60 protein-coding genes and 1 pseudogene (1 of these 61 running past the window's edge) are annotated in these 52,370 nt (G+C 70.0%); 34 read left to right on the top strand and 27 right to left on the bottom strand.

What is annotated here, in order from left to right; all coding sequences use genetic code 11:
• Positions 1–870: pseudogene (locus M8542_RS38235) on the bottom strand (glycohydrolase toxin TNT-related protein); the annotation flags it as partial.
• Between the two features lie 223 nt (positions 871–1,093).
• Between M8542_RS38235 and M8542_RS38230 the strand changes: the two are divergent.
• Both M8542_RS38230 and M8542_RS38225 read left to right on the top strand, forming a co-directional pair.
• Positions 1,094–1,948, top strand: coding sequence for a bifunctional methylenetetrahydrofolate dehydrogenase/methenyltetrahydrofolate cyclohydrolase (locus M8542_RS38230; protein WP_257925224.1), 855 nt, complete (start codon positions 1,094–1,096; stop codon positions 1,946–1,948).
• Positions 1,948–2,271 carry a DUF3017 domain-containing protein gene (locus M8542_RS38225; protein WP_257925223.1) on the top strand — a complete coding sequence of 108 codons (324 nt, stop codon included), beginning with the start codon at positions 1,948–1,950 and terminating at the stop codon, positions 2,269–2,271. Before M8542_RS38230 ends, M8542_RS38225 begins: the two co-directional genes overlap by 1 nt.
• Here the strand turns inward: M8542_RS38225 and M8542_RS38220 are convergent.
• Both M8542_RS38220 and M8542_RS38215 read right to left on the bottom strand, forming a co-directional pair.
• A complete protein-coding gene (locus tag M8542_RS38220; protein WP_257925222.1) occupies positions 2,268–3,449 on the bottom strand; it encodes an MFS transporter in 1,182 nt (393 codons plus the stop codon). The two genes, M8542_RS38225 and M8542_RS38220, sit on opposite strands and share 4 nt — an antisense overlap.
• A 197-nt stretch (positions 3,450–3,646) precedes the next feature.
• Complete coding sequence (locus M8542_RS38215) at positions 3,647–3,970, bottom strand: ArsR/SmtB family transcription factor (RefSeq protein ID WP_257925221.1); 324 nt, start codon at positions 3,968–3,970, stop codon at positions 3,647–3,649.
• 121 nt (positions 3,971–4,091) lie between these two features.
• Between M8542_RS38215 and M8542_RS38210 the strand changes: the two genes are divergently transcribed.
• Entirely contained in the window at positions 4,092–5,258 is a 1,167-nt protein-coding gene (locus M8542_RS38210; RefSeq protein ID WP_257925220.1) for an MFS transporter, read from the top strand.
• Here the strand turns inward: M8542_RS38210 and M8542_RS38205 are convergent.
• Positions 5,255–5,443 (bottom strand): DUF1918 domain-containing protein, encoded by a 189-nt coding sequence (locus M8542_RS38205; protein ID WP_257925219.1) that lies wholly within the window; start codon positions 5,441–5,443, stop codon positions 5,255–5,257. The two genes, M8542_RS38210 and M8542_RS38205, sit on opposite strands and share 4 nt — an antisense overlap.
• 196 nt (positions 5,444–5,639) lie before the next feature.
• On the opposite strand from M8542_RS38205, the gene M8542_RS38200 reads away from it, so the two are divergent.
• Together M8542_RS38200 and M8542_RS38195 are read left to right on the top strand one after the other, a co-directional pair.
• The gene (locus M8542_RS38200) at positions 5,640–6,074 is read left to right on the top strand and encodes a TrmH family RNA methyltransferase (protein ID WP_257925218.1); all 435 of its coding nucleotides are present in this window, start codon (positions 5,640–5,642) and stop codon (positions 6,072–6,074) included.
• A 23-nt stretch (positions 6,075–6,097) separates the two neighbouring features.
• On the top strand, positions 6,098–6,679 hold the full coding sequence (locus M8542_RS38195) for a hypothetical protein (protein ID WP_257925217.1): 582 nt from the start codon (positions 6,098–6,100) through the stop codon (positions 6,677–6,679).
• On the opposite strand, the gene M8542_RS38190 is transcribed toward M8542_RS38195, so the two are convergent.
• Both M8542_RS38190 and M8542_RS38185 read right to left on the bottom strand, forming a co-directional pair.
• A complete protein-coding gene (locus M8542_RS38190) occupies positions 6,676–7,257 on the bottom strand; it encodes an HhH-GPD-type base excision DNA repair protein (RefSeq protein ID WP_257925216.1) in 582 nt (193 codons plus the stop codon). The two genes, M8542_RS38195 and M8542_RS38190, sit on opposite strands and share 4 nt — an antisense overlap.
• Before the next feature lie 25 nt (positions 7,258–7,282).
• Positions 7,283–8,059 carry an AraC family transcriptional regulator gene (locus M8542_RS38185; protein WP_257925215.1) on the bottom strand — a complete coding sequence of 259 codons (777 nt, stop codon included), beginning with the start codon at positions 8,057–8,059 and terminating at the stop codon, positions 7,283–7,285.
• 50 nt (positions 8,060–8,109) lie between these two features.
• Here M8542_RS38185 and M8542_RS38180 point away from each other — a divergent pair, with 50 nt between their 5' ends.
• Entirely contained in the window at positions 8,110–8,523 is a 414-nt protein-coding gene (locus M8542_RS38180) for a DUF2000 domain-containing protein (protein ID WP_257925214.1), read from the top strand.
• 84 nt (positions 8,524–8,607) lie between these two features.
• On the top strand, positions 8,608–9,096 hold the full coding sequence (locus tag M8542_RS38175) for a hypothetical protein (RefSeq protein ID WP_257925213.1): 489 nt from the start codon (positions 8,608–8,610) through the stop codon (positions 9,094–9,096).
• Here M8542_RS38175 and M8542_RS38170 read toward each other — a convergent pair.
• Genes M8542_RS38170 through M8542_RS38155 form a run of 4 tightly spaced genes read right to left on the bottom strand, consistent with a single transcriptional unit; the run spans position 9,086 to position 11,296 of the window.
• Complete coding sequence (locus tag M8542_RS38170) at positions 9,086–9,763, bottom strand: hypothetical protein (RefSeq protein WP_257925212.1); 678 nt, start codon at positions 9,761–9,763, stop codon at positions 9,086–9,088. The genes M8542_RS38175 and M8542_RS38170 overlap by 11 nt on opposite strands.
• Positions 9,760–10,371 (bottom strand): class I SAM-dependent methyltransferase, encoded by a 612-nt coding sequence (locus M8542_RS38165; protein WP_257925211.1) that lies wholly within the window; start codon positions 10,369–10,371, stop codon positions 9,760–9,762. The genes M8542_RS38170 and M8542_RS38165 overlap by 4 nt, the downstream gene beginning before the upstream one ends.
• 9 nt (positions 10,372–10,380) lie before the next feature.
• A complete protein-coding gene (locus tag M8542_RS38160) occupies positions 10,381–10,761 on the bottom strand; it encodes a DUF2203 domain-containing protein (protein WP_257925210.1) in 381 nt (126 codons plus the stop codon).
• A 25-nt stretch (positions 10,762–10,786) separates the two neighbouring features.
• Positions 10,787–11,296 carry a hypothetical protein gene (locus M8542_RS38155; RefSeq protein ID WP_257925209.1) on the bottom strand — a complete coding sequence of 170 codons (510 nt, stop codon included), beginning with the start codon at positions 11,294–11,296 and terminating at the stop codon, positions 10,787–10,789.
• A 256-nt stretch (positions 11,297–11,552) separates the two neighbouring features.
• Between M8542_RS38155 and M8542_RS38150 the strand changes: the two genes are divergently transcribed.
• Together M8542_RS38150 and M8542_RS38145 are read left to right on the top strand one after the other, a co-directional pair.
• Positions 11,553–12,776 (top strand): NADP-dependent isocitrate dehydrogenase, encoded by a 1,224-nt coding sequence (locus tag M8542_RS38150; protein WP_257925208.1) that lies wholly within the window; start codon positions 11,553–11,555, stop codon positions 12,774–12,776.
• Positions 12,777–12,958: 182 nt separating this feature from the next.
• A complete protein-coding gene (locus tag M8542_RS38145) occupies positions 12,959–13,255 on the top strand; it encodes an SH3 domain-containing protein (protein ID WP_257925207.1) in 297 nt (98 codons plus the stop codon).
• 4 nt (positions 13,256–13,259) lie between these two features.
• On the opposite strand, the gene M8542_RS38140 is transcribed toward M8542_RS38145, so the two are convergent.
• The 3 genes from M8542_RS38140 to M8542_RS38130 all read right to left on the bottom strand — a co-directional run bounded on the left by M8542_RS38140 (position 13,260) and on the right by M8542_RS38130 (position 15,419).
• Positions 13,260–13,808 (bottom strand): permease, encoded by a 549-nt coding sequence (locus M8542_RS38140; RefSeq protein ID WP_257925206.1) that lies wholly within the window; start codon positions 13,806–13,808, stop codon positions 13,260–13,262.
• A gap of 79 nt (positions 13,809–13,887) precedes the next feature.
• Positions 13,888–14,463: a TetR/AcrR family transcriptional regulator gene (locus M8542_RS38135; protein WP_257925205.1), complete on the bottom strand. Its 576-nt coding sequence runs from the start codon at positions 14,461–14,463 to the stop codon at positions 13,888–13,890.
• Between the two features lie 242 nt (positions 14,464–14,705).
• The gene (locus M8542_RS38130; RefSeq protein WP_257925204.1) at positions 14,706–15,419 is read right to left on the bottom strand and encodes an MBL fold metallo-hydrolase; all 714 of its coding nucleotides are present in this window, start codon (positions 15,417–15,419) and stop codon (positions 14,706–14,708) included.
• 30 nt (positions 15,420–15,449) lie between these two features.
• Between M8542_RS38130 and M8542_RS38125 the strand changes: the two genes are divergently transcribed.
• Entirely contained in the window at positions 15,450–16,256 is an 807-nt protein-coding gene (locus tag M8542_RS38125; RefSeq protein ID WP_257925203.1) for an exodeoxyribonuclease III, read from the top strand.
• Here M8542_RS38125 and M8542_RS38120 read toward each other — a convergent pair.
• Positions 16,253–16,726, bottom strand: a complete 474-nt coding sequence (locus tag M8542_RS38120) for a cupin domain-containing protein (RefSeq protein WP_257925201.1) — start codon at positions 16,724–16,726, stop codon at positions 16,253–16,255. The genes M8542_RS38125 and M8542_RS38120 overlap by 4 nt on opposite strands.
• Positions 16,727–16,808: 82 nt before the next feature.
• Between M8542_RS38120 and M8542_RS38115 the strand changes: the two genes are divergently transcribed.
• Positions 16,809–17,309, top strand: coding sequence for a MarR family winged helix-turn-helix transcriptional regulator (locus tag M8542_RS38115; RefSeq protein WP_257925200.1), 501 nt, complete (start codon positions 16,809–16,811; stop codon positions 17,307–17,309).
• A 57-nt stretch (positions 17,310–17,366) separates the two neighbouring features.
• Here M8542_RS38115 and M8542_RS38110 read toward each other — a convergent pair whose 3' ends face one another.
• The gene (locus M8542_RS38110; RefSeq protein WP_257925199.1) at positions 17,367–18,095 is read right to left on the bottom strand and encodes a chitinase; all 729 of its coding nucleotides are present in this window, start codon (positions 18,093–18,095) and stop codon (positions 17,367–17,369) included.
• 467 nt (positions 18,096–18,562) lie between these two features.
• Here M8542_RS38110 and M8542_RS38105 point away from each other — a divergent pair, with 467 nt between their 5' ends.
• From M8542_RS38105 to M8542_RS38075, 7 genes are all read left to right on the top strand, one after another.
• Positions 18,563–18,913 (top strand): hypothetical protein, encoded by a 351-nt coding sequence (locus M8542_RS38105; RefSeq protein ID WP_257925198.1) that lies wholly within the window; start codon positions 18,563–18,565, stop codon positions 18,911–18,913.
• 45 nt (positions 18,914–18,958) lie between these two features.
• Positions 18,959–19,990: a tryptophan--tRNA ligase gene (trpS, locus tag M8542_RS38100; protein WP_257925197.1), complete on the top strand. Its 1,032-nt coding sequence runs from the start codon at positions 18,959–18,961 to the stop codon at positions 19,988–19,990.
• Between the two features lie 171 nt (positions 19,991–20,161).
• On the top strand, positions 20,162–20,467 hold the full coding sequence (locus tag M8542_RS38095; RefSeq protein ID WP_257925196.1) for a hypothetical protein: 306 nt from the start codon (positions 20,162–20,164) through the stop codon (positions 20,465–20,467).
• A 45-nt stretch (positions 20,468–20,512) separates the two neighbouring features.
• Positions 20,513–21,529, top strand: coding sequence for an inner membrane protein YhjD (gene yhjD, locus M8542_RS38090; protein WP_257925195.1), 1,017 nt, complete (start codon positions 20,513–20,515; stop codon positions 21,527–21,529).
• A gap of 56 nt (positions 21,530–21,585) precedes the next feature.
• On the top strand, positions 21,586–22,692 hold the full coding sequence (locus tag M8542_RS38085; protein WP_257925194.1) for an acyl-CoA dehydrogenase family protein: 1,107 nt from the start codon (positions 21,586–21,588) through the stop codon (positions 22,690–22,692).
• An 8-nt stretch (positions 22,693–22,700) separates the two neighbouring features.
• Entirely contained in the window at positions 22,701–23,702 is a 1,002-nt protein-coding gene (locus M8542_RS38080) for an NADP-dependent oxidoreductase (RefSeq protein ID WP_257925193.1), read from the top strand.
• On the top strand, positions 23,699–24,136 hold the full coding sequence (locus tag M8542_RS38075; protein WP_257925192.1) for a winged helix-turn-helix transcriptional regulator: 438 nt from the start codon (positions 23,699–23,701) through the stop codon (positions 24,134–24,136). Before M8542_RS38080 ends, M8542_RS38075 begins: the two co-directional genes overlap by 4 nt.
• Here M8542_RS38075 and M8542_RS38070 read toward each other — a convergent pair.
• A complete protein-coding gene (locus M8542_RS38070) occupies positions 24,133–25,377 on the bottom strand; it encodes a D-alanyl-D-alanine carboxypeptidase family protein (RefSeq protein ID WP_257925191.1) in 1,245 nt (414 codons plus the stop codon). The genes M8542_RS38075 and M8542_RS38070 overlap by 4 nt on opposite strands.
• Before the next feature lie 42 nt (positions 25,378–25,419).
• Between M8542_RS38070 and M8542_RS38065 the strand changes: the two genes are divergently transcribed.
• Together M8542_RS38065 and M8542_RS38060 are read left to right on the top strand one after the other, a co-directional pair.
• Positions 25,420–25,659, top strand: a complete 240-nt coding sequence (locus tag M8542_RS38065) for an SCO4848 family membrane protein (RefSeq protein ID WP_257925190.1) — start codon at positions 25,420–25,422, stop codon at positions 25,657–25,659.
• Between the two features lie 63 nt (positions 25,660–25,722).
• Positions 25,723–27,117 (top strand): S8 family peptidase, encoded by a 1,395-nt coding sequence (locus M8542_RS38060; RefSeq protein ID WP_257925189.1) that lies wholly within the window; start codon positions 25,723–25,725, stop codon positions 27,115–27,117.
• A gap of 518 nt (positions 27,118–27,635) precedes the next feature.
• Here the strand turns inward: M8542_RS38060 and M8542_RS38055 are convergent.
• The 5 genes from M8542_RS38055 to sdhC all read right to left on the bottom strand — a co-directional run bounded on the left by M8542_RS38055 (position 27,636) and on the right by sdhC (position 31,615).
• Positions 27,636–28,115, bottom strand: coding sequence for a TIR domain-containing protein (locus M8542_RS38055; RefSeq protein ID WP_257925188.1), 480 nt, complete (start codon positions 28,113–28,115; stop codon positions 27,636–27,638).
• Positions 28,116–28,212: 97 nt separating this feature from the next.
• The gene (locus M8542_RS38050; RefSeq protein ID WP_257925187.1) at positions 28,213–28,983 is read right to left on the bottom strand and encodes a succinate dehydrogenase iron-sulfur subunit; all 771 of its coding nucleotides are present in this window, start codon (positions 28,981–28,983) and stop codon (positions 28,213–28,215) included.
• The gene (sdhA, locus tag M8542_RS38045; protein ID WP_257925186.1) at positions 28,983–30,737 is read right to left on the bottom strand and encodes a succinate dehydrogenase flavoprotein subunit; all 1,755 of its coding nucleotides are present in this window, start codon (positions 30,735–30,737) and stop codon (positions 28,983–28,985) included. The genes M8542_RS38050 and sdhA overlap by 1 nt, the downstream gene beginning before the upstream one ends.
• A gap of 19 nt (positions 30,738–30,756) precedes the next feature.
• Positions 30,757–31,170: a succinate dehydrogenase hydrophobic membrane anchor subunit gene (locus M8542_RS38040; RefSeq protein ID WP_247060758.1), complete on the bottom strand. Its 414-nt coding sequence runs from the start codon at positions 31,168–31,170 to the stop codon at positions 30,757–30,759.
• Between the two features lies 1 nt (position 31,171).
• Complete coding sequence (gene sdhC, locus M8542_RS38035) at positions 31,172–31,615, bottom strand: succinate dehydrogenase, cytochrome b556 subunit (RefSeq protein WP_155549008.1); 444 nt, start codon at positions 31,613–31,615, stop codon at positions 31,172–31,174.
• Positions 31,616–32,259: 644 nt separating this feature from the next.
• On the opposite strand from sdhC, the gene M8542_RS38030 reads away from it, so the two are divergent.
• The 7 genes from M8542_RS38030 to M8542_RS38000 all read left to right on the top strand — a co-directional run bounded on the left by M8542_RS38030 (position 32,260) and on the right by M8542_RS38000 (position 39,633).
• Positions 32,260–33,402: a BMP family lipoprotein gene (locus tag M8542_RS38030; protein ID WP_257925185.1), complete on the top strand. Its 1,143-nt coding sequence runs from the start codon at positions 32,260–32,262 to the stop codon at positions 33,400–33,402.
• A gap of 80 nt (positions 33,403–33,482) precedes the next feature.
• The gene (locus tag M8542_RS38025; RefSeq protein ID WP_257925184.1) at positions 33,483–35,054 is read left to right on the top strand and encodes an ABC transporter ATP-binding protein; all 1,572 of its coding nucleotides are present in this window, start codon (positions 33,483–33,485) and stop codon (positions 35,052–35,054) included.
• A complete protein-coding gene (locus M8542_RS38020; RefSeq protein WP_257925183.1) occupies positions 35,051–36,148 on the top strand; it encodes an ABC transporter permease in 1,098 nt (365 codons plus the stop codon). The genes M8542_RS38025 and M8542_RS38020 overlap by 4 nt, the downstream gene beginning before the upstream one ends.
• 32 nt (positions 36,149–36,180) lie before the next feature.
• Positions 36,181–37,410, top strand: coding sequence for an ABC transporter permease (locus M8542_RS38015; protein ID WP_257925237.1), 1,230 nt, complete (start codon positions 36,181–36,183; stop codon positions 37,408–37,410).
• Positions 37,410–37,802: a cytidine deaminase gene (locus tag M8542_RS38010; RefSeq protein WP_257925182.1), complete on the top strand. Its 393-nt coding sequence runs from the start codon at positions 37,410–37,412 to the stop codon at positions 37,800–37,802. The genes M8542_RS38015 and M8542_RS38010 overlap by 1 nt, the downstream gene beginning before the upstream one ends.
• A gap of 112 nt (positions 37,803–37,914) precedes the next feature.
• Positions 37,915–38,319, top strand: a complete 405-nt coding sequence (locus tag M8542_RS38005) for a hypothetical protein (RefSeq protein ID WP_257925181.1) — start codon at positions 37,915–37,917, stop codon at positions 38,317–38,319.
• 21 nt (positions 38,320–38,340) lie between these two features.
• Positions 38,341–39,633 (top strand): thymidine phosphorylase, encoded by a 1,293-nt coding sequence (locus M8542_RS38000; RefSeq protein WP_257925180.1) that lies wholly within the window; start codon positions 38,341–38,343, stop codon positions 39,631–39,633.
• 180 nt (positions 39,634–39,813) lie between these two features.
• Here the strand turns inward: M8542_RS38000 and M8542_RS37995 are convergent, their stop codons facing one another.
• A complete protein-coding gene (locus M8542_RS37995) occupies positions 39,814–40,938 on the bottom strand; it encodes a PA containing protein (protein WP_257925179.1) in 1,125 nt (374 codons plus the stop codon).
• Between the two features lie 211 nt (positions 40,939–41,149).
• Between M8542_RS37995 and M8542_RS37990 the strand changes: the two genes are divergently transcribed.
• Both M8542_RS37990 and M8542_RS37985 read left to right on the top strand, forming a co-directional pair.
• On the top strand, positions 41,150–42,244 hold the full coding sequence (locus tag M8542_RS37990) for an adenosine deaminase (RefSeq protein ID WP_257925178.1): 1,095 nt from the start codon (positions 41,150–41,152) through the stop codon (positions 42,242–42,244).
• Positions 42,245–42,332: 88 nt separating this feature from the next.
• Positions 42,333–43,517, top strand: a complete 1,185-nt coding sequence (locus M8542_RS37985) for an MFS transporter (protein ID WP_257925236.1) — start codon at positions 42,333–42,335, stop codon at positions 43,515–43,517.
• Between the two features lie 281 nt (positions 43,518–43,798).
• Here M8542_RS37985 and M8542_RS37980 read toward each other — a convergent pair whose 3' ends face one another.
• A complete protein-coding gene (locus tag M8542_RS37980; protein ID WP_257925177.1) occupies positions 43,799–45,061 on the bottom strand; it encodes a SatS C-terminal domain-containing protein in 1,263 nt (420 codons plus the stop codon).
• A 147-nt stretch (positions 45,062–45,208) separates the two neighbouring features.
• On the opposite strand from M8542_RS37980, the gene M8542_RS37975 reads away from it, so the two are divergent.
• Genes M8542_RS37975 through M8542_RS37965 form a run of 3 tightly spaced genes read left to right on the top strand, consistent with a single transcriptional unit; the run spans position 45,209 to position 49,019 of the window.
• Positions 45,209–47,713, top strand: coding sequence for a DEAD/DEAH box helicase (locus M8542_RS37975; protein WP_257925176.1), 2,505 nt, complete (start codon positions 45,209–45,211; stop codon positions 47,711–47,713).
• 38 nt (positions 47,714–47,751) lie between these two features.
• Positions 47,752–48,813, top strand: coding sequence for a C45 family autoproteolytic acyltransferase/hydrolase (locus M8542_RS37970; RefSeq protein ID WP_257925175.1), 1,062 nt, complete (start codon positions 47,752–47,754; stop codon positions 48,811–48,813).
• Between the two features lie 50 nt (positions 48,814–48,863).
• Entirely contained in the window at positions 48,864–49,019 is a 156-nt protein-coding gene (locus tag M8542_RS37965; RefSeq protein ID WP_257925174.1) for a hypothetical protein, read from the top strand.
• A gap of 2 nt (positions 49,020–49,021) precedes the next feature.
• On the opposite strand, the gene M8542_RS37960 is transcribed toward M8542_RS37965, so the two are convergent.
• Positions 49,022–49,567, bottom strand: a complete 546-nt coding sequence (locus M8542_RS37960) for a suppressor of fused domain protein (RefSeq protein ID WP_257925173.1) — start codon at positions 49,565–49,567, stop codon at positions 49,022–49,024.
• A 10-nt stretch (positions 49,568–49,577) separates the two neighbouring features.
• On the bottom strand, positions 49,578–50,108 hold the full coding sequence (locus tag M8542_RS37955) for an NADPH-dependent F420 reductase (RefSeq protein WP_257925172.1): 531 nt from the start codon (positions 50,106–50,108) through the stop codon (positions 49,578–49,580).
• A gap of 68 nt (positions 50,109–50,176) precedes the next feature.
• Here M8542_RS37955 and M8542_RS37950 point away from each other — a divergent pair, with 68 nt between their 5' ends.
• On the top strand, positions 50,177–50,500 hold the full coding sequence (locus M8542_RS37950) for a winged helix-turn-helix transcriptional regulator (RefSeq protein WP_257925171.1): 324 nt from the start codon (positions 50,177–50,179) through the stop codon (positions 50,498–50,500).
• Here the strand turns inward: M8542_RS37950 and M8542_RS37945 are convergent.
• Positions 50,391–51,041 (bottom strand): hypothetical protein, encoded by a 651-nt coding sequence (locus M8542_RS37945; RefSeq protein WP_257925170.1) that lies wholly within the window; start codon positions 51,039–51,041, stop codon positions 50,391–50,393. The two genes, M8542_RS37950 and M8542_RS37945, sit on opposite strands and share 110 nt — an antisense overlap.
• Before the next feature lie 193 nt (positions 51,042–51,234).
• Positions 51,235–52,215 (bottom strand): sugar-binding transcriptional regulator, encoded by a 981-nt coding sequence (locus tag M8542_RS37940; protein ID WP_257925169.1) that lies wholly within the window; start codon positions 52,213–52,215, stop codon positions 51,235–51,237.
• Between the two features lie 128 nt (positions 52,216–52,343).
• Between M8542_RS37940 and M8542_RS37935 the strand changes: the two genes are divergently transcribed.
• Positions 52,344–52,370: the 5' portion of a zinc-dependent alcohol dehydrogenase family protein gene (locus M8542_RS37935; RefSeq protein ID WP_257925168.1), read on the top strand. 978 nt of this gene lie beyond the right edge of the window; 27 of the gene's 1,005 nt are visible here — the first part of the coding sequence; its start codon is at positions 52,344–52,346; the stop codon falls past the right edge of the window.

Here is a 52,370-nt window from a genome sequence, read left to right as displayed (position 1 = left end):
GCCCTGCGGCGGCGGGCCGCCCGGGCGCTGCGGCGGCGGCTGGTTCCCGCGGGTCAGGTAGGCGCCCGCGGCCTGCAGCGTCGGCTCGTCGACCGGCGGCAGCTTGAAACCGACCGCGCGGATGTGCTCGACCAGGTCCGGCTCCGGCGAGACGCCGTACTTCTGCAGGTAGAAGTTGACCGCGGCGGGCCAGACCCACTGCCCGTCGCTGTGGAAGGCGACCGGCACGGTGGCCTCGGGCGCCGCGGCCAGCCGGTCGATGTCGTACCCGCGCTCGGTGACGACCAGCGGCGCGTGGTCGAGGTACTCGAGCAGCCGGTCCTGCTCGTCGACCTCCAGGTCGGGGCGGTTGATCACCGGCCGGCCGGCCGGGCCGACGGTGTCGAAGATCCGGGCGATCCGGAAGTGCGGCCCCGGCTGCTCCGGGCCGAGCCCGGACATCCGCCGGAACAGCCACTCGGGGACGTTCTCCTCCGTGCGGGGGAACATCCGCAGTTCGTCCGAATAGGCCTGCGGCGGCGGCGCGAGGTTCCACACCGGCTCGTCGCGGTTGTACTCGAGGTTGTAGCTCGACGGGTGGTCGAGCTGGTACCGCGCGTTGAACCACGTGCCGCGGCCGTCGCGGTACATGCCACCGCGCAGTCGGCCGAACAGCGTCGCGATGTCGTGCGTGGCGAGCCATTCGTGGGCCGTGCCGTCCTCGGTCACGATCTCGCCGGTCAGCTCGTGGTACCTGCCGACGGCTCGGTACTCCGCGGTGACCTTGCGCCAGTCGCGCGGGGCGGCACGCAGCAGGGCAAGGCCGATCTGCTTGACCAGGGTGTCCTGCTCGGTCGCGTTCAGCTGCGTCGTCGGTTGTGCCACCCGCACATTTTGACTGCTCGCGCGCGCGTGTGCACCCCGCATGTGGGTTTTGCCGCTCGGCGACCCGTCGGCACCCGGTCTGACCTCGCGTGATGCGAAGTGCCGTAGATCACAGCTTGATCGCGGTGAGCGTCGCGATTGGACCGTGTGGGGTAGCGGCCAGTCTACGGGCAGCGACCACCCACGCCTGGAAGCGACGCGCGGGGGTCGCTTTGCCAGAATGGGCCTCGTGACGGCGAAGATTCTCGACGGCAAGGCCACCAAGAACGCCATTTTCGCGGAGCTCGAGCCGCGCGTCGCGGCGCTGGCCGCGAAGGGGGTGACGCCGGGCCTGGGCACCGTCCTGGTCGGCGACGACCCCGGCTCGCACTCCTACGTGCGGATGAAGCACGCGGACAGCGGCAAGATCGGGGTCAACTCGATCCGCCGCGACCTGCCCGCGGACATCTCCCAGGAGAAGCTCGAAGCCGTCATCGACGAGCTGAACGCCGACCCGGCCTGCCACGGCTACATCGTCCAGCTGCCGCTGCCGAAGCACCTCGACGCGAACCGCGTCCTCGAGCGCATCGACCCGGAGAAGGACGCCGACGGCCTCGCCCCGGTCAGCCTCGGCCGCCTGGTGCTGGGCCAGCAGGGCGCGCTGCCGTGCACGCCGTACGGGATCATCGAGCTGCTCAAGCGGCACGGCGTCGAGCTGAACGGCGCGCGCGTCACCGTGGTCGGCCGCGGCATCACCGTCGGCCGGACGCTGGGGCTGCTGCTGACCCGCCGCAGCGAGAACTCGACGGTGACCCTGTGCCACACCGGCACCCGCGACCTCGCCGCCGAGGTCCGCCGGGCGGACATCGTGGTCGCCGCGGCGGGCGTGCCGGGGATCATCACGCCGGACATGGTCGCGCCGGGCGCGGCGGTGCTCGACGTCGGCGTGTCCCACGTGGACGGCAAGCTCACCGGCGACGTTCACCCGGACGTGGCCGACGTGGCCGGCTGGATCTCGCCGAACCCCGGCGGGGTCGGCCCGATGACCCGGGCGATGCTCGTGAGCAACGTCGTGGAAGCGGCCGAACGCTCGGTCCAAGGCTGATGACGATGACCGAAGACCGGCGGGACGTGCACGACCGCCGGGGCGGCCGGGCCCGGTTCACCCAGCTGCCGTTCGCGGCGGTGCTGCTGGTGGTGGCCGTGGCGGCGCTGCGGATCGTCCAGTACCACTGGCGGGAGGGCGCGGCGCTGATCGGCGCCGCGCTCCTCCTCGCCGCGGTCCTGCGGGCGGTGCTGCCGACGGGTCGGGCCGGGCTGCTCGTGATCCGCGGCAAGGTCGTGGACATCGTGACCTACACCGGACTGGCGGCAGCGGTGCTGTACGTGGCCTTGACGATCATCGGCGGCCCGTTCGCGTCTTCTTAGGACGCCATCGCGAGCTCACGTCGTTCGGCCTTGGCCTCGCGGCGGTCCAAAGTGCCCGAAACGATGGCCAGCGACAGCCCGAACACCGCCAGCAGCGCGCCGACCCAGTTCGGGGCGACCAGGCCGAGCCCGCCCGCGATCACCAGCCCGCCGAGGTACGCCCCGATCGAGTTGGCGATGTTGAACGCGGACTGGACGGCCGCCGACACCAGGGACGGCGTGCCGCCCGCCTTCTCCATGATCCGCGCCTGCATCATCGGGCCGATCATGAACCCGGCGACGCCGACGAAGAAGATCGTGATCGCCGCGCCGACCTTGCCCTGCGCGGTGATCGTGAAGATCCCGAGCACGCAGGCCAGCGACAGCAGCGCCGCGTACAGGCCCGGCATCAGCGCGCGGTCGGCCAGCCGGCCGCCGAGCAGGTTGCCGATCGTCATGCCGACGCCGGCCAGGGACAGCAGCAGCGTGACGTTCGACGGCGAGTAGCCGGCGACGTCGGTCAGCATCGGTGTGATGTAGGACAGGCAGGCGAACACGCCGCCCAGCCCGAACGTGACGATCGCCAGCGCCAGGTGCACCTGCGGCCGCTTGAACGCGCCGAGCTCACCCCGCAGCGACGCGTCGGCGGGCCGGCCCTGGTGCGGAACGAGCTTCCAGATCGCCGCGGCGGCGACCAGGCCGATCACGGCGACGACGCCGAAGGTTGCGCGCCAGCCGACCTGCTGGCCCAGCAGCGTCCCGAGCGGAACGCCGATGACGTTCGCCAGGGTCAGCCCCAGGAACATCATCGACACGGCCTTGGCGCGCTGGCCGGGTCCGACCAAACTGGACGCGACGACCGCGCCGGCGCCGAAGAACGCGCCGTGCGGCAGGCCGGCGAGGAACCGGAACGCGACGCCGAACTCGTGGTTGGGCGACAGCGCGAACAGGGCGTTGCCCAGCGTGAACAGGCCCATCATCGCCAGCAGCATGGTCTTGCGCGGCAGCCGGACGGCGACCGCGGTGAGCAGCGGGGCGCCGACGACCACGCCGAGGGCGTAGGCGGAGATGAGGTAGCCGGCGGTCGGGATGTCGACGCCGAAGTCGGCGGCCGCCTGGGGCAGCACGCCCATCATGACGAACTCGGTGGTCCCGATGCCGAAAGCTCCGATGGCGAGCGCGAGCAGCGCGACGGGCACGGCACTCCTTCCAGGGTTGAGAAATCGATTACTTGGCCGATCTCGTGGTCGAGGTCACTGGATCGGTTCAGTGAAGCTTCATAAGGAAAGGCAGCCGCATGGCCCCAGCGCCGTGAGCTGCCTACGCCCAGTCCAACAAGCGAGCGGGGTCGTTGTCATCCCGATATCGGGTGACGATCCACACCGTAACGGCGGAGTCAGCGCTGAGCGGCCAGAACGCCGTTGAGCAGGCCGGGGAAGAGGGTGTCGAGGTCGTTGCGCCGCAACGAGTTGTACCGGGTCGTCCCCTCCTGGCGGCCGGCGACGACCCCGGCCTGGCGCAGGATGCTCAGGTGGTGGGTGATTGTGGACTTGGTCACCGGCACGGTCAGCGCGCCGCACGCGAGTTCGCAGTCCGCCGCCGCGAGCTGGCGCACGATGCCCAGTCGCACCGGGTCGGCCAGCGCGCGAAGCACGCCTTCGACGGTGATCTCGTCCAGCTCGGGGTGGACGATCGGCGGCAGTGCGGCGGTCTTGGCCATGAGGCCCAGTGTACGTCTTTGTACGACGCCGGTCGAAATTGTCGGAGCCGCGTAGTACGGTGATTGTCGAACTACGACGTTCGTCGAACCAATCACCTGTTCCGCTTGGGGGATCCTGCCCATGTCCACACCCTCGCCTTCGAGGATCTCGGTGCTGGCCTTCGGCGCGTTCGGCGTCGGGACCAGCGGCTACATCGTCGCCGGGCTGCTGCCCGCGCTGACCGGGGAGCTGCAGGTCTCGGCGACCGCCGCCGCTCAGCTCGTCACGGCCTTCGCCATCGCGTACGCGGTCGGCTCGCCGATCTTCGCCGCCGTCACCGGCACCTGGGAACGCCGGACGCTGCTGGTCGCCGCGCTCGTCGTCACCGCCGCCGGCAACCTGTTCGCCGCGCTCGCGCCCGGCTACGGCACGCTCCTGGTGGCCCGGGTGGTGACCGCGATCGGCGCCGCGGTGTTCACGCCCGCGGCGAGTGCCGTCGCGGCCCAGCTGACCGCCCCGGAACGCCGGGGCCGCGCGATCGCGCTCGTGTTCGGCGGCTTGACCGTCGCCCTCATCTTCGGCGTGCCGCTGGGCAGCCTGATCTCGCAGCACCTCGGCTACCGGACGGCGTTCGCGCTGGTCGCGGCGTTCTCGCTGGCGAGCGCGCTGGCCGTGCGGGCGGCGCTGCCCGTGGTCGCCGCGCCGCCGCGGGTCACCCTGGCCGAGCGGTTCGCCGCGGGCCGCGACCCGCGTGTGCTCGTCATGCTGGCGGTGACGGTCCTCGGCTGCCTGGCCGCGTTCATGGTCTACACGTTCGTGTCACCGCTGCTGGCCGCGACCGCGGGCCTGCACGGCACGGCGGTCACGGTGCTGCTCTTCTGCTACGGCGTCGGCGGCGCGGTTGGCAACTTCGCCGGCGGCCGGGCGGCCGACCGCTGGGGTTCGCGCGCGCCGCTGCTCGTCGTGACGGCCTCGATCACCGTCGTCATGGCGCTGCTGCCGATCGCGACGACGACCCCGGTCGCGGCCGGCGTCGCGCTGTTCGTGTGGGGCATGGCGACGTGGTCGTTCAGCCCGCCGGTGCAGCACCGGCTGATCGAGCTGGCCCCGAGCCACGCCGGCCTGGTGCTCTCGCTCAACGCGTCGGCGATCTACCTCGGCGTCGGCCTGTCCGGCGTGGTCGGGGGCGCGGTGCTCGACTCCGGCGGCCCGCTGGTGCTGCCCGAGGTCGCGGCCGCGTTGACGCTGCTCGCGCTGCTGCTCGTCAGCGCGGCGTGGGGCCGGGTCCGCGAGCCGGTGGCCGCTTAATCGGCGTGGGCCTGGACTTCGCAGTCCGGCCCGGGGTAGACGAGTCCTTCGTGCCCGTCGGCGAACCGCACGAGATACGGCGGGGCGCCGTCGGGCCCGCGGACTTCGAGGATCTCGCCGCGCTGCTCGGCCGACCCGACGGTACGGCCGTGTACCTGGATTTGGTCGCCCACTCCTGCGTGCATGGGACGTCACCTCCGGGTCCAGCGTAGGAGCGCGAACCCGCCCGCGGTCCCGGCGAACGGGTTAGAATCCCCGTATGAGCACAGAATTCGGAGGCTTCGCGCCTCGGCGCCGGTGAGCCCCGCGGTCCGGGTCCGCACGCCGAGCGAGCTGCGGAAGTCCCGGCGAACCAAAGCACATCCCTGTTGGGGCCACCTGGTGGCCGCCCCGCTCTGGCCGTTGCACGGCGTCAACCTCGGCACGTTGTTGCGCACCTGCGACGCGGTCGGCGCGTGCCTCGCGGTGCCGCGGCACCCGTGGGTCCCGGAGGCGCTGCGGCGCGGGAACACGTTGCGGCGCCCGGCATGCGTGCACTGGGTGCACGACCCGCCGGGCTGGCTGGCGCGCGAACGCGCGGCGGGCACCCGGGTGGTCGGCGTCGAGCTGGCGGAGGAAGCGGTGCGGCTGGGAGACCTCCCGGCCGCCCGCGGCCGCACGATCGCCGTGCTCGGCCACGAGCAGACCGGGATCCCGCCCGAGGCTCTCGACCTTCTGGACACCGTCGTCGAAATCCCGATGGTCGGGATGGGGGCGAGCCTCAACGTCGCGGTGGCCGGCAGTTTGGTCCTGTACAAACTCGCCGGCCTGCTGTGAGAAGCTCGAACGGCGGTGATCTCGTGGAACCGCTCGGGTCCACTTCGGACAGTGCACGGCAACTCGCGGGTGCGGTCGCGGAGAACGCGACCTGGTGCGATCTCGTCTGCGGCGGCCACTTCGGCCCGCGAGCGTGGACGAGCCGCACCCGCACGCGCGAGTTCTACCCGGACGCGGTGACCCTCACCCCGGCTGCCACGGCCGCGGACATCCTGCCGTTCGTCGACGGCTCACCCGGCTGCTCGGTGAAGGACAGCTTCGCGACGCTGACGCTGCCGGGCTTCTCGGTCCTGTTCGAGGCGACGTGGCTCGCGTGCGGCCCCGGCGTTCCCGAGCCGGGCTGGCAGCGCGCGGCTTCGCCGCTGGGCCCGACGGTGGCGTTGCTGTCGCACGGCGAGAACACGGTGGTGGCGCATCGCGGCGAGGGAGTCGTCGGGCTGTCGAACTTCGAGGGCCCGGCAACGGGCTGGCCGGGCGCGGTGGCGGCGGTGGCGTCGGCGTTCCCGGGAGTCCCGGTGGTCGGCTACGAACACGGCGACGCGTTGCGGGTCGCGTTGGACCACGGCGGTGCGCCGCTGGGCCCGCTGCGCGTCTGGGTGCGCTAGCCCGCCTTGGCCGCGGCCTTGGCGGCCTTCTTGAACGCCCGCACCTCGGCGAGCGTCTCGGCGCTGGTGACGTCGGCGATCGACCGGCGGGAGCCGCGGTCGCCGTACGCGCCCGCCGTCTCGCGCCAGCCCTTCGGCTGGATGCCGCGCTGCTTGCCCAGCAGCGCCAGGAAGATCTTCGCCTTCTGCTCGCCGAAGCCGGGCAGGGCGCGCAGACGCTTGAGGACCTCCGGCCCGTCCGGCTTCGGGCGTCCGTCGAGCCAGATGCCCTCGGTGCGGCCGTCGTAGTTCTCGATGATGTGCTGGGCGAGCGCGTGCACGCGGCGGGCCATCGAACCCCCGTAGCGGTGGATGGCCGGCGGCACGACGCACATCTCGACGAACGTCTCGACGTCGGTGCCGGCGATCTTCGCGAGGGAGAAGCCCGCCATCCGGTCGGCGATCTTGCGCGGTCCGGCGAAGGCGTGCTCCATGGGGTACTGCTGGTCGAGAAGCATGCCGACGAGCAGGGCGAACGGGTCGTCGTTGAGCAGCTTGTCGGCCGCCGGGTCGCCGGTCAGGTGCAGTTCGCGCAGCATGCGGTCATCTTGACACAAACCCGGGTCAGCGAGCCTTCGAGTACCGCGCCGGCGTCGTCCCCAGATACCGCTTGAAGTGCCGCGTCAAGTGCGCCTGATCGGTGAACCCGGTGACCGCCGCGACCTCCGCCGCCGGGGCGCCGGCCAGCAGCAGCCGCCGGGCGCGGTCGACGCGGCGGCCCGTCAGGTAGCGGTGGGGTGGCAGCCCGAACCGCGCCCCGAAACTCCGCACCAGGTACGCCGGGTGCGCCCCCAGCGTCGACGCCGCTTCGGCGAGGGTCAGCGCGTCCGGCAGGCGGGCGTCCAGGAGCTCTCGCAGCTCGTCGGCGAGGCCGCGCTTCGGCTCGTGGGTGGCCGGGCGGCCCAGGTGGACGCGCAGCCGGTCCGCGACCAGCGCGAGCCGGCTCTCCGCCTCCAGCGCGTCGCCGGCGTCGGCCAGGGACGCGTGCAGCTGGTGGATGCGGGTGCGCAGGAGGCCGTCGGCGAGGCTCGGCTGGTCCACCGCCGCGCCGATGAGGTCCTCGCCCAGCACCGACGTCTCCAGGTAGAGCACGCGCTTGCGGAAGCCGTGGCTGGTCGCGGCGCGGCCGTCGTGCGCGACGTTCGGGGGCAGCAGCGTCACCGCCGGGCCGAGCGCGCCGTGGTGGTGGCGGTCGAGGTCGTAGCGGATGACGCCGTCGTCGACGATCAGCAGCGTCCACGTGTCGTGCGTGTGCAGTGGGTAGGCGTGCGTGGTGAAGCGGGCGTGGAAGACCTCGGCGATCCCCGGGACCGCCGGCCGCCAAGCTTCCACGTGGGCCATGTCAAGAACGTACAAGACGTGCCGGTGGCCGGCGGGCGAGTCTTTCCGGCATGAGTTCCTTCGACACGAAGATCGCCGTCCTGCTCCGCGACGACCTGGCGTCCTGGCAGCGGCTCAACGTCACCGCGTTCCTGGTGAGCGGGATCGCCCACGTGACGCCGGAGCTGATGGGCGAGCCCTACGAAGACGCCGACGGCACCGGGTACCTGCCGATGTTCGGCCAGCCCGTGCTGGTGTTCTCCGGCACCGGCGACGTCCTGACCGCGGCGCACACCCGGGCGCTGGGCCGCGGCCTGCGCATCTCGATCTTCACCGACGAGCTGTTCCACACGGGCAACGACGTCGACAACCGGGCGGCGGTGCGCGCGGTGCCGGGGGAGAAGCTGGCGCTGGCCGGGCTGGCGGTGCACGGCCCGAAGAACGCCGTGGACAAGATCCTCAAGGGCGCTTCGCTGCACCGGTGAGTAGAAACCCCCTGTCCGGGCCTGCCGGACGCTGGCAGCATGATCGCCAGTGCCGCGGAGAGCGGCTCGGACTGGGGAGGTTCCGTGAATCCACTTCGTCGTGCGTGCGTGGTCATGACGGCGGCGGCCGGGCTGGGCCTGGCGCTCGTGCCGGTCGCCTCGGCGGACCCGGTGCAGACCGTCGACTACGCTTCGGAAGACGGCGCTTGGCCGCTGCAGGGCAGTGCGCACTACTCGGCGCCGGGCGACGAGATCGCGGTCTGGGAGTACGACGGCCGGCTGAAGATCGACGTCCAGTCCGGCTTCAAGGACCTGCGCGTCGAGCTGAGCGCGCCGGCGGGGGAGTCCCTGCACACCGGCACCTACACGGGCGCGCGGTTCCGCGGCCAGAGCGACCCGGCGCTGAGCACACCGGGCATCTTCGTGGTCACCGGCAGCCGCGGCTGCGGCGACCCGTACGCCGACTTCACGATCGACCGCCTCGACGCGACGGGTGTCGACGTCACGTTCGTCCAGCGCTGCGGCACCCCGGACGGCCCGGCGACGCGCGGCGAGGTCCACTTCACTGCCTGAGCCGGTCGACCGGCGGCAACGCTCCGGTGCGCACCCACTCGACCCAGTCGCCGGGCCGGAACACGCAGTTGCCCGACCACACGCGCCCCGCGTGCCGGCCGGACAACCGCACGGCCCGCCACAGGTCGTCGTCGGCGTCGTGACGCTCGAAGGTGACGCGGTCCGCGGAGGTCGCGCAGAAGACGCCGGTTCGTGAGTTCGCCAGCCGGTCCCGGCGCTGGAGGAACCAGCCGTCGGGATCGGCGGGCGTGCCCGCCGGACCGCCCAAGGTGCGCCAAACGACATCGGGACCGAGCGGTGGCACCTCGGCCAAGTCGAAGGTGCAAGCGTTTGCGGACGGCTCGGGAAGCACCACTCGACGCTCGGTCCGCAGCCGGGCGAGTTCGAACGCGGCAGCTGTCACGCGGATCCGCAGCGGTGCGAAGAACTCGACCGTCACGAGCCCGTCGTGCTCCCAGCTCGCCGGCTCTTCGACGCAGTGCGCCGCGTCCGGCGGCTCGGCCATGACCAGCTCGCCGGGGTCGGCACTCAGCTCGAAGACCTCGACGACGGACACCTCACCCGGCACCCGCCGGTAGTCCGCGTACGCCTCGAGCACCAGCGAGACCCGGCTCCGCTCGGCGACCGCCGAGATCAGGTGGCCGTCCGCGAAGCGTTCGAGGTTCACGGCGCCGTCGCGTGCACCACGAACACGCTCCGGACCCGGCTCCCGTCGGTGACCGTGAAGGTCTTCGCGGAGACGTCCACGAAGCCGGCGGCCAGCGCGCCCGCCCCGGCTTCGTCGATCGGGAACGTGATGTCCTTCGGCACGAACGCCTCGAACGGCCCCGACGGCTTGAACCGCGCCCCGGACACCACCGAGAACGCCAGCCGCCCGCCCGGGCGCAGCACCCGCAGCCAGTCCTCGAACGCGACCGCGCCCAGGAAGTGCAGCGACGACGCGCACAGCACGACGTCGGCCGAACCGTCGGCGGCCGGCATCGGCACCGCCGGGCCGACCTGCCACTCGATCAGCCCCGACGGGTCCAGCGAAGGCGCCTTGGCGCGAGCCCGGTCGACCATCGCCGGCGACAAGTCGACAGCCAGCACGCGCGACGGCTTCAAACGCAGTGCCGCGAAGGCCGCGAAGCCGGTTCCGGTGGCGACGTCGAGGACGAGCCCGGGCGAGTCGGGCAGCGGCGAAACCAGTGCCTCCGCCACCTGGGCGTGGAAGGTGTCTTCGTCGTAGTGCTCGGCGGTCTCGTCGAAGAAGTCGGCGCGGGTTTTGTCGTCCACCGACTCAACCTAGTCGGCGGCACCAGCGGTTTTCAGCCGCCGACGGCCCGCGAAGCCGAGGTCGGTGCGGTGGTACCAGCCCAGCTCCGGGTCGCCTTCGAGCCAGCACAGCAGGACGTCGACCCCGTCGAGCTCGGCCGGGAAGTCCACCAGCAGCGGCGCGAACCCCTTCAGCTCGGCGCCGGTGTGCTGCACCGTCGTCATCAGGTCGTCGAGCCGGGCCTGCGCGGCCTTCCACTCCGGCAGCCCGCCCAGCTCCGTGGCCCGGCCACCCGGGCGCAGTGACGCGGCGAGCTCGGCCGCGTCGGCGCGGACGCGCACCAGTTCGTCGAGGACCGGGCGCAGCCGCGCCAGTTCGTCACGTGCCTCCGCGACGGTGAACAAACCCATCGGCCGATGATCCCACCGGCGCGCCTCAGGCTTCGCGCCGCCGCCGGACCAGCGCGTTGGCCAGGCCGCTGCCCACGAGCAGGAAGCCCACGCCGAGCAGCCCGCCGATGAACAGGAAGTCCATCACGCCGTAGGCGATGTCGCTCTTCGGCATCAGGTTCACCAACCGGAAGCCCCATTCCGGCATGGCCATCGCGGCGACCCCCGGCAGCACGCCGTAGATCAGCCCGCCCAGGATCGGGCCGACCGCCGACAGCGCCCCGAGCGCGGCGACGACCAGCAGCAGGATCGCCCCGCCGGCCAGCAGCGCGATGCCCAGCGCGTCGCGGTTGGTGCTGAGCGTGGCCTGGATCAGCTGCTGCTGGCGCAGCCCGCCCCAGCTCAGCAGCCCGAGCGCGACCGGCGTGAGCAGGAGCCCGCCCAGCGCGCTGACCAGGTGGGCGACACCTCGGCGCGGCCGCTCGTCGAGCGTGTCAGCGGACTCTTCGTAGTCTTCGTAATCGTCTTCGTAGTCGGCGTACCGATGGGTCGACATGGCCGTCACCTCCCGCATGATGAGTTCACGGGTGGCATCGTGCCTTGGTTCACCTCTTCGCGCGACGGTCGCTCGGCGAGCGGTCGGATCGGGCGAACGGCGGTACCGCCCCGTGAGCCGCGCCACAAACGGCGGGTGGAGACTTGATACCGACCACTACTGGAACCATCCAGCTCCGTCAAGCAGTACGCTTGTACCGCTACCGGCGAGACGTATCGAAGCAACGCGAAGATCCGCGGAAGGAGCACCGCTGCTCATGGCCAAGATCAAGGTCCAGGGCACCGTCGTCGAACTCGACGGCGATGAGATGACCCGAATCATCTGGCAGTTCATCAAGGACAAGCTGATCCACCCGTACCTGGACGTGAACCTGGACTACTACGACCTGGGCATCGAGGAGCGGGACCGCACCGACGACCAGGTCACGGTCGACTCGGCGAACGCCATCAAGAAGCACGGCGTGGGCGTCAAGTGCGCCACCATCACCCCCGACGAAGCACGCGTCGAAGAGTTCGGCCTCAAGAAGATGTGGCTGTCCCCGAACGGGACCATCCGCAACATCCTCGGCGGCGTCATCTTCCGCGAGCCGATCGTCATCCAGAACATCCCGCGCCTGGTGCCGACGTGGACCAAGCCGATCATCATCGGCCGCCACGCCCACGGTGACCAGTACAAGGCCACCAACTTCAAGGTGCCAGGCCCGGGCAAGCTGACCGTCAGCTACACCCCGGACGACGGCTCCGAGCCGATGGAGTTCCAGGTCGCGCAGTTCCCCGAGGGCGGCGGCGTCGCCATGGGGATGTACAACTTCAAGAAGTCCATCGAGGACTTCGCGCGCGCGTCGCTGCAGTACGGCCTCGACCGCGGCCTGCCGGTGTACCTCTCCACGAAGAACACGATCCTCAAGGCCTACGACGGCCAGTTCAAGGACGTCTTCGAGGAGATCTTCCAGAACGAGTTCAAGGCGGACTTCGACGCCAAGGGCATCTCCTACGAGCACCGCCTGATCGACGACATGGTCGCCGCGGCGATGAAGTGGGAGGGCGGCTACGTCTGGGCGTGCAAGAACTACGACGGTGACGTCCAGTCCGACACGGTCGCGCAGGGCTTCGGCTCGCTCGGCCTGATGACGTCGGTGCTGCGCACGCCGGACGGCCGGACCGTCGAGGCCGAGGCCGCGCACGGCACGGTCACCCGGCACTACCGCCAGCACCAGCAGGGCAAGCCGACGTCGACGAACCCGATCGCGTCGATCTACGCCTGGACCCGCGGCCTCGAGCACCGCGGCAAGCTGGATGGCAACCAGGAGCTCATCGGCTTCGCGAACAAGCTGGAAGAGGTCGTCGTCGAGACGGTCGAGGCCGGCCAGATGACGAAGGACCTGGCGCTGCTGATCAGCAAGGACCAGCCGTTCCAGACGACCGAGGAGTTCCTCGCGACGCTGGACGACAACCTGGCGAAGAAGATCGCCCAGGGCTGAGTCTTTTTCGAAGGAAGCCCCCTTTTCGGTTTAGGCCGGGAAGGGGGCTTCTTCGTGTACAGCGCGTCACCCCGGAGTGACTTGACTGGCGCCTCCGGGTGGTTGCTGCGTCCGGCGCTGTCGGTGCGGGTAAAGGATTGCCTACCCTTGGCAGAGGACGGGGCTCGCGGTTGGAGGAAGGCATGTCGAAGAAGACTCTGATCATCTTGGGCGCCATCGTCCTGGTCGTCATCGTCTACGTGATGAACACGGACAAGCAGGCCTCGGGGGCGTCGGCCACGGGCTGCAAGGTGACGGTGACGGCGGACGTCCTGAACGCCCGCGAAACGGCCGACGGCAACGCCAAGATCGTCGGCAAGTACCTGCGTGACGCCCAGTTCGACGCGCTGCCGGGCGTGCAGAACGGCTTCCGGAAGGTGGCCGACGACAAGTGGGTGGCCGCCGCGTTCACCGAGCCGGTCGCCGGTTCCGCCTGCTGAGTCGCTACACGCCGAGCAGGTCGGCCGCGAGCGTGAAGACGCCGAAGGCCGCGGCCGACAGGCCGAGCGTGCGAGCGCGCTTGGGGTCGCGTTTCGCGGCGGCGCGCCAGTAGAGGCCGATGCCGACGGCCAGCATGAGCAGCTCGACGACGGCCGACACGGCCGGCAGCCGCCACAGCCCGAAGCCGAACGTGGGCAGGTCACCCGCGTTGCCGGGCAGGATCGGCAGGTCGGCGCGGTGCACGACGAGGTCGAGCAGCCAGTGCGAGAAGGCCACACCGGCCAGGATCAGGCCGGCGTCCCGGCCCAGCCGCCATGCCGCGACAGCGCCGAAGAGCGCCGAGAGAACCAGCGCGCCGACGAGCGAGTGCGTGTAGTCGGCGTGGATGACGCCACCGCCGTAGCCGGCGCCGTCGACCGTCTCGATGCCGCTGAGGAAGAGTGGGACGAAGACGACGTCGAGCCAGGCCGTGGCCAGCATGAGCGTCCAGACGGGGATGGCGGGCCGCCCGGCCTTGACGGCGGCGGCGAGCCCGAAGTGCCCGGCGATCATCTGCGTGCCTCCGTCCAGGGGAAGCGGGCGTCGAGCACACCCAGCACGACGACGAAGAGGAGTAAGGCGAGGACGAAGCTCATGGTTTCTCCGAATAGGTTTCGATGCCTTGGACGAGCATGGTTTTGAGGACTTCGAAGCTCTCGGCGACGTCCTCGGGACGCCCGAAGCCGCCGGAGGCTTCGAGCCCGGCGAAGCCGTGGACCGCGGCGCGGAGACAGCGGGTCGCGTGGACGGCCTGCTCGTGACCGAAGCCGAAGGGCCGCAGAACGGCGAACACGACTTCGGCGACGGCGTGGGTGGCCCGGCTGAGTTCGCTGTCGGTCTCGTTCGGTGCGGTGGCCAGGGCGTTGGTGCGGTGCGGATGGCGGCGCAGGTAGGCGCGGTAGGCGTCGGCGAGGGCTCGGACGGCGTCGGCGCCCTCGCGTCCGGTGGCGGCTTCGCGGAGGGTTTCGCTCATTTCCCGGACGACCCGGAGGTCGATCAGCCGCCGCAGGTCGGCGAGGTTCTTGACGTGCTTGTAGAGCGAGGGGGCGGCGACGTTGGCGCGCTCGGCGACCTTGGCGAGCGTGAGGGCTTCGGGGCCGGCGTCGTCGATTTCGGCCAGGGCCAGGTCGACCACCGCTTCGGTGGTCAGGCCCGCTCTAGGAGACATGGTGGCTACTCTTCATAGCTTGAAAGCTAATGTTCGTAGCTTCGGCGGTCAAGCCCCGGTTTTTGTCGGTGGTGGCTGCTAGAACTTCTTCAGGTCGAAAGGAGGCGAACGCCCGGGGAGCGGGTGACAACTGAATGCGGCGGGTTCGGCGGGTGTCCGCGGGGTCTCCAGGGGGAGTTCCGCGGGCGGCCCGAGGCGGGTGGCCGAGAGGGTCGAGCCAGGGGACCGCGCTCTGACGGGGGTCAGAGCGCGACGGTCAGGCCCTCTTCGGCCACCAGGACTTCGCCGCCGAACTCGGCGCGGGCTTCCTCGGCCGCGGCCGCGCGGTCGGTGCCCGGCCAGAAGTGGGTCAGCATCAGCCGTCGAGCCCTGGCCCGCGTGGCCCAGTGCCCGGCTTCCGCGGCCGTCATCAAGAAGCGAGGCTCCCCCTCCGCCGGTGGGGTGCGGAGGGTGGCGTCGCAGATGAACAGGTCCGCGTCGCGGCCGAGGTCGGCCAGTGCCGGCGAAGGACCAGTGTCGCCCGTGTACGCCACCGTCAGGCCGGGTGTGCTCAGGCGCACGCCGAAGTTCGGCACGTAGTGCGGCAACGACTGCGTCGTGAGGCGGAACGGGCCGAGGTCGGCCGGTGCGCCGAGGTCGTGGAGCTCGAACACCTCGGACGGGTCCGGCCGCGGCTCGAGCCACCGGTGGGTGCTCGGCGTGCAGTACAACGGGAGCCGTGGTCCGTCGCCGTAGTACGATGCCCGCCCGAGCGCGCTCACGTCGGCGCAGTGGTCCGGATGCTCGTGCGTCACCACCACCGCGTCGGGCAGGCCGTGGCCGAACAGACGGGACGCCGCGCCGTAGCCGAGGTCGAGGACCACGCGAAACCCGTTGTGCGCCAGCAGGAAACCCGCGCACGCCCGCCCCGGCTCCGGGAACGCCCCGCAGCTGCCGAGCACCGTCAGCTCACCCATGCCCGGCAGTCTGGCAGAGCGGCCGGTAGCGTGCGGAGCGTGCTGACCGTCTCCACCGTGAACGTCAACGGCCTCCGCGCCGCCGCCAAAAAGGGCTTCGTCGAGTGGCTCGCCGCCACCGAGGCCGACGTCGTCTGCTGCCAAGAGGTGCGGGCCACGGCGGACCAGCTCCCCGCGGACGTCGTCGCCCCCGAAGGCTGGTTCGCGGTGCACGCGCCCAGTGCCGTCAAGGGGCGCAACGGTGTCGCCGTGTACAGCCGCGTCGAACCCCAGGAGACGCGGATCGGCTTCGGGGAGCCGGAATTCGAGGACAGCGGCCGTTACCTCGAAGTCCACCTGCCGAACGTCGTCGTCGCGAGCCTTTACCTACCCAGCGGGGACGTCGGCACCGAACGCCAGGACGAAAAGGAACGCTTCATGGCCGCGTTCCTCCCCTACCTGGTCGAACTGCGGGCGAAGGCCGCCGCGGCCGGGCGCGAGGTCGTCGTCGTGGGGGACTGGAACATCGCCTACGACAACGCCGACCTCAAGAACTGGCGGGGCAACCGCAAGAACTCCGGCTTCCTGCCCGAGGAGCGCGAGTGGCTCGGCCGCGTCTACGCCGAGGCCGGCTACACCGACGTCCAGCGCCGCCTCGACCCTGACGGCCCCGGCCCCTACACGTGGTGGTCCTACCGCGGCCAGGCCTTCGACAACGACTCCGGCTGGCGCATCGACTGCCAGCTCGCGACGCCCGGCCTCGCCGAGAAGGTCAAGAGCGTCGTGGTCGAACGCGCCGCGGCCTACGACCAGCGCTGGTCCGACCACGCGCCGGTCACCGCCACCTACGACATCTAGGCCGCGCGGGCCGAGCGCCAGACCTCGCTGTCCACGAAGTGGTTGTCGAACCGGTCCTGCGTCGCCAGGATCTCCGCCGGTGACGCCTCGCCGCGCCGGATCCGGTCGATCATCCGGAAGTACTCGAAGCGCTCGACGCCGGGCGTGAACACGATCAGCACATCCGCGCCCGAGCGCGAGGTCGCCCCGAACGCGTGATGGTTGTGCGGCGGCACGAACAGCATGTCGCCCGTTCGGACGGTCACGACCTCGGTGCCGTTCAGCACCTCCAGCTCGCCGTCGAGCAGGAAGAACATTTCCGCCGACGACGTGTGGAAGTGCGGTGTCGCGCCGTCGCGCCCGCGGCCGAGCGAAGCGCGGTTCGCGCTCAGGTGCCCGCCGGTGTGGGAGACGTCGGCGAGCAGGGTCATCGTGTCGGGGGTCGAGCCGAGCTGCTCGGCTTCGTCGTGGCGTACCAGCAAGGTTGTCATGCCAGGGATGATTCCACGCCTGATAGTTCGCTGTCAAACTATCAGGCGGCGAATAGTGCTGGCATCGAATAGAGTGGCTTGCGTGAGTGACGAAGACGCCGTCGACGCCGTTGTGTCGGCGTGGCAACGAGAACGCCCCGACCTCGACCTGACCGCCATCGGCGTGGCCGGCCGGATGGGCCGGCTGGCCCTGGTGCTCGGCCCGGCCCAGGAGCGCGTGTTCGGCAAGTTCGGGCTGCAACGCGGGGAGTTCGACGTCCTGGCCGCGCTGCGCCGCTCAGGAACGCCGTACACGCTCATCCCGTCCGAGCTTTCGGCGACGCTGATGATGTCCCGCGCCGGCATGACCAGCCGCCTCGACCGGCTCGAGAAGGCCGGGTTCGTCGAGCGCGCGCTCGACCCGAACGACCGCCGCAGTTTCCGCATCCGCTTGACGGACCAGGGTTTCGAGGCGGTCGACGCCGCGATGACCGAGCACACCGCGAACGTCTCCGAGCTGCTGTCCGGCCTCTCCGGCAAGGAGCTGGGCCTGCTCGACGACGTCCTGCGCAAGCTGCTGGACTACCTCGAACCCCAGGCGTGACAACGAAAAGGGCCTCCCCGGCGATTCGCCGGAGAGGCCCTTCCCGCCGCGCCTGGCTCAGCAGGACAGGTTGTCCCCGGTCGGAACCCCGAGGATCCCGGTGATCTGGGTGTACTTGTCGATCCGGCTCTGGACCTGGGCGGGGTTGCCGCCGTTGCACTCGATCGAGCCGTTGATGCTGCGGATGGTCTCGCCGAAGCCGCGCTGGTTGACCATCGCGTCGTGCGGGGTCATCGTGCCCGGCCCGCTCTGGGTGTTCCAGTACCAGAGCCCGGTCTTCCACGCGACGGCCGCGTTCTGCTCGACCTGGTACGGGTTGTTGAGCAGGTCGATGCCGAGCGCGTCGCCGGCGGCCTTGTAGTTGAAGTTCCAGGACAGCTGGATCGGGCCGCGGCCGTAGTAGGCGGCCTGGCCGGCCGGGCAGCCGTAGGACTGGCTGGCGTCGCAGTAGTGCGGGTAGTTCGCGGTGTTCTGCTCGACGACGTAGACGAGGCCGCCGGTTTCGTGGTTGACGTTGGCCAGGAACGCCGCCGCTTCCTGCTTCTTGACCGTGTCGTCGCCGGTGTTGGCGAAGCCGGGGTAGGCCGACAGCGCGTCGGTGAGACCGCTGTAGGTGTAGAAGCTGTTGCGGCCCGGGAAGATCTGGTTGAACTGGGCTTCGCTGACGACGAAGGAAGCGTCGACGGCGGCGGCCGCGGTGGTGGCCGGGAGCGCGACGGCGCTGGCCACCGCGGCGAGCGCGCTCACCGCCACTCCGGCGCGCTTCAGGAACCGGGTGATCGTCATTCGGAACTCCTCTGGGTCACGCCGGTCGTGCGCGGTCCGACCGAGCCGAATGGGCTACTCCAAGAGGTATAGACCAATCGACAGTAGGTGAAAAGTTTTCCGGATAAGAGGACGCGATCGGACCAGTGGGCGCTGCGGCGAATGGCAGAGGGTGAAGCGATCTTGCGGGAAACGGGTGACGGCCGACCGGACAGCAATCGGCCAAGCTCTACTTTGGGTATGAGCGTTCCGCCTTGCGCAACACTCGTTTGGGTGGTTCGAGTGAACCGTGGGGGTGCCGGGTCCGTGTCCCCGGTTGGGCGCTAGTCTCGGCCCCCGAGTCGGTCAGGACCGACAGGTCTTGACACGCTCGGTAGTTTTTTGACCAGTAGCACGCAGCACCTCACTCGAATGGGTGAGACTTTGGTAAGTCACTGCGCTCGTCACTCGCGGGAGGCACTCCGGTGCGCAACCCAGGTCAAAGCCTGATGCGGTTCACGCTGCGCGCAGCCGCGGTGGTCGCGCTCGTCCCGGCCACCCTGATCGTGGCCGACGGCAGCGCGTTCGCCGACGTCACGACCACGCGGGCCGACACCAGCGCGGAGAGCTTCGGCGTGCTCGGCCCGGTCGGGCTGGTCGCGGTCGCGCTCGGCATCGTCGGCATGACGCTGGGTGTGCTGCGCCAGCGGCGCAAGGCCCGCTCCACCGAAGAGGTCGTCGAGGCCGTCCCGGTCGTCCCGGAGGTCACCGGCCCGGTCACGGCGATGGCGGAGGCCGTGCTCGTCGAGCCGGACGTCGCGCCGACCCGCCCGTTCCTCGCCCCGCGCCCGCACGCCTGAGGGCCCTGACGCCCGCCGCGCGTTCCGGCCTGGAAGAATCCTGACGTGTCCGAAGAGCAGACCGTCGCAGAGCGCCGCCCGCGGGTCCTGTCCGGGATCCAGCCCACCGCCGACTCGTTCCACCTCGGCAACTACCTCGGCGCACTGCGCCAGTGGGTGCGGCTGCAGGACACCCATGAGCCGTTCTACTGCGTGGTCGACCTGCACGCGATCACCGTCGAGCAGGACCCGAAGGTGCTGCGGCAGCGCACCCGCGTCTCGGCTGCCCAGCTGCTCGCGATCGGCATCGACCCGCGGCGCAGCGCGTTGTTCGTGCAGAGCCACGTCCCGGAGCACGCCCAGCTGAGCTGGGTCATGGAGTGCCAGACCGGGTTCGGCGAGGCCGGCCGGATGACGCAGTTCAAGGACAAGTCCGCGAAGCAGGGCTCCGACCGCTCGAGCGTCGGCCTGTTCACGTACCCGATCCTGCAGGCGGCGGACATCCTGCTCTACCAGGCCGACGCGGTCCCGGTCGGCGAGGACCAGCGCCAGCACCTGGAGCTGACGCGCGACCTCGCGCAGCGCTTCAACAACCGGCTGGGCAAGACGTTCGTGGTGCCGGAGCCCTACATCATCAAGGACACGGCGAAGATCTACGACCTGCAGGACCCGACGAGCAAGATGAGCAAGTCGGCGTCCACCGCGAACGGCCTGGTCGAGCTGCTGGAAGACCCGAAGCGCTCGGCGAAGAAGATCCGCTCGGCGGTCACCGACACCGGCCGCGAGGTCAAGTTCGACACCGAGCACAAGGCGGGCGTCTCGAACCTGCTGACCATTTATTCGGCGCTGACGGACCGCACGATCGCCGACCTCGAAGCGGCGTACGAGGGCAAGGGCTACGGCGACCTGAAGAAGGACCTCGGCGAGGTGTTCGTCGAGTGGGTGTCGCCGATCCAGGAGCGCGTCAAGTCCTATTTGGACGATGTGGCCGAGCTGGACAAGGTCCTCGCCGCGGGCGCCGAACGCGCGCGCGAGGTGGCGTCGAAGACGCTGGCCAAGACCTACCAGCGGATCGGGTTCCTGCCGCCGGTCCGGTGAGACTGCTCCTGCTGAACGGCGGGCCTTCGGCCTTGTCGCTTCGAACGAGCGGCCGGCCCCATCCCCCGCCCTCTCCTTGGGGGGCGTCCCCAGTCCAGTCTATCGGGGGCGGCCGACAGTTCCGGCGTTTCGGGCCTCGGCGGGACGGGTTGTCCACAACGGGCGAGCCGTGTGGACAACGCGAGCACGGGCGTGGTGGTGCCGCGGCTACTCGCTCGGCCGGGTTTCGCGGAGCGGCTCGAAGCGCTGGCCGGCGAGTGCGGCGCGAGCTTCCACGAGTTCGTGCTCCTGCCCGGCCTCGACGTGGTCCGCCGCCGCTTCGCCGCCCGAGGGTCGTCGGAGGTCGAGACGGTGGTGCCGCTCGGTGCCGCCGACCTGGCCGAGGCCTATGCGAACGTGGCCGCGTACGCGACGCCACGAGCCACCGTCCTGAGCGCTGAAAACGCCTACGAGGATCTCCTGACCTCCCTCACCTGAGCCGCTCGCGTTGCGGGAGTCACGGGGCGTGGTTAGCGTTTTACAGTGGCGACTGAAGAAGCAGAGAAGGAAAAGCTCCTGCCGCGGCTGCGGCGGAAGTACCCGTGGCTCGATCACCTGATCCGGGCGAACGAGGCCTTCACCGAGCGGTACGGCAACCACTACGCCGCCGCCATCACCTACTTCAGCGTGCTGTCGGTGTTTCCGCTGTTCATGGTGGGCTTCGCCGTGTTCGGCCTGGTCGTCAACCACGACCAGGCGATCATCCAGAACATCACCAAGAGCATCAACGACTCCGTGCCCGAGGGCCTGCGCGATCTCGTCATGAGCATCGTCAACGGCGCGGTCGAGTCGGGGGGCGGGATCGGGATCTTCGGTCTCCTCCTCGCCCTGTACTCCGGGATCGGCTGGATGTCGAACCTGCGGGACGCGCTCACCGCCCAGTGGGGCCAGGAGAAGCAGCCGCAGCCGATCGTCAAGCAGACGCTCAAGGACCTCGTCGCGCTGGTCGGGCTCGGTGTCGCCCTGGCCGTCTCCTTCGCGCTGACCGCTCTCGGCGGCTTCGTGGGGCACAGCCTGCTCAAGCTCGTCGGGCTCGAGGGGGCCGGCTGGGCGAACTTCCTGCTCCGCGTCGCGACGATCGTCCTCGGCCTGCTCGCCAACACCCTCGTCTTCCTCTGGGTGATCGCGCGGCTGCCGCGTGAACGGGTCGCGCTGCGCAGTGCCGTGAAGGGCGCCGTGGTCGCGTCCGTCGGGTTCGTCGTCCTGCAGCAGGTCGCCACCGTCTACCTGGCGAGCGTCACGAAGTCGCCGGCGGCCGCGATCTTCGGGCCGGTCATCGGGTTGCTCGTGTTCGCGAACCTCGTCTCGCGCTTCCTGCTGCTCATCACGGCGTGGACGGCGACGGCCAAGGAGAACGAGCGCAAGGTCGTCGTGCCCCCGCCGCCGGTGCGGCTCGAGCAGAGCGTCACCGTGCAGCGCGGGCCGGGCCTGGGCGCGGTCGCGGGGGCGTTCAGCGCCGGCGCGCTGCTCGCGTGGCTCGGGGGCCGCCGCAAGTCTTGACAGCGAGCGGTGCGGTAAAGAAACTGAACCGGTAAGAAATCTGAACCGGAGGTTTCATGCTGGACGCCGCCCGCGAGTGTGCCGCGCTCGCCAAGAAGCTCGCGCCCGCCACCGAGCGGCAGCGTGCCCTGCCGGCCGAGCTCGTCGCGAAGCTCACCGACGCCCAGCTCCTGCGCAGCGGCGTCCCCGGCCACCTCGGCGGCCCGGAAGCGCCGCCCGCGCTCAGCCTCGAAACCGCCGAAACGGTCGCGCGCGGCGACGCGTCCGCCGGCTGGTGCGTCTCGATCGCCGTGACGAGCAGCCTGCTGTCCGCCTACGCCCCGCGTAAGTGCGCCGAAGAGGTCTTCGGCGACCCTCGAACCGTTGCCGCGGGCGTCTGGGCGCCGCGGGGTGTCGGCAAAGCGGTCGACGGCGGGTACGTCGTCTCCGGCCGGTGGGCGTTCTGCAGCGGCATCCCGCACTGCGACTGGCTTTTCGCGGGTTTCGTGCACGAGAAGGAGCTGTACGTCGCCGCGTTGCCCAAGGCCGGAATCCAGGTGCTCGACACCTGGCACACCAACGGCCTGCGCGGCACGGGCAGCCACGACTGCGTGGCCGACGAGCTGTTCGTCCCCGAGCACCGCGTCTTCTCAGTGCTGGGTGGACCGCCGCCGGAAGCCGTGGCACTGCACCGGTTCCCGCTCTTCGGCTACTTCGCGCTGTCGGTCGCCGCAGCCGCGCTCGGCAACGCGCGTGGCGCGATCGACGACCTCGTCGAGCTGGCCTCGACGCGCAAGCCGCTCGGCTCCAGCCGCTCCCTGGCCGAACGTTCGCAGACGCAGGCCGCCGTCGCCGAGGCCGAAGCCGCCCTGCGTGCGGCGCGGCTGCTCTTCTACACCAGCATCGACGACGCCTGGCAGGCCGCGCAGCGCCCGGAACCGGTGCCGGACGCGCTCAAGCTCGGCCTCCGCCTGGCCGCCACGCACACCACGCGCACCGCCGCGAAGGTCGCCGAAAGCATGTACGACCTCGGCGGCGGCGCGGCGATCTACGAGACTTCGCCGCTGCAGCGCCGGTTCCGCGACGCGCACACCGCGACCGCCCACTTCCAGGTCAACCCGGCCAGCTTCGAGCTGTCCGGCAAGCTGCTGCTGGGCGTGCCCGCCCGCACCGAACAGCTCTGAGGAGCGCCATGCCCGTCAACGCCCAGTACCGCCTCGCCGCCCGGCCGTCCGGGCTGCCGAAGGACAGCGACTGGCACTACACCGAGGAAGCCGCACCGACTCCCGGAGAAGGTGAGTTCCTCGTCGAGGTCCGGTACCTCTCGCTCGACCCCGCGATGCGCACCTGGATGAACGCGGGCCGGTCGTACGTGCCGCCGGTGGAGCTCGGCGAAGTCATGCGGGCGGCCGGGATCGGCCGGATCCTCGAGTCGCGGCACCCCGCGTTCAAGGCGGGTCAGGACGTCTTCGGGACCTTCGGCGTCCAGAACTACGCGGTGTCGGACGGCGCGGGCGTCACGGTCGTCGACACCGCGCTCGCCCCGGCGCCGACGTTCCTCGGCACGCTCGGGATCAGCGGGATCACCGCCTACTTCGGCCTGTTCGACGTCGGCAAGCCGGAACCCGGCCAGACTGTCGTGGTGTCCGCCGCGGCCGGGTCGGTCGGGATCGTCGTGGGTCAGCTCGCGAAGATCCACGGGTGCCGCGTCGTCGGCATCGCGGGCGGGCCGGAGAAGTGCCGGCTGCTCGTCGAGGAGTTCGGCTTCGACGCCGCCGTCGACCACCGCGCCGGCAACCTTCGCGCCGACCTGAAGGCGCACGCGCCCGACGGCATCGACGTCTTCTTCGACAACGTCGGCGGCGAAGTGCTCGAAGCGGCGCTCGCGCGGCTCGCGCGTGGCGCCCGGATCGTGCTCAGCGGCGCGGTTTCGCAGTACACCAGCGCCGAAGGGCCGCGGGGCCCGGCCAACTACATGCAGCTGCTGGTGCGGCGCGCGTCCATGACCGGGTTCGTCTTCTCCGACTACGCCGACCGGTACCCCGAGGCGGTCGACGCGCTGGCCGGGTGGCTGCGCGAAGGCGTGCTGAAGTCGCGCGAAGACGTCGTCGCGGGCGGGATCGCGAAGTTCCCGGAGACGTTGCTGAAGCTGTTCCGCGGCGAGAACACCGGGAAGCTGGTGCTGGCGCTGTGACCGACCTGGGGCACCGGTTCACGCACGACTCGGTCGGCCGCGCCCTCGACCTGGTCGGGGAGCGGTGGAGCCTGCTCATCCTGCGGGAAGCGTTCTTCGGCGTGCGCCGCTACGGCGAGCTCGCGCGGAACCTGGCCATCCCGCGGCCGACCCTGTCCGCGCGGCTGAAGACCCTCGTCGACGCCGGCGTGCTCGAGCGCGTCGAACCGGTGCCCGAGTACGTGCTGACCCAGGCCGGGCGGGACCTCTTCGGCGCCGTCGTCACGCTCATGCAGTGGGGCGACAAGCACCTCGCCGGGCCGGCGGGGCCGCCGATCCTGTTGCGGCACCACGACTGCGGCGAGATCGCGGACACTTTTGTCGCGTGTGGACACTGCGGTGGCGCGATCACCACCGACCGGGTGACCCCGGAGCCCGGGCCCGGGTTCCGCTAGCTCGCGGCCTTCTTGCGCTGGTGCCCGACCACGAACCCGCCGACGATGACGAGGAACACCACCAGCGTGATGATCCAGCCGGTGACGCCGAACGGGTCTTCCTTCGCGGCGGCCGCGGCCGAGGACGTCCCGCTGTTGCCGGTGCCGCCGTCGGCCAGCACGGACGGGTCACCGCTCGCCGGCGTCGTCACCGGCGCCTGGTAGTCGATCTTGCCGACCGGCGCCGCACGGTCGGCTTCCAGCGCGAAGCCGTAGTCGAGCAGCTTCGCCGCCTGGTCGACGACCTTCGTCGGCTTCTGCTCGGCCCGCAGCATGACGACCGCGAGCCGCTTGCCCTTCTGCTGCGCCGCGCCGACGTAGGTGTGGCGGGCGTCGTCGGTGAAGCCGGTCTTGCCGCCGAGGAAGCCGGGGTAGACGCCGAGCAGCTTGTTGTCGTTGTAGACCGGGATGGCCGGTTTGCCGCCGGTCGCCGGGATCTCGAAGTTCTTCGTCGAGACGGTCTTCGCGAACTCCGGCTGCTTCATCGCGTAGTGGAAGATCAGGCTGAGGTCGTAGGCCGAGGTCGACATGCCCGGCCCGTCGAGGCCCGACGGCGTCGCGGCGCGGGTGTCGAGCGCGCCGATCTTCCGGGCGAGCGCGTTCATCTTGGCCACCGCGGCGTCGACGCCGCCGAGCGCAGTGGCGAACGCGTGCGCGACGTCGTTGCCCGAGTGCATCAGCAGGCCGTGCAGCAGCTGGTCGACGGTGTACTGCCCGCCGGCGACGAGGCCGACGCAGGTGCACTCCTGCTCCGCGTCCTCCTTCGTCGCGACGATCACCTGCTGCGGGTCCAGCTGGGTGACGACGACCAGCGCGAGCAGCGTCTTGATCAGCGACGCGGGCCGCTGCCGCGCGTGCGGGTCCTTCGCCGCGATGACCGCGCCGGTGTCGAGGTCTTGCACCACCCAGGACGCCGCGGTGTTGCCGTCCGGCGGGTTGAGCGCGCCGTCCGGGGTGATCAGGCCGCACTCGGCCATCCGCGCGCCACCGACCGGGTCGGCGGGCACGGCGAGCGGCGGCGGGGCCTGCCGGCCCGGGGCGGGCTTCTCCGACGTGTCGACCGGGGCCGGCGGGGCCTGGTGGTTCGCGCACTGGCCCTGCTGCGGGCCCGCGGCCGCGAGGACCGGGGTGCCCAGGGCCAGCAGTGCGGCGGCGAGCGTCGTCGTGAGGACCTTGAGCGACCGGGAAACAGCGGAGTGCACCCACGCAATCTAGCGCCGCGGCCCGGGTCGCATACTCAGGGCATGCGCATTTCGCGAGGCACCTCGCTGTTCTTGCTGGCCTTCGGCGTGTGGTCCTGGATCATCTGGATCACTTTCGCGAAGAACCTGTGGGCGAGCGACCAGTCCTGGACCCCCGACGGCTCGCCGACCGCGTACTTCGTGGTGCACGCGGTGCTGACCGTCGTGTCGTTCGTGCTGGGCACGATCATCGGGGTGCTGGGCTGGCGCGGCGTGCGTTCGACGTCGCGCGTCTCCTCCTGACTTTGGTCGGTGGCGCGGTCCCCGGGGCCGGTTTAGGTTGACGCCACCGACTCTGGAGGTGGAATGTCCCGTTTACGCCGAATGGCGGCCCCGCTCGTGCTGGCCGTCGGGGGCGGCCTGTTCGCCGCGGCACCGGCCGCCGAGGCCGCACCGGTCGCGTGCGACACGACGAGCACGCCGTACACCTACGTGGTGACGTACCAGCCGGGCACGCGCGCCTCGGCCGTCGACAAGGAGCTGGCGGCCAAGTGCGGCACGAAGGTGGCGTACTACAGCGAGATCGGCGTCGCGATCGCGAGCTCGCGCAACGCGGACTTCCAGCAGAAGATCGGCGTCTACCGGGCTTATTCGGGTGGTAAGGACGTGGCTTCCGCTGCTGCTGCCCGGTCCTCCCTGGGGGCGGTCCGGACGCTGGAGGACACGCGGACGTTCGCCGCTTCAGGTGACCTTTCGGCCCAGCAGTGGGACATGAAGGCGATCCACGCGCCCGAGGCGAACAAGAAGTACCAGGGCAGCCGCGCGGTGACGGTCGGAGTCCTGGACTCGGGCATCGACGCGACGCACCCGGCGCTGTCTTCTGCGGTCTCGGCTGCTGCTTCCGCCGGTTGCGTCACAGGTGCTGCTGACACTGCCCCCGCCTCGTGGGCCCCGACGACGTCGGACCACGGAACGCACGTGGCGGGCACGATCGCGGGCAAGGACCCGGCGGCGGGCTTCACGGGCATCGCCCCGGGCGTGCGGTTGGCGTCGGTGAAGGTGGTCAACGACGACGGCTACATCTTCCCGGAGGCGGCGGTCTGCGGCTTCGTCTGGGCGGCGAAGCACGGCTTCCAGGTGACGAACAACAGCTACTACATCGACCCGGGCATGTTCTTCTGCTCCCGCGAGCCGGGCGACGCGGCGGCTTATGAGGCGGTCCGCCGCGCGATCGAGTTCTCGACCCGCCACGGCGTGTTGAACGTGTCGGCGGCGGGCAACTCGGGCTTCGACACGACGACGCAGACGACGGACCCGAACCGCCCCCACCCGGTGGACAAGTCGTGCGGAATCCTGCCGAAGGCAATCGACGGCGTGGTGACGGTGTCGTCGGTGGGCTACGCGGGGACGAAGTCGTCGTTCAGCAACTACGGCGAGATCGACGTGACGGCCCCGGGCGGCGACTTCTCCCAGCTGCCGCCGGACGGCGCCGGTCCTTCTTGCCCACTGTCGACCACGGTGTTCGGCGGCCAGTACGGCTCGAAGTGCGGAACGTCGATGGCGTCGCCACACGCGGCCGGGGTCGCGGCGCTGCTGGCGTCTCGCTTCCGGGGATTGCCCCCGCAGCTGCTGGCGAAGGTCCTGACGGGCGAGGCGGACCCGGTGAAGTGCGCGTCAACGGAGACGGAGTGCACGGGCCCGGCGAAGAACAACTCGTACTACGGCCACGGCCTGGTCAACGCCCTGGACGCGGTGCGGTAACACTAAAAGAGCTGGGTGGTCAGCCCGTCGCCTGAGGCCAGAAAATCACTTTGAGCCGGGCCCGCAACCATCTGCGCAGCGCAGGATGGAAACACAAAGCTTGCGGGCCCGGCTCAAAGTGATAGGCCTCGTTCAGGCGACGGGATGACCACCCAGCGGCCCACCTCTCAAAGGTGAGAGAACAGCGGCAAGAGCGGGTCATCCCGGAGCCTGCCCGTCCGGCGAGGACATTTCTTTGAACCCGCGGCAGAGCGGGTCCGACCTCCCCCGCCCCTCCGGTTGGATTCTCAGTCGACACTCGGGTTCGTCAAGGCGGGAAAGCGTGCCTTGACAAACCCGAGTGTCGACTGAAATGCGGCTGGGATGAGGGGCGGGGGAGGTCTGGTGAGTTCGTACTCGGCTTACGCTGCCGGCCGCCGGTTCCTTGCCCGGTCACGACAAGGGCCCCCGCTCAGCCAAGCGGGCGGTGCGCTGAGTCCCGTCGCAGGCCGCCATCGGGTTCGCCAGGTGGCGGCCGTTCAGCGCCTGCGGACGGCGTTGTCGACCCAGGTCTTGAGGTTCGCCTGGATGGATTGGTAGACAGCCGAGCTGTTGGCTCCGGCGGGATCCTGCAGGGGCACCAGCTGGTCGAGGGTGGTCCACGGGTCGGTGCGGATCTTGGTGAACGGGTTCACGCCAGGCCGGTCGGTCTGCCCTTGCAAGTTCGCCAGCCCGTGGATCCGGATCCCGACGAGCGGCTTCTTGTCCGCCCACGCCTTTTCGATCTCGTACTGAACCCACGGGCGATCGGCGGTCTCGGCACCGACCAGGACGACAACCGCCTCCTTGTAGGCCATCTGCTTGTCGATCCACTGCTCGATGGCCGCCTTACCGGCTCGGCGAACTTCCTCCCACTTCTGGGCGTTCAGGAGCGGCTGCCCGTCGAGGACACCCATGTTCCGGACCTGCTGGACCCGCATCACGTCGTGCTCGTAGTGAAAGCTGTAGAAGACGGCCATGACTCGACCGTATGCCGCACCGAGCGCACCCAGATGCCCCGAACGGCGAAGAGGCCCCTCCGCTCGACGAGCGGAGGGGCCTCTTCGCGGCAACAGGTCAGACGCGCTTGAACAGCAGCGCCCGCTTTACTTCCTGAATCGCCTTGGTCACCTGGATCCCACGCGGACAGGCATCCGTGCAGTTGAACGTCGTCCGGCACCGCCAGACACCCTCGCCATCGTTGAGAATGTCCAGCCGCTCCTCAGCCCCCTCATCACGGGAGTCGAAGATGAACCGGTGCGCGTTCACGATCGCCGCGGGCCCGAAGTAAGACCCGTCGTTCCAATAAACCGGGCACGAAGAAGTGCAGCAAGCACAAAGAATGCACTTCGTGGTGTCGTCGAACCGGTCGCGATCCGCCTGGGACTGGATCCGCTCCCGCGTCGGCTCGTTGCCGTACGTGATCAGGTACGGCTTGATCGCCCGGTACGCCTCGAAGAACGGGTCCATGTCGACGTACAGGTCCTTCAACGTCGTCAGGCCCTTGATCGGGGCGATCGTGATCACCGTGGGCTTGCCCGATGACGAAAGCAGATCCTTCATCAGAACCTTGCACGCCAAGCGGTTGATGCCGTTGATCTGCATCGCGTCCGACCCGCACACGCCGTGCGCGCACGAACGGCGGAACGAGAACGTTCCGTCGATATAGTCCTTCACGTAGAACAGCAGGTTCAGCAGGCGGTCGGTGCGCTGGGCCGGGACGTCGTAGGACTCCCAGTGCGGCTCCGAATCCACCTCCGGGTTGAACCGGAGGATCTTCAGCGTGACCGTGATCGGCGTGTGCTCGTCGGAAACCGAAGCCGAAGGAGACTCAGCAATGGCAGTCATCAGTACTTCCGCTCCATCGGCTCGTAGCGGGTGAAGGTGACCGGCTTGTAGTCCAGCCGGATGTCGGACGAGAGCTCCGCGCCCTGCTTGTAGGCCATGGTGTGCCGCATGAAGTTCGTGTCGTCGCGGGTCGGGTAGTCCTCGCGGGCGTGGCCGCCGCGGGACTCCTTGCGGGCGATCGCGCCCACGACCAGCACCTCGGCCAGCTCCAGCAGGAAGCCCAGCTCGACGGCCTCCAAGAGGTCCGTGTTGTACCGCTTGCCCTTGTCCGCCACGGTGATCCGGCCGTAACGCGCCTTCAGCGCCTGGATGTCGGTCAGCGCCTGCTTCAGCGTGTCCTCGGTCCGGTACACCGAAGCGTGCGAGTCCATCGTCTGCTGCATTTCCTTGCGGATGTCGGCGACGCGCTCGTCGCCGTGCTCCGACAGCAGGCCCGCGAGCTGCTCCTCGACCAGCTTCGTGGGCTCGGCAGGCAGCTCGACGTGCTCGTGGGCCAGCGCGTACTCCGCGGCCGCGATGCCGGCGCGGCGGCCGAACACGTTGATGTCCAGCAGCGAGTTCGTGCCCAGGCGGTTCGAGCCGTGCACGGACACGCACGCGACCTCGCCCGCCGCGTACAGGCCCGGGATGACGTTCTCGTTGTCCCGCAGCGCTTCGCCGTGGATGTTGGTCGGGATGCCGCCCATCACGTAGTGGCACGTCGGGAACACCGGCACCGGCTCCTTCACCGGGTCGACGCCCAGGTAGGTGCGCGAGAACTCGGTGATGTCCGGCAGCTTGGTCTCGAGGACCTCGACCGGCAGGTGCGTGACGTCGAGGACGACGTAGTCCTTGTTGGGGCCGCAACCCCGGCCCTGCAGCACTTCCTGCACCATCGAGCGCGCCACGATGTCGCGCGGCGCGAGGTCCTTGATGGTGGGGGCGTAGCGCTCCATGAACCGCTCGCCGTCGGCGTTGCGCAGGATCCCGCCCTCGCCGCGGACGGCCTCCGAGATCAGGATGCCCAGGCCCGCGAGGCCGGTCGGGTGGAACTGGAAGAACTCCATGTCCTCCAGCGGCAGGCCCTTGCGGAAGATGATGCCGAGGCCGTCACCCGTGAGGGTGTGCGCGTTCGACGTCGTCTTGAAGATCTTGCCCGCGCCGCCGGTGGCCATCACGATCGACTTAGCCTGGAAGACGTGCAGCTCGCCGGTGGCCAGCTCGTAGGCGACGACGCCGGAGGCGATCGGGTTGCCGTTCTCGTCTTCGCTGGTGACGAGGTCGAGCACGTAGAACTCGTTGAAGAACTCCGTGCCGTATTTGACGCAGTTTTGGTACAGCGTCTGCAGGATCATGTGGCCGGTGCGGTCCGCGGCGTAGCAGGCCCGGCGGACGGCGGCCTTGCCGTGGTCACGCGTGTGCCCGCCGAAGCGGCGCTGGTCGATCTTGCCTTCGGGCGTCCGGTTGAACGGCAGGCCCATCTTCTCCAGGTCGAGCACCGCGTCGATGGCCTCCTTGGCCATGATCTCCGCGGCGTCCTGGTCGACGAGGTAGTCGCCGCCCTTGACCGTGTCGAAGGTGTGCCACTCCCAGTTGTCCTCTTCGACGTTCGCCAGCGCGGCGCACATGCCGCCCTGGGCCGCGCCGGTGTGGGACCGGGTCGGGTAGAGCTTGGTGAGGACCGCGGTGCGGGCGCGCTGGCCGGACTCGATGGCCGCGCGCATCCCGGCGCCGCCGGCGCCGACGATCACCACGTCGTACTTGTGGAACTGCATGGCAGGAAGTCTCCGGAGATCAGTTCGCGGGCATGTTCGGGTCGAAGGTGAAGATCACCATCGTGCCGACGGCCAGGATCAGCACCATCGAGACGTAGAGCAGGATCTTCAGCCAGAACCGCGTGCTGTCCTTGCGCGCGTAGTCGTCGATGATGGTGCGCAGGCCGTTGCCGCCGTGGATCTCGGCGAGCCAGAGCATGGCCAGGTCCCAGAACTGCCAGAACGGCGAAGCCCAGCGGCCGGCGACGAAGCCCCAGTTGATCCGGTGCACACCGCCGTCGAGGATGTTCATGATCAGCAGGTGGCCGAGCACCAGGATGATCAGCGCCAGGCCGGAGATCCGCATGAACAGCCAGCTGTAGAGCTCGAAGTTGCTCCGGCGGGCGGCGGGGCGCTTCGGGGCGCGGGGGTTCGCGAGGGCGAGGTCGGCCATGTCAGTTACCCCCGAAGAGCGTTTCGACGGTGCGCTTCAGCATGAAGAACGCACCGGGGACCATCACCACGACCCAGACCACGCCGATCACCCACAGCATCGCCTTCTGCAGCTTCGGGCCCTTCGACCAGAAGTCGACCAGCATGACGCGGATGCCGTTCAGCGCGTGGAACAGGACCGCGCCGACCAGCCCGACCTCCAGGAGGTTCACGATCGGCGTCTTGTAGGTCTCGATGACCTGGTCGTACGTGTTCGGGGACACGCGCACGAGCGCGGTGTCGAGCACGTGCACGAACAGGAAGAAGAATGTGAGCACGCCGGTGATGCGGTGCAGCACCCAGGACCACATGCCGGGGTCGCCCCGGTAGAAGGTCCCCTGCCGGCGTGAGGCACCCGCCCGATCGCTCGCCTCTGCCGAAGTGGCAGTGCTCGCCGTGGTGGACATCGGTGAACGGCCTCCAACGTCTGACTATGTGCCCGGGTGACCGGTGAGGTCCGCAGTGATCGTCGTCGTCCACCTGGGACGACTCCGGCGGCAATGCCGAGATCAAGGGTCATCGAGCCTGGATGAAAGGGATGCTAGACCCGCCCCCGACGGACGGCTCACCTCCGGGTTCCCCTCTGTGATGGACCAGACACCGGGGCACACACCGGTTGTGGGCGCCGTCACAGAATCGGGGGTCCACTGTGGACGCGCCGGGGCCGGCTCGCCCGCGCGGCTGACGCCCGATCGGGTGGCGGGCAGCTGAAACGATTCGGAAAGCGCTCCCGCCCCCTGCGTCCCACAGGGTGATCGGACTGGTCCACTCTTCGGTCGGGCTGGCACACTGAGTCACCTCGAACGGCAATTCGGCCGTCCCGCGGCGCGGGAGAGGGTCGAAAGCAGCACCGAGTGACGTCTTTGATCACTTTGGGTGCACACTCCGTCGCGCGTGCGACTCGTGAGTAAACGTTTGTGTTACGTAGCGTGCCGTTCCTATGGCGCATTCCTGTCCGGCGGGTACGGTCCACCAGTCGACCTGGCAGTGGGCCCGGTCGTGCCCTGGACATCCGCTGGATCAGCGGGGAGGGAGACACACGTTGCGTCGCATGCGTGGAACCGCGCTGGCCGCCGCGGCCATGGCCGGGGTGCTCGCCCTGGCCGGGTGCGCCAAGGACTCCGGCGGTGGTAACAGCTCGAACAACACCGCGGCCTCTTCGGGCGGCTCGGACTGCGTCACCGCGCAGAAGCCGCCCGCCGCGCCCGCCGCCGCCAGCAGCTCGACCGCGGCCGGCGAGAAGATCGACGGCAGCAAGCTGAAGATCGGCCTGGCCTTCGACGTCGGCGGCCGGGGTGACGCGTCGTTCAACGACGCCGCCGCCGCGGGCACCGACAAGGCGAAGAGCGACCTCGGCGTCACCACGGTGAACGAGAGCACCGCCTCCGCCAGCGAGGCCGAGTCGGCCAAGCAGCAGCGCCTCGACCAGATGGCCTCCTCGGGCCTGAACCCGATCATCGCGGTCGGCTTCGCCTACGCGACCTCGGTCAAGGCCGTCGCCGCCAAGTACCCGAACACCAAGTTCGCGATCGTCGACGACGACTCGATCACGCTCCCGAACGTCACGCCGCTGGTCTTCGCCGAGGAGCAGGGCTCGTTCCTGGCCGGCGTCGCCGCCGCGTACAAGAGCAAGAGCTGCCACATCGGCTTCGTCGGCGGTGTCAACACCCCGCTGATCCAGAAGTTCGAGGCCGGCTTCCTGCAGGGCGCGAAGACGGTTTCGTCCAAGGTCAAGATCGAGGACGAGTACCTGACCCCGGCCGGTGACTACTCCGGGTTCCAGGACCCGCCGAAGGGCAACGCGAAGGCCGCCGCCGAGATCGCCAAGGGCGCGGACGTGATCTACCACGCCGCGGGCGCCTCCGGTAAGGGTGTCTTCGACGCCGCCAAGTCGGGCAACGCGCTGGCCATCGGCGTCGACTCCGACCAGTACAACCAGAAGACCGTCGCGGCCGACAAGGACATCATCATCACGTCCATGCTCAAGCGCGTCGACGTCGCGGTGTTCTCCTACATCCAGGCCGTCGCCAAGGGTGACCTGAGCGGGCTGCCGAAGCGGTTCGACCTCAAGGTCGACGGCGTCGGCTACGCCACCTCGGGCGGCAAGGTCGACGACATCAAGGACGTCCTCGACGGGTACAAGGCCCAGATCATCTCGGGCGCGATCACCGTTTCGGACAAGCCGCAGAAGTAACTACAGAACGCGCCGGGGCTCGGAGGATTTTTCCTCCGGGCCCCTCACGCGTTTGGACGAGATATGGAATTCTCCCGCCCATGAGCACTGCCGAGGCCCCGGCCGAGGCCGTCCCCGACCGGGGCGCGCCCGCCGTCCAGCTGACCGGGATCACCAAACGGTTCCCGGGTGTGGTGGCCAACTCCGACGTCAACCTCACCGTCGCCGCGGGCGAGGTGCACGCCATCTGTGGCGAGAACGGCGCCGGCAAGTCCACCCTGATGAAGATCCTCTACGGCATGCAGCCGCCGGACGAGGGCACGATCGCGATCAACGGCGACGAGGTGAAGCTGCGCAACCCGCAGGACGCCATCCGGGCGGGCATCGGCATGGTGCACCAGCACTTCATGCTGGCCGACAACCTCACCGTCGGCGAGAACGTGTTCCTCGGCGCCGAGGGCTTGCACGGCATCGGCCGCGCCGCCCGCGCCCGGCTGGCCGAGCTCGCCGAGCGGACCGGGTTGCACGCGAAGCCCGAAACGCTGCTCGAAGAGCTCGGGGTCGCCGACCGCCAGCGCGTCGAGATCGTCAAGGTGCTCTACCGCGGGGCCAAGATCATCATCCTGGACGAGCCGACCGCGGTCCTCGTGCCGCAGGAGGTCGACGCGCTGTTCGCGACCGTCCGGGAGATGAAGGCCGACGGCTACACGTTCCTGTTCATCTCGCACAAGCTCGACGAGGTCCGCGCGATCGCCGACACCGTCACGGTGATCCGCCGCGGCACCACCGTCGGCACGGCGGACCCGAAGGCCATCACTTCGCGGCAGCTCGCGGAGATGATGGTCGGCTCCGAGCTGCCCAGCCCGGAGACCCGCGAGTCCACGGTCACCGACCGGGCCGTGCTGCGGCTGAGCGGGCTGACGCTCGGCGCCGAGGGCTCGGACCGCAACGCGCTCGACGACGTCTCCTTCACCGTGCACGCGGGCGAGGTGCTCGGCGTCGCCGGCGTCGAGGGCAACGGCCAGACCGAGCTCGTCGAGACGATCATGGGCATGCGCAAGCCGACCGGCGGCACGATCGAGCTGGTCGACGGCGACGGCAAGGCCCGCGACATCACCAAGGCCGGCACGCTGGCGCGGCGCGAGGCCGGCATCGGCTACATCGCCGAGGACCGCACCCGGCACAGCCTGCTGCTGACGCAACCGTTGTGGGTCAACCGGATCCTCGGCTACCAGACCCGCGAACCCGTCTCCAAAGGACAGTTGCTCGACATCGCCGGCGCCCGCGCCGACACCGAGCGGATCGTGCGCGACTACGACGTCCGCACCCCGGGGATCGACGTCCCGGCCGCCGCGCTCTCGGGCGGCAACCAGCAGAAGCTGATCGTCGGGCGCGAGCTGTCCGGCGAGCCGGTGCTGCTGGTCGCCTCGCACCCGACCCGCGGCGTCGACGTCGGCGCGCAGGCCCTGATCTGGGAGCAGATCCGTCAGGCCCGCGCCGCCGGGCTCGCCGTGCTGCTGATCTCCGCCGACCTCGACGAGCTGATCGGCCTGTCCGACACGATCCGGGTCATGCTGCGCGGGCGCCTCGTCAGCGAGGCCGACCCCGCCACCGTGACGCCGCAGGAACTGGGTTCGGCGATGACCGGCGCCGGAGAGGGTGACGAAGAATGACCTCCTGGCGCACGAAACTGCTGCCACCGCTGCTGGCGATCGTGTTCGCCGTGCTGCTGTCGGCGATCGCGCTGATCATCTCGGGCGCGGACCCGCTGCAGGCCTACGGCACCATGGTCGGCCAGATGTTCAAGGGCTCCACCGCGGTCGACACGGTGAACCTCGCGACGGTCTACTACCTGTCCGGGCTCGCGGTGGCCATCGGCTTCCAGATGAACCTCTTCAACATCGGTGTCGAGGGCCAGTACCGCTTCGCCGCCGTGATCGCCGCGATCGCCGGTGGCGCGCTGAAGCTGCCGCCGGTGATCCACGTGCTGGTCATCCTGATCATCGCGGTCGCCGCGGGCGCGTTCTACGCGGCCATCCCGGCGGTGCTCAAGGTGACCCGAGGGGTCAGCGAGGTCATCTCGACGATCATGCTGAACTCGATCGTCGGCGGCATCATCGCCTTCCTCATCAACGCCGACCAGTTCGGTGTGCTGACCGGGAACAACCTCGGCACCCGCACGATCGAGCCGTCCGGCCGGATCCCGGGCATCCCGCTCGGCTCCGGCACGCTGTTCGGGTTCGCGATCATCGCCGCGCTGATCGGCGGCGGCTACTGGTTCATGCTCAACCGCACCCGGTTCGGCTTCGAGCTCAAGGCGTCGGGCGAGTCCACCACCGCGGCCGCGGCCGGCGGCGTCAACGCCAAGAAGATGACGCTGATCGCCATGCTGCTCTCCGGCGGCGTGGCCGGCCTGATCGCGATGCCCGAGCTGCTCGGCCGCGACTACACCTACGGCATCACCGCGACCCAGATGTACGGCTTCACCGGCATCGCGGTCGCGCTGCTCGGCCGCAACCACCCCGGCGGCATCGCGCTCGGCGCGCTGCTGTGGGCGTTCCTCGACACCTCGGCGGTGTCGCTCGAACAGGTCAACGTGTCCAAGGAGATCGCGACGATCATGCAGGGCATCATCGTGCTGTCGGTCGTCGTGGCGTACGAAATCGTGCGACGCGCCGACCTGGCCGCCGAACAACGGCGGGTGGGCCGCGCGCTCGCCGGCAACGGCCGCAAGGGCGCTTCGGTGGCGGAAGGGGGTGCGGTGTGATCACGGACGTCGCTCCCGAATCCGGCTCCACGATGCCGGTCCGGCGCGCCCGGCGCCGGATCCCCGGCTGGCTGCGCGGGGTCATCTGGGCGGTCATCGCCATCGCCGTCATCTCGACGGCGTCGTACTCCACCGGCGTCACCGCGCTGACGTCGTCGAACACCGCGTCGACGGCGTTGCGCCTGGCCCTGCCGATCCTGCTGTGCGCGCTGGGCGGCCTCTGGGCCGAACGCGCGGGCGTCGTCAACATCGGTCTCGAGGGCATGATGATCCTCGGGACCTGGGGCGCGGCCTGGGGCGCGTACTACGGCGGCGTCTGGGCCGGCCTGCTGGCCGCGCTCGCGTTCGGCGCGCTCGGCGGCCTGCTGCACGCGGTGGCGACGGTGACGTTCAACGTCAACCACATCGTCTCCGGCGTCGCGATCAACCTGCTCGGCCTCGGCGTCACGAAGTACCTGGCGAACCTCATCTTCGAACCGCTGTCGGGCAACCCGCGGCAGTCGCCGGTGGTGCCGAAGTTCGACACCTACTCCGCGGCCGGCCTGTCCGACTGGCTGGCCGACCTGGAGAAGGAGCAGCGCGTCGGGATCTCCGACGTCGCCGGCATCCTGCGCGGCCTGGTCACCGAGGTCTCGCCGCTGGCGATGATCGCGATCCTGCTCGTGCCGGTCAGCTACTGGATCCTGTGGCGCACCCGGTTCGGGCTGCGGCTGCGGTCCTGCGGCGAGAACCCGACGGCGGCCGAGTCGCTGGGCGTCAACGTGTACCGGCACAAGTACGTCGCCGTGCTGATCTCCGGCGCGTTCGCCGGGATGGGCGGCGCCTCGCTGGTGCTGCTCAAGGGCGGCGCGGACTACCTGGAGAACCAGACCAACAGCCGCGGGTACATCGGCCTCGCGGCGATGATCTTCGGCAACTGGCGCCCGGGCGGCCTGCTCGGCGGCGCGGCGCTGTTCGGCTACTCCGACGGCCTGCAGCTGGCCGGCGGCGGCGAAGCGGTGCTCGCGCTGTTCTACGGCGCGGTCATCCTGCTCGCGATCATCGTGGTGGTGCAGCTGCTGCGGCGTCAGTGGATCGCCGCGGCGCTCGGCGCCGTCGGCGCGGGCGTGCTGTACTCGATCTATTGGGCGAACGACACCCTGCCGTCCGACCTGATCCCGTACACCGCGCACTTCGTGACGCTGATCGTGCTCGCGGCCGCGTCGCAACGGCTCCGGCCACCGCGCGCGGACGGCAAGCCTTATCGCCGAGGGGAGGACTAGTGACCGCTTTCGATTGGGACGCCTTGCGTTCCAAGGCCATCGAAGCCGCTTCCCACGCGTACGCACCCTATTCGGGCCTGCTGGTCGGGGTGGCCGGGATCGTCGACGACGGCCGCGTGGTCACCGGCTGCAACGTCGAGAACGCCTCCTACGGGCTCGGCCTGTGCGCGGAGTGCACGATGGCCGGTCAGCTGCGGCTCTCCGGCGGCGGCCGGCTGGTCGCGGTGGCGTGCCGCAGCGGCGCCGGCGACCTGCTGATGCCGTGCGGGCGCTGCCGGCAGATCCTGTTCGAGCTGGGCGGCTCCGCGTGCCTGGTGGACACCCCCAGCGGCATCCTGCCGATGTCCGACGTCCTGCCGGACGCGTTCGGCCCGGACGACCTGCCCCAGTGATCCCCGCCGCCCACGCCGGTCCGTTGCGACCGGCGTGGGCGCGTGTTACGGTCGAAATTCCTTTCCGGACAATTCCGCGGTCCCCGCCGGAAGTGCCGAGGAGGGGATGGAAATGCTGAAAAAAGTCGCTGTGGTCGTTTGTTTCCTGCTGGTTGCCGGATTTGCCGGTGCACCGGCCGCGTCGGCGGGCGCGCTCAATTGCCACGTGAACTGGAACGGCGCGATCAAGAGCTGCCTGCAGCTGGAGCTGGCGCCCGACGGGCACACGCTACGCGCGGTCATCGCCACCCAGGTCAACGATCGTGGTTGTGACACACCGAGTGTCGAGCACGACGGCGTCAACCGGACGTACGACCGGATCTGCACACAGGGGCAGACCCTGCAGTACGGCGACCGCGAGAGCGCGTGGATCGGGATTTCCTATCCGAGTGGCGCCGAATTCTGTCTCACCTGGGAAACGCTGAATCCGCCGAACACTTCGCCGACCGTTCCGAAGACCTGTGCCACGATCGGCTGATCGAGGTTTAAACTCGAGCACATGGAAACCCCCCGATCTTTCGCCGCCGTCGACGTCATCCGCGCCAAACGGGACGGCGGCCGGCTGACCGACGAGCAGATCGACTGGGTCGTCGACGCCTACACCCGCGGCGTCGTCGCCGAGGAGCAGATGTCGGCGCTCGCCATGGCGATCTTCCTGCGGGGCATGGACACCGCGGAGATCTCCCGCTGGACGCGCGCGATGATCGAGTCCGGGGAGCGGCTGTCCCTGGCCGGCTCCCGGCCGACGGTCGACAAGCACTCGACCGGCGGCGTCGGCGACAAGATCACGCTGCCGCTCGCGCCGCTCGTGGCCGCGTGCGGCGCGGCGGTGCCGCAGCTGTCCGGCCGCGGGCTCGGCCACACCGGCGGCACGCTCGACAAGCTGGAGTCGATCCCCGGCTGGCGGGCCGCACTGTCCACTTCGGAGATCCAGGCGCAGCTGGAAGACGTCGGCGCGGTGGTCTGCGCGGCGACGTCCGGGCTCGCGCCGGCGGACAAGAAGCTGTACGCGCTGCGGGACGTCACGTCCACAGTGGAGTCGATCCCGCTGATCGCCAGCTCGATCATGAGCAAGAAGATCGCCGAGGGCGCGTCCGGGCTGGTGCTGGACGTCAAGTTCGGGTCGGGCGCGTTCATGAAGACCCTCGACCAGGCCCGCACGCTGGCTTCGACGCTGACGTCGATCGGGGTGGACCACGGCGTCCCGACGACGGCGTTGCTGACCGACATGAACGTCCCCCTGGGGCGTGCGGTCGGGAACGCCGTCGAGGTCGCGGAGTCGGTCGAGGTGCTCCAAGGCGGCGGCCCTTCGGACGTCGTCGAGCTGACGGTGGCCTTGGCGCGCGAGATGCTGGCGCTGGCGGGCATCTCGGCCGACCCGGCCGCGGTGCTGGCATCGGGGGAGGCGTACGAGACGTGGTGCCGGATGATCTCCGCCCAGGGCGGCGACCCGTCGGCACCGTTGCCGACGCCCGCGCACGTGCACACGGTCGTCGCGCCGGCTTCGGGTGTGCTGGCGTCGCTGGACGCGTACGCGGTGGGCGTCGCGGCGTGGCGGCTGGGCGCGGGCCGGGCCCGCAAGGAGGACCCGGTCCAGGCCGCGGCGGGCGTGCTGTGCCTGGCGAAGCCCGGCTCCGCGGTGACGGAGGGTGAGCCACTGCTGGAACTGCACACGGACACCCCCGACGCCGTCCCGGCAGCTCTGGAGGCGCTGGAGGGCGGCTTCTCGATCGCCTCGGCCGCGGCGGCCCCGGAACCGATCGTCCGCGAGACGATCCGCGGCACGGTGTGAGAAGCATCGCGAAGATGATCACCCGGTCGAGTGACACCCGCGGCACTTTCCCTAGGAAAGTTCCGCCCAGGGGCCCTCGAAGCGGAGCTTTCGTAGGGAAAGTGCCACGGAGTGGTTACTCCGGAAAGTAAAAGAGGCCCCCGCCGGATCGTCCGGCGGGGGCCTCTTCGTTCGAGCTGCTTACTCCGCGGTCTCTTCCGAGCCTTCGGCCGGCTTGGTCTTCGTGTCGGCCGCCTTCGGCGCGCGGCCGTTGCGCGAGCTGCGACGCGGCTGGCGCGGGGCCGGCGGCGGCGGGGCGATCTGCTGGACGGCCGGGCCGCCGCCGAGCATCAGCTCCGCGAACGTCGCCATCGCCTCGTCGAGCTGGCCGCCGATGCGGCGGACGCTCTCGTCGTTGCTCTTGCGGACCAGCGTGTCGACCGAGTCGGTGTCCGGCTGCTTCGACAGCGTGCCTTCGACCTTGGCCAGGCCGCTCTTGACCGCGCCGTCGAGGTCGCCCAGGCCGGACAGGAAGCCGTCTTCCACCTTGTCGAGGCGGGAGGCGAGGTCGTCGAGGCGGGTGGTGACCGTCTCGAGGCGGTTGCCCAGGTTTTCCAGGCGGTCCGAGGCGTCGATCATCTCGCCGGTCTCGGTCAGCGCCGTCTTGAGGGCCTCGGTGTTCGCGCCGATCCGCTCCTGCGTGACGCGGTCCAGCTCGCCGAGGCGCTCGTGCGTCGTGCGGCCGAGCTCGTCGACCTTGCCGCGCAGCTCGTGGTCGGCGTGGTCGACGCGGTCGCGCAGCGCCGCCTCGGCCTGCTCGATCCGCTCGCGGACCGGGCCGTGCACCGACTGCGGGATCGAGTCGAGCTTCGCGTCCTGCTTGTCGAGGTGGCCGCCGACCTCGTCGATCCGGCGGTGGATGTTCTGGAGCTTGTCCTCGAGCCCGTCCATCCGGCCCGCGACGCCCTCGAAGCGGGCGGCCATGCCGTCGAGCCGGCCGTCGAGCTGCGCGAAGGGCTTGGCGAGCTTGTCGACGATGCTCTCGACGGCGCGGGTCAGCGCGGCGATGGCGTTGTCCTGGGCCTCCAGGCGCGACATCGTCTCGTCGAGGCGCTCGGCCAGGACGCTGACCTCGGTGCGGTCGGGCATCTCGGACAGCCGCTTGCGGACCGCGCCCAGCGAGTCCACCGGCGCGAGGCGGGCGTAGATGTCGTCGAGCGCGTCGAAGATCTGCTGCTGCTCGCTCTCACGCACTTCGGCCGCGCGCACCAGCATGTTGCGCATCCGGTCGAAGGACGGGGCGGCAATCTGGTTGTCAGTGGTCACTGCTGTGTCCTTCGTCGGCGGGGAAATGGAGGGACGTGCCACGAAGCTTATCGATTGCAAAAATTGCTGTCTGTATGGCCCCCGTGAAGAGCCTATTGCGGAGGCTGCCCCCGGATGGCCGATTCGTTACCGGATCGTCGACGCTCAGGGTTAGCTCGAGCCTGGGACTTACGGCCATGTAGGGGAATGACAACAAGGTTACCGTTGGGGGATGCCTGACGAAAGCCCTGTTCTGACCAGCGAGACACTCCGCCGCGCACCCAAGGTGCTGCTGCACGACCACCTCGACGGCGGGCTGCGCCCGGCCACCGTCGCCGAGCTCGCCGAGGCGACCGGTTATGCCGCTCTGCCCACCACCGACCCGGCCGAGCTGGGCAGCTGGTTCCGCCGTGCGGCCGACTCCGGCTCACTCGTGTCCTACCTCGAGACCTTCGCGCACACCTGCGGGGTGATGCAGACGGAGGAAGCGCTGGTCAGGGTCGCCGCGGAAGCGGTGGAGGACCTGGCCGCCGACGGCGTCGTCTACGCCGAGGTGCGCTACGCACCGGAGTTGTTCGTCGAACGCGGTCTGTCACTCGATGCGGTGGTCGAGGCTGTGCAGGCGGGGTTCACGGAGGGCACACGGCGAGTGGCCGCGAACGGCGGCAGCATCCGCGTCGGGACGTTGCTCTGCGCGATGCGCCAGCACGCCCGGGCCCTCGAGATCGCGAACCTGGCCGTCCGCTACCGCGACGCCGGCGTCGTCGGGTTCGACATCGCCGGCCCGGAGGACGGATTCCCGCCGACCCGCAATCTCGACGCGTTCGAGTATTTGCGGCAGAACAATGCGCATTTCACCATTCACGCCGGTGAAGCGTTCGGTCTTCCGTCCATTTGGGAGGCGATTCAGCACTGCGGCGCCGAACGGCTCGGGCACGGCGTGCGGATCGTCGAGGACGTCAAGACCGACGCGGACGGCACGGTCCACCTTGGACGGTTGGCCGCGTATGTCCGCGACCGCCGGATCCCCCTGGAGATCTGCCCGACGTCGAACGTCCAAACAGGCACCGTGCGCTCGATCGCCGAGCACCCGCTCGCGCTGCTCAAGCGGCTGCGCTTCCGGGTGACCGTGAACACGGACAACCGGCTGATGAGCGGATGCACGATGACCAGCGAATTCACCACTCTGCACGAGACCTTCGGGTACGGCCTCGACGACTTCCGGTGGTTCACGATCAACGCGATGAAATCGGCCTTCATCGATTTCGACGCCCGCCTCGCGCTGATCGACGACGTCATCAAGCCCGGGTACGCCGCGCTGTCCTGAGGCCGGCGGGGTCCTTGCGGTCCTTAGCCATGCCAACTATCGTTCACTATATAGGAAGTGACTCTCATATGTTGAGACGGTGACGAAGATGGTGCAGGTCGAGCGGGTCCAGGCGAGTTCACGACGCTGGCTCATCCTGGCGCTCGGCCTCGCCGCGCAGACCGCGAGCTGTTCGTTCCTCTACGGCATCCCGTTCCTGGTCCCGGCCATGCGGGCGGCGGAAGGGTTGACGCTGGCGGAGGCCGGCACGGTCGTCGCGGCGCCGAGCATCGGGCTGTTGTTCACCCTGATCGTGTGGGGCGCGGCTGCGGACCGTTACGGAGAGCGTCTGATCATGGCGCTCGGACTGGGCGCGTCGGGGTTACTCCTGGTGTACGCCGGGGTCGGCTCTCACTCGGTCGGTCTCCTCTTTGGGGTGTTCCTGGCCGCCGGAGCGTGTACGGCCTCGGTGAACGCGGCGAGCGGTCGCGTCGTGATGGGCTGGTTCGCGAAGTCCGAGCGCGGGATCGCGATGGGGATCCGCCAGACGGCCCAGCCGCTGGGCGTCGGCGTCGCCGCGCTGGGGCTCCCGCCGCTGGCGGCGCACTTCGGGTTCCGCGCGGCGATCCTGCTGCCGGCGGGGCTGGCGGTGGTCGTCGCGCTGCTGGTGGCCTGGCTGGTGACGGACCCGCCGCGGCCGCCTGCTGCTTCGGGTGGTTCGAAGCCGCCCTCGCCGTACCGGCACGCGACGTTGTGGCGGGTGCACGGCGCGAGCGCGTTGCTGGTGGTGCCGCAGTTCGCGGTGTCGGCGTTCGCGCCGGTGTACCTGGTGGCGGTGCAGCACTGGAGCCCGCTGTCGGCGGGCTGGTTCCTGGCGGTGGTCCAGGTGCTGGGCGCCGCGGGCCGGCTCGGCTCGGGCTGGTGGTCGGACCGCGTGGGCAGCCGGCTGCGGCCGATGCGTCAGCTCGCGGTCCTGAGCTGCCTCGTCATGCTGCTCGTGGCTTTGGGCGACGCTTCCTGGCCGTGGCTGGTGCTGCTGGCGCTGGCGCTGGCCGGGGTCATCACGGTGGCGGACAACGGCCTCGGCTTCACGGCGTCGGCGGAGCTGGCCGGGCTGGCGTGGTCGGGCCGGGCGATGGGCACGCAGAACACGGGCCAGAACATCGCGGCCTCCCTGACCCCGCCCCTGCTGGGCCTGGTGATCGGCGACAGCAGGTACGCACTGGCCTTCTGCGTAGCGGCGATCTTCCCGGCATTGGCAGTGCTGGTAGTCCCGGCCCGAGCGGAGGACTGATCCGTGTCGACCCCCCAATCACACGTGATGCCCCTCCAATCACACGTGATGCCTCCGCAATCACACGAGATGCCCGCCCAAGCACGCGAGCCGACCTTCTGAGTACGCGAGCCGACCGTCCAGGCACGCGAGCCGACCTTCCGGGTACGCGGCGAGGCGGAGTTGTCCACATCGGCTCGAGACTGTGGATGCTTGCCGGGAGCGCCGACTGCCGCGCGGCTCCGGACGCGACGAAGGCCGCCTGCCGGACGAATCCGGGAGGCGGCCTTCGGCGAAACAGATCAGGCGACCGTCAGGCGGTTCTCGAAGCCTTCGACCAGCTTCCGCCACGCGCTCTGCTCGGCGTCGAACGGGGCCGACGGCTCCAGGCGCGTCGGGTCGGGGCGGAGCACGAACGACACCAGCCAGCCCAGGCTTTCGTTGCCCGCCAGGGCCGTCTCCGCCGAGTCGTCGCCCGCCCAGTCCGCCGCGTCCGTGATCAGCTCGACCGCCAGCTCCAGCTGGGTCGGGTCGATCGCCTCCGGGCCCTCCGCGATGTCCGCGTCCAGACCAGTCAGGACGTACGTGTTCTCGGCGTCGACCTCGACGTCGAGCTCGCCCGCCGTCGCCTTGGCGAGGACCTCGTCCCACGTGGACACGTCCGCGAGGTCCGTGTCGGCCAGGTCCTTGCCGTCCGCCAGGGCCCGGGCCAGCGCGCCCGTCGACGTGAAGACGTCGATCTCGCCTTCGCTGCCGAGGAACACCGGGGTGTCGTCGAGGTAGCAGCGCAGCGTGTAGTACTCCGCGCCGGACGTGATGATCTTGATCGGGTCGATGCCGACCTCGGCCCAGAAGCCGACCGGACCCTCGTCCTCTTCGTCGTCGGAGTCGTCCTCGTCGTCCGAGGAGATCGCCTCGAGGTCCTCTTCACCCTCGGCGCCGGCCTCGGCCTCGGCGGACTCCTCGTGGAACGCCGCCAGCTCCTCGGCGGTCTGCTCCAGCACCTTCTCGTCGACGTCCGGCTGGGTCACCAGGCCGTCGATCGCGTCCAGCACGGTGTCCCACTTCTGCGACACCGTCTCGGACAGGTCGTTCCACACCTGGACGCCGACGCTCCCGGTGAACGGGAGGGTGCCCTGGTCCAGCAGCGAGAAGCCCTCGGTCGAGTCGAGGATCTCGTGCACCTCTTCGAGGTCGCAGACGTCCGCGAGCGACCGCACGATGCCGACGATCTCCGCCAGCTCGGCGATGTGCCAGACGTCCGGCTCCTCGGCGACGAGCTCCGGCACGCCGACGAGGTCGTACGTGTGGTCCTCGTCCGGGATCAGCTCGGGCACGTTCAGCGACGGCACGGCGTCCCACGCCGGGTGGTCCAGCAGGTCGTGCCGCTCGGACGTGCGGACGAAGGCGGCCAGGTGCGCGGCGTCCGGGAAGGCGTACAGGTCGTCCTCGTCGCCGAGGAACGCTTCCCACTCCTCGCCGTCTTCCCGCCAGCGCGGGGCCCACAGGGTGACGACGTCGCCCTGCGGCAGCCCGAGTTCGATCGGGATGATGTCCTGTGCCATTCCTAAGCCCTCCGGAGTACCGCCCGTGTGCGCGCGACACCGTATCTCCCGGTCGAAGCGCGGTAACGCGAAGCCTACGGGTTTACCACGCGCGATGCGATCGCCCCTGCCGACTTTGCGACGAGCGGATGGCACGATGGACGTCTCATGACTCTCACAGACCTCCTGCCTGCGGATCCCGACCCCGACGCCCTCTTCGAAGCGTTCACGACCTGGACGGCCGATCGGGGCATCGAGCTGTACCCGGCGCAGGAGGAGGCGGTGATGGAGGTCGTCTCCGGATCGAACGTCATCCTCTCGACGCCGACCGGCTCCGGGAAGAGCCTCGTCGCCGTCGGCGCGCACTTCACCGCGCTCGCCCAGGGCCGCCGCAGCTACTACACCGCGCCCATCAAAGCCCTCGTCTCGGAGAAGTTCTTCCAGCTCATCGAGATCTTCGGCGCCGACAACGTCGGGATGATGACGGGTGACTCCAGCGTCAACCCGGACGCGCCGATCATCTGCTGCACGGCCGAAATCCTGGCGAACATCGCGTTGCGGTTCGGTGCCGACGCGCCGGTCGGGCAGGTCGTGGCCGACGAGTTCCACTTCTACTCCGAGCCCGACCGCGGCTGGGCGTGGCAGGTGCCGCTGCTGGAGCTGCCGAAGGCCCAGTTCGTCCTGATGTCGGCGACCTTGGGCGACGTGTCCTTCTTCGAAAAGGACCTCACGCGCCGCACCGGCAAGCCGACCGCCGTCGTCACGTCGGCGCAGCGCCCGGTGCCACTGACCTTCCGGTACGCGCTCACGCCGCTGCACGAGACGATGTCCGAGCTGCTCAACGGCGGTCAGGCGCCCGTATACGTCGTGCACTTCTCGCAGGCCGCGGCCATCGAGCGGGCGCAGACGCTGATGAGCATCAACGTCACGACGAAGGCCGAGAAGGAAGCCATCGCCGAGCTGATCGGCGACTTCCGGTTCGCCGCCGGGTTCGGCAAGACGCTCTCGCGGCTGGTCCGCCACGGCATCGGCGTCCACCACGCCGGCATGCTGCCGAAGTACCGCCGATTGGTCGAGACCTTGGCCCAGTCCGGGCTGCTCAAGGTGATCTGCGGGACCGACACCCTCGGCGTCGGCATCAACGTGCCGATCCGGACGGTCGTCTTCTCCGCGCTGACCAAGTACGACGGCGTCCGCCAGCGCCACCTCAAGGCCCGCGAGTTCCACCAGATCGCCGGCCGCGCCGGGCGCGCGGGCTACGACACCGACGGCTACGTCGTCGTGCAGGCGCCCGACCACGTCGTCGAGAACGCGAAGGCGCTGGAAAAGGCGGGCGACGACCCGAAGAAGAAAAAGAAGATCGTCCGGAAGAAGGCGCCGGAAGGCTTCGTCAACTGGACCGAGAGCACGTTCGACCGGCTTATCGCGGCCGACCCCGAGCCGCTGACCTCGAGCTTCAAGGTCACGCACTCGATGCTGCTGAACGTGATCTCGCGGCCCGGCAACGCGTTCGACTCGATGCGCCACCTCCTCGAGGACAACCACGAGGACCGCGCGTCGCAGCGCAAGCTCATCCTGCGCGCCATCGCGATCTACCGCGCGCTGCTCGCCGCCGGCGTCGTCGAACGACTGTCCGAACCGGACGAGCAGGGCCGGATCATCCGGCTCACCGTCGACCTGCAGTTCGACTTCGCGCTCAACCAGCCGCTTTCGCCGTTCGCGCTGGCCGCCATCGAACTGTTCGAACTGGACTCGCCGAGCTACCCGCTCGACGTCGTGTCCACTGTGGAGTCCACGGTGGACAACCCGCGGCCGGTGCTGTCGCAGCAGCAGTTCAAGGCGCGCGGCGAGGCCGTCAACGCGATGAAGGCCGAGGGCATCGAGTACGACGAGCGGATGGAGCTGCTCGAGAACGTCAGCTACCCGAAGCCGCTGGAAGAGCTGCTGCAGGGCGCGTTCCACAGCTACCGGCAGGGCCACCCGTGGGTCGACGACTACGAGCTGTCGCCCAAGTCCGTCGTGCGCGACATGTACGAGCGCGCGATGAACTTCGTCGAGTACATCGGTTTCTACCAGCTGGCCCGCTCCGAAGGCCTGGTGCTGCGCTACCTCGCCGACGTCTACGACGCGCTGCGCCACACGGTGCCCGACGAGGCCAAGACCGAGCCGCTGCAGGACCTCATCGAGTGGCTCGGCGAGCTGGTCCGGCAGGTCGACTCCAGTCTGCTGGACGAGTGGGAGGCGCTGCGCCACCCCGACGAGGAAGGCCCGGTGTCGACGCGGCCGCCGTCGGAGCCGCCGGGTGTCACGCGCAACGAGCGCGCGTTCCGGGTGCTGGTGCGCAACGAGCTGTTCCGCCGGGTCGAGCTGTTCGGGCGGCGCGCGTGGTTCCCGCTCGGCGAGCTCGACGCGGCGTCCGGCTGGGACGCCGAGGCGTGGCAGGAAGCGATCGAGGACTACTTCGAGGAGTACGAGTCGCTCGGCACCGGCCCGGACGCGCGCGGCCCGGCGCTGCTGATGATCGAGCAGCAGCCGGAGGTCTGGAAGGTGCGGCAGATCTTCGACGACCCGGCCGGCGACCACGACTGGGGCATCAGCGCGGAGGTTGACCTGGCCGCGTCCGACGAGGCCGGCGCGGCCGTGGTGCGGGTGACCGAGGTGGGCGCGCACTAGCCGTTGCGCATTCCTGACTGCTCAGTCATCGTGAGCACATGGTGGCGACAGTGCGGGAGCACCGGATCGGCGACGTGCGCTGGACGATCGTCGAAGGCCCCCGGGAAGCCGCTTTCCACGCGCTGGGCGCGCACGCCGCCGCGGACATCCGGACCGTCCTGGCCGGACTGCCGTCGTGGCCGGTCACCGCGCGGGCGCGGCGGTCGCCGGTGCTGTTCCGGGCGATCGAATCGGCGTCGCAGGTCGAGCACCCGGACGCGTACGCCGAGCTGAAAGCGCTGGCGGCGGGCGCGGCGGTGCCGTTCGACGACCTGCTGCTGGCGAACCTGCGCGGCGACCTCGGCGCGGGCGACGGCACGGGCTGCACGGACCTCGCGTGGGCGCCGTCGCTGCTCGGTCACAACGAGGACGGCGCGCCGGTGTTCGACGGCATCGGCCGGCTCCTGACGCTGCTGATCGACGGCGAGCCGGGGGTGTGCGTCTGGTGGTACCCGGGGTTCCTGCCGGCGAACACGTTCACGATCACGACGCACGGGCTGGTGTGGGGGATCGACAGCGTGAACGTGGTGGCGCCGTCGCCGTGCGCCGGGCGGCACTTCGTGGCGCGTTCGGCTCAGCGTTCGTCGTGTTCGGCTGAAGCGGTGTCACTGTTGCGCTCTCGCCCTTCGGCGGGCGGCTTCGCGTACACGATGGGCCAGGTCGGTTCGCCGGCGGTACTCGTGGTGGAGAAGGCCGGCCACGAAACCGCGGTGACCACTGTGGGCAGTGGGCTTTCCTGGCACACCAACCACTTCCGGCAGCTGCCGCCGAGCTTGGACGCGGCTTCGGAGGAAAGTTTGGCTCGGGCGGAGGTGTGTGCGCACTTGGCGCCCGCGGAGCCGGACGCGAAGTGGCTGGTATCGGCGTTGACCGGTGCGGTGTACCGGAATGCGACCGATGGCGACGACCTGATGACGCTGAGCACGCTGGTGACGGACCTGGCCACGGGCGAGGTGACGCTGGTGCCGCGGGGCGGTGCGCCGCTGCGCGCCCGGGTGGCCGATCTGGCGTCCGGCGACCTGGCCGCGGTCAGTGCGCTCAACGGCGCAATCATCTCCTGACCATGGCCTCCCGGGGTTAGCGTGGACGCTTCGGAACCTGGGAGGGGACCATGGTGAAACGATTGCTGGCCGGGCTCTTCGTCGCCGGCGTGCTCGCGTTGGGGTTCGCGCCGATCGCGTCGGCCGCCTCGATGGTGGAATACGCGCTGGTGCCCACCGCCGTCGAGTACGGCACCGACGCCACCGCCATCGAATACGGGCTCTGACCTCAGCGGAGCGGCAGCTCGGCGCGACCCAGGTCCAGGAGGTCCGGGTCGTGCTTGATCAGCTCGTCTTCGAACGCGTTCCAGCCGTGCGAAGCGACGTACGCCGCTTCGCCGGCTGAGATCGGTGTCAGCCAGACGATCGCCGCCCGGTTGCCGTCGTCCACGTCGGCCGCCGCGAATTCGTCGTCGAAGTACACCGGGATCGCCGCGTACAGCGCCTCCATCGCGCTGCCCGGCGCGAACGGCCCGCGCGGGCCGAGGACGTCACCGCGCAGCAGCGCCTGGCCCGACACGAGCAGCTCATCGGCGACCTGGCCGAGCAGGTGCGGCAGCCCGTTGACGGGGCCACTCGGGTAGCTGCCCACGATCAGCTCCAACCACAGGTGCCGCCCCGACGCGCGCGAGTGCAGCGGGTGCCGGCTCAGCCCCACGGTCGCGAACCACTTCGCGCCGAAGGCGCCTTCGAACGCGCCGACCTGGAAGCCGTCGCGCTTCCAGCCACCGGTCAGCGCGCCCAGCCGGGCTTCGAGGTGCTCGATCAGTCCCACCGGGCCATTCTCACCCGGCCGGCGCCAGGATCGACCGCGCGTCCTCCCCGGCGAGCCACAGCGGGATGACGAACGCCGCCGTGGCCTCCAACAATGCCGCGCGGTCCAGGCCGCCCGCGCGGATCGGTGTGCAGCCGATGTCCCGGACCAACGTGCTCACCACTTCCAACGCCGCCGGGTCGTCACCGCACAGCGGGACCGCGAGGCCCGGCGGCGGGGTGCGCCAGACGTCCACGTGGGCCAGGTTGAACGCCTTGACCACGTGCGCCTCCGTGACGATCCGCGAAGCCACCGGCGTGCCGGTCAGCGCCGGGTCGTTGGTGCAGTCCACCAGCACCTTCCCGGCCAGCGGACCCGCCTTCGCGAGCACCTCGCCGATGGCCGCCGCCGGGACGGCCAGGAGGAGCACGTCGGCGAACGCGGCCACCTCGCGCCAGCCTCCGGTCCTGCGGCCGGCCACCCTCAGTTCGTGCCCCGCGCGCGCCCACTGCGTGCCCAGCGCGTCCGCCATCCCGCCCGTGCCGAAGATCCCGATCCGCATGCGTCCTCCGTGTGCTTGGCTGGTACCAGCACGACGGTAGGCACCCGGGAAGGAACCGAACGGTAACCATGGACTTCCTCGCCGACTGCCGGACGCGGCTCGCGTTCGACCTCGTCGCCAACACGTGGAACCCGGTGGTGGTGTGGGCGCTGCGCCACGGCCCGCGCCGGCACGTCGACCTGCGGCGCACCATCGGCGGGATCAGCGCGAAGGTGCTCACGGAAACCCTGCGGCGCCTGGAGTTCGACGGACTCGTCGAGCGCCGCGAAGGCGCGTACGCGCTTACGGCGCTGGGCTCAAGCTTCCTGGAGCCGATCGAGGGCTTCGGACGCTGGGCCGCGGCGCACGGCGACGACGTCGTCGCCGCTCAAGACCGAGCACGATCAGCGTGACCAGCGACAACGCCGGGAGCGGGTAACCCAGCAGGAGCCCGGCCGGGACGTCGACCGCGGGCGCCACCAAGCCGGCGACGAACACCCAGGTCGGCGCGGTCGGTGGCTTCGCGGCCGGCGACCACGGCGTCTTGCGCCACGGCTTCGCGATCGAAAGCCACGCCTGGAACGACAACGCGCTCGCCATCAGCGACGCCCCGGCGATCTGCGGCCAGGCGACCGTGCCGGTGTCCGCGGAGTCGCGCAGCGCGGGGGAGAGCAGGAAGATCCCCGCGTAGAGCTGGATCAGCGTCAGGACGAACTTCGTCAGCACCCACCAGTGCCGGAAGTAGCCCCACGCGGTCGCGCCGGCGAGCAGCAGACCGGTGAACGCCGAGACGTTCGCCATCGGGGCGAGCAGGACGGCGTCGAGCCGGTCGGCCAGGACGGGCGCGCCCGACGCCATCAGCACGACCAGCGCGAGGGCCTGGCTCATCCAGGCGACCGAGGACACGACGTGCAGCCAGACGACGGATTGCCGCCAGCGAGGGGAAGTTTTCACGCGGTCCAGGCTCGCGGAGTCGCGGAAAGGGCACATCGGGCGCGACCCGGGTTTCGTCCCGGAGCCGGGGAGGCCGGGCCTGCACCCGGCGGAGTACGCCCGCGAGCGGACCGTACCGCCGGGGGAGTAGCCGGATCTCGCGTGCTTGAAGCCGGATCTCGCGTGATTGAAGGCGGAACTCGTGCTGCACGGCTCAGCGGGGTGGGTTCTTCGCCGCCAGCGCCAGCAACGGCACCGCCGCCGCCTCGTCGGTGATCAGGGTCGACACCATGCCCGACCGCAGCACCGCGTCCACCGCCGACGCCTTCGGGCGGCTGTACCCCAGCGCGATCACCTCCGGGACCGCCATCAGCTCCTCGTGGCTGATCGCCAGCACGTGGTGCGCCAGCCCGGTCGACAACGCGTTGCCCGACGCGTCGAACAGCCGGGCCGCCACCTCCGCCGTCGCGCCGCGGGCCGCGATCGCCGCTCGCTCGGCCTCGTCCAGCGCGTCGTACACCGTCGACTCGCCCGGTTGCCACGCGCCGATGCTGACCACGGCTTTCGTCAGGTTCCGGAACTGGCCGAACGTCTCCGCGATGCCCGGCTGGCGTCGCAGCGTCTCCGTCGTGCGGCGGTCCGGGAGCACCAGCGGGCCGAAGATCGGGTACGCGTCACCGCCGGACACCGACGTCACGCGGCTGACCGTCTCCACCGAGCGGCCGCGCATGTCCATCCCGGCCTGCACCCCGCACAGCTGGACGATCGGGCAGCGCGGCAGCGTCCGGATCGCCTCGGTCATCGCGTTCACCGACCGCGCCCACGACAGCCCGACGACGTCGTCCGGCCGGACGACCTCCTCCAGCAGCCGCGCGGCCAGCGTGCCGATCTTGGCCCGCACGACTTCCTTGGGCTCGCGCTCGGTTGAGCGTTCGAGCACCAGGGCCTGCTTCAGGCCGTACGCCGAGCGCACCTCGTCCGACAGCGCCAGGTCCACCGGCGCCGGCAGCGAGAACTCCACCCTGACCAGGCCGGACTCCCTGGCCGTGTCGAGCATCCGGGCCACCTTGAACCGGCTGACGCCGAACTCGTCGGCGATCTCCAGCTTGGAGCGTCCCTGCACGTAGAAGCGCCGGGCGATGGTGGCGAGCAGCATCGCTTCCGAGAGCGAGGCACCCTTGCGAGAAGCGCTCATCTGAGCACTATAGCCCGAAATCCGCCCGAAAGGTTGACGTAACACCGACGTCAGACCTCTAATGCCTTCACATGTTCTCGACGCCATAGGTCAACGCCGCTCATATGAGCGCGAGGAAGGGGCTAGGCATGCGTGCCGCCATCATCGACCGGCCC

It is taken from the genome of Amycolatopsis iheyensis, from assembly GCF_024703995.1.
Taxonomy (GTDB): Bacteria; Actinomycetota; Actinomycetes; order Mycobacteriales; family Pseudonocardiaceae; genus Amycolatopsis; species Amycolatopsis iheyensis.
This window is presented reverse-complemented; position numbering and strand designations above follow the sequence as displayed.

Coding starts and splice junctions, on each gene's coding strand:
- M8542_RS38225 (WP_257925223.1), top strand. CDS start 1,948: ATGACGATGACCGAAGACCGGCGGGACGTGCACGACCGCCGGGGCGGC.
- M8542_RS38215 (WP_257925221.1), bottom strand. CDS start 3,970: ATGGCCAAGACCGCCGCACTGCCGCCGATCGTCCACCCCGAGCTGGAC.
- M8542_RS38210 (WP_257925220.1), top strand. CDS start 4,092: ATGTCCACACCCTCGCCTTCGAGGATCTCGGTGCTGGCCTTCGGCGCG.
- M8542_RS38205 (WP_257925219.1), bottom strand. CDS start 5,443: ATGCACGCAGGAGTGGGCGACCAAATCCAGGTACACGGCCGTACCGTC.
- M8542_RS38190 (WP_257925216.1), bottom strand. CDS start 7,257: ATGCTGCGCGAACTGCACCTGACCGGCGACCCGGCGGCCGACAAGCTG.
- M8542_RS38185 (WP_257925215.1), bottom strand. CDS start 8,059: ATGGCCCACGTGGAAGCTTGGCGGCCGGCGGTCCCGGGGATCGCCGAG.
- M8542_RS38180 (WP_257925214.1), top strand. CDS start 8,110: ATGAGTTCCTTCGACACGAAGATCGCCGTCCTGCTCCGCGACGACCTG.
- M8542_RS38160 (WP_257925210.1), bottom strand. CDS start 10,761: ATGGGTTTGTTCACCGTCGCGGAGGCACGTGACGAACTGGCGCGGCTG.
- M8542_RS38155 (WP_257925209.1), bottom strand. CDS start 11,296: ATGTCGACCCATCGGTACGCCGACTACGAAGACGATTACGAAGACTAC.
- M8542_RS38150 (WP_257925208.1), top strand. CDS start 11,553: ATGGCCAAGATCAAGGTCCAGGGCACCGTCGTCGAACTCGACGGCGAT.
- M8542_RS38145 (WP_257925207.1), top strand. CDS start 12,959: ATGTCGAAGAAGACTCTGATCATCTTGGGCGCCATCGTCCTGGTCGTC.
- M8542_RS38140 (WP_257925206.1), bottom strand. CDS start 13,808: ATGATCGCCGGGCACTTCGGGCTCGCCGCCGCCGTCAAGGCCGGGCGG.
- M8542_RS38135 (WP_257925205.1), bottom strand. CDS start 14,463: ATGTCTCCTAGAGCGGGCCTGACCACCGAAGCGGTGGTCGACCTGGCC.
- M8542_RS38130 (WP_257925204.1), bottom strand. CDS start 15,419: ATGGGTGAGCTGACGGTGCTCGGCAGCTGCGGGGCGTTCCCGGAGCCG.
- M8542_RS38120 (WP_257925201.1), bottom strand. CDS start 16,726: ATGACAACCTTGCTGGTACGCCACGACGAAGCCGAGCAGCTCGGCTCG.
- M8542_RS38110 (WP_257925199.1), bottom strand. CDS start 18,095: ATGACGATCACCCGGTTCCTGAAGCGCGCCGGAGTGGCGGTGAGCGCG.
- M8542_RS38105 (WP_257925198.1), top strand. CDS start 18,563: ATGCGGTTCACGCTGCGCGCAGCCGCGGTGGTCGCGCTCGTCCCGGCC.
- M8542_RS38085 (WP_257925194.1), top strand. CDS start 21,586: ATGCTGGACGCCGCCCGCGAGTGTGCCGCGCTCGCCAAGAAGCTCGCG.
- M8542_RS38080 (WP_257925193.1), top strand. CDS start 22,701: ATGCCCGTCAACGCCCAGTACCGCCTCGCCGCCCGGCCGTCCGGGCTG.
- M8542_RS38065 (WP_257925190.1), top strand. CDS start 25,420: ATGCGCATTTCGCGAGGCACCTCGCTGTTCTTGCTGGCCTTCGGCGTG.
- M8542_RS38060 (WP_257925189.1), top strand. CDS start 25,723: ATGTCCCGTTTACGCCGAATGGCGGCCCCGCTCGTGCTGGCCGTCGGG.
- M8542_RS38055 (WP_257925188.1), bottom strand. CDS start 28,115: ATGGCCGTCTTCTACAGCTTTCACTACGAGCACGACGTGATGCGGGTC.
- M8542_RS38050 (WP_257925187.1), bottom strand. CDS start 28,983: ATGACTGCCATTGCTGAGTCTCCTTCGGCTTCGGTTTCCGACGAGCAC.
- sdhA (WP_257925186.1), bottom strand. CDS start 30,737: ATGCAGTTCCACAAGTACGACGTGGTGATCGTCGGCGCCGGCGGCGCC.
- M8542_RS38040 (WP_247060758.1), bottom strand. CDS start 31,170: ATGGCCGACCTCGCCCTCGCGAACCCCCGCGCCCCGAAGCGCCCCGCC.
- sdhC (WP_155549008.1), bottom strand. CDS start 31,615: ATGTCCACCACGGCGAGCACTGCCACTTCGGCAGAGGCGAGCGATCGG.
- M8542_RS38030 (WP_257925185.1), top strand. CDS start 32,260: ATGCGTGGAACCGCGCTGGCCGCCGCGGCCATGGCCGGGGTGCTCGCC.
- M8542_RS38025 (WP_257925184.1), top strand. CDS start 33,483: ATGAGCACTGCCGAGGCCCCGGCCGAGGCCGTCCCCGACCGGGGCGCG.
- M8542_RS38020 (WP_257925183.1), top strand. CDS start 35,051: ATGACCTCCTGGCGCACGAAACTGCTGCCACCGCTGCTGGCGATCGTG.
- M8542_RS38015 (WP_257925237.1), top strand. CDS start 36,181: ATGCCGGTCCGGCGCGCCCGGCGCCGGATCCCCGGCTGGCTGCGCGGG.
- M8542_RS38005 (WP_257925181.1), top strand. CDS start 37,915: ATGCTGAAAAAAGTCGCTGTGGTCGTTTGTTTCCTGCTGGTTGCCGGA.
- M8542_RS38000 (WP_257925180.1), top strand. CDS start 38,341: ATGGAAACCCCCCGATCTTTCGCCGCCGTCGACGTCATCCGCGCCAAA.
- M8542_RS37990 (WP_257925178.1), top strand. CDS start 41,150: ATGCCTGACGAAAGCCCTGTTCTGACCAGCGAGACACTCCGCCGCGCA.
- M8542_RS37985 (WP_257925236.1), top strand. CDS start 42,333: ATGGTGCAGGTCGAGCGGGTCCAGGCGAGTTCACGACGCTGGCTCATC.
- M8542_RS37980 (WP_257925177.1), bottom strand. CDS start 45,061: ATGGCACAGGACATCATCCCGATCGAACTCGGGCTGCCGCAGGGCGAC.
- M8542_RS37975 (WP_257925176.1), top strand. CDS start 45,209: ATGACTCTCACAGACCTCCTGCCTGCGGATCCCGACCCCGACGCCCTC.
- M8542_RS37970 (WP_257925175.1), top strand. CDS start 47,752: ATGGTGGCGACAGTGCGGGAGCACCGGATCGGCGACGTGCGCTGGACG.
- M8542_RS37965 (WP_257925174.1), top strand. CDS start 48,864: ATGGTGAAACGATTGCTGGCCGGGCTCTTCGTCGCCGGCGTGCTCGCG.
- M8542_RS37955 (WP_257925172.1), bottom strand. CDS start 50,108: ATGCGGATCGGGATCTTCGGCACGGGCGGGATGGCGGACGCGCTGGGC.
- M8542_RS37950 (WP_257925171.1), top strand. CDS start 50,177: ATGGACTTCCTCGCCGACTGCCGGACGCGGCTCGCGTTCGACCTCGTC.
- M8542_RS37940 (WP_257925169.1), bottom strand. CDS start 52,215: ATGAGCGCTTCTCGCAAGGGTGCCTCGCTCTCGGAAGCGATGCTGCTC.